Origin of the sequence: Salinarimonas chemoclinalis (assembly GCF_041514305.1) — a bacterium.
Classification (GTDB): Bacteria; Pseudomonadota; Alphaproteobacteria; order Rhizobiales; family Beijerinckiaceae; genus Salinarimonas; species Salinarimonas chemoclinalis.
In genome coordinates this window covers 1-41,866 of sequence record NZ_JBGMWH010000026.1, presented here as the reverse complement: position 1 = coordinate 41,866, position 41,866 = coordinate 1, and the positions used below count along the sequence as shown (strand labels likewise).

General features: G+C 73.6%; 46 protein-coding genes and 1 riboswitch. Of the genes, 28 read left to right on the top strand and 18 right to left on the bottom strand.

Translation table 11 applies throughout. The features are described 5' to 3' along the window. The first annotated feature begins 133 nt into the window (after positions 1-133). Positions 134-1,381 carry a phage major capsid protein gene (locus AB9M23_RS21560; RefSeq protein WP_372426726.1) on the top strand — a complete coding sequence of 416 codons (1,248 nt, stop codon included), beginning with the start codon at positions 134-136 and terminating at the stop codon, positions 1,379-1,381. Positions 1,382-1,383: 2 nt separating this feature from the next. Here AB9M23_RS21560 and AB9M23_RS21555 read toward each other — a convergent pair whose 3' ends face one another. Next, on the bottom strand, positions 1,384-2,262 hold the full coding sequence (locus AB9M23_RS21555) for a S1 family peptidase (protein ID WP_372426724.1): 879 nt from the start codon (positions 2,260-2,262) through the stop codon (positions 1,384-1,386). A 59-nt stretch (positions 2,263-2,321) separates the two neighbouring features. Further along, on the bottom strand, positions 2,322-3,080 hold the full coding sequence (locus AB9M23_RS21550; RefSeq protein WP_372426728.1) for a S1 family peptidase: 759 nt from the start codon (positions 3,078-3,080) through the stop codon (positions 2,322-2,324). 43 nt (positions 3,081-3,123) lie between these two features. Here AB9M23_RS21550 and AB9M23_RS21545 point away from each other — a divergent pair, with 43 nt between their 5' ends. Genes AB9M23_RS21545 through AB9M23_RS21515 form a run of 7 tightly spaced genes read left to right on the top strand, consistent with a single transcriptional unit; the run spans position 3,124 to position 6,124 of the window. After that, positions 3,124-3,690, top strand: a complete 567-nt coding sequence (locus tag AB9M23_RS21545; RefSeq protein ID WP_372426723.1) for a head-tail connector protein — start codon at positions 3,124-3,126, stop codon at positions 3,688-3,690. Positions 3,691-3,694: 4 nt separating this feature from the next. Next, positions 3,695-4,030 carry a phage head closure protein gene (locus AB9M23_RS21540; protein WP_372426722.1) on the top strand — a complete coding sequence of 112 codons (336 nt, stop codon included), beginning with the start codon at positions 3,695-3,697 and terminating at the stop codon, positions 4,028-4,030. Beyond that, a complete protein-coding gene (locus AB9M23_RS21535; RefSeq protein WP_372426721.1) occupies positions 4,027-4,446 on the top strand; it encodes a DUF3168 domain-containing protein in 420 nt (139 codons plus the stop codon). Before AB9M23_RS21540 ends, AB9M23_RS21535 begins: the two co-directional genes overlap by 4 nt. A gap of 25 nt (positions 4,447-4,471) precedes the next feature. Beyond that, a complete protein-coding gene (locus tag AB9M23_RS21530; protein WP_372426720.1) occupies positions 4,472-4,882 on the top strand; it encodes a phage major tail protein, TP901-1 family in 411 nt (136 codons plus the stop codon). 31 nt (positions 4,883-4,913) lie between these two features. Beyond that, on the top strand, positions 4,914-5,279 hold the full coding sequence (locus tag AB9M23_RS21525) for a gene transfer agent family protein (RefSeq protein ID WP_372426719.1): 366 nt from the start codon (positions 4,914-4,916) through the stop codon (positions 5,277-5,279). Further along, complete coding sequence (locus tag AB9M23_RS21520; protein WP_372426718.1) at positions 5,276-5,500, top strand: phage tail assembly chaperone; 225 nt, start codon at positions 5,276-5,278, stop codon at positions 5,498-5,500. The genes AB9M23_RS21525 and AB9M23_RS21520 overlap by 4 nt, the downstream gene beginning before the upstream one ends. Before the next feature lie 6 nt (positions 5,501-5,506). Continuing rightward, positions 5,507-6,124: a phage tail tape measure protein gene (locus AB9M23_RS21515; RefSeq protein ID WP_372426716.1), complete on the top strand. Its 618-nt coding sequence runs from the start codon at positions 5,507-5,509 to the stop codon at positions 6,122-6,124. Positions 6,125-6,128: 4 nt separating this feature from the next. Here AB9M23_RS21515 and AB9M23_RS21510 read toward each other — a convergent pair whose 3' ends face one another. After that, positions 6,129-6,371: an HP1242/YdcH family protein gene (locus AB9M23_RS21510; RefSeq protein WP_372426715.1), complete on the bottom strand. Its 243-nt coding sequence runs from the start codon at positions 6,369-6,371 to the stop codon at positions 6,129-6,131. A 131-nt stretch (positions 6,372-6,502) separates the two neighbouring features. Here AB9M23_RS21510 and AB9M23_RS21505 point away from each other — a divergent pair, with 131 nt between their 5' ends. Next, positions 6,503-7,153, top strand: a complete 651-nt coding sequence (locus AB9M23_RS21505; protein ID WP_372426714.1) for a phage distal tail protein, Rcc01695 family — start codon at positions 6,503-6,505, stop codon at positions 7,151-7,153. Here the strand turns inward: AB9M23_RS21505 and AB9M23_RS21500 are convergent. After that, complete coding sequence (locus tag AB9M23_RS21500) at positions 7,140-7,544, bottom strand: hypothetical protein (RefSeq protein ID WP_372426713.1); 405 nt, start codon at positions 7,542-7,544, stop codon at positions 7,140-7,142. The genes AB9M23_RS21505 and AB9M23_RS21500 overlap by 14 nt on opposite strands. Positions 7,545-7,747: 203 nt before the next feature. Between AB9M23_RS21500 and AB9M23_RS21495 the strand changes: the two genes are divergently transcribed. The 5 genes from AB9M23_RS21495 to AB9M23_RS21475 all read left to right on the top strand — a co-directional run bounded on the left by AB9M23_RS21495 (position 7,748) and on the right by AB9M23_RS21475 (position 15,185). Next, entirely contained in the window at positions 7,748-8,620 is an 873-nt protein-coding gene (locus tag AB9M23_RS21495) for a phage/gene transfer agent baseplate hub protein (RefSeq protein ID WP_372426712.1), read from the top strand. Next, positions 8,617-9,108 (top strand): C40 family peptidase, encoded by a 492-nt coding sequence (locus AB9M23_RS21490; protein ID WP_372426711.1) that lies wholly within the window; start codon positions 8,617-8,619, stop codon positions 9,106-9,108. The genes AB9M23_RS21495 and AB9M23_RS21490 overlap by 4 nt, the downstream gene beginning before the upstream one ends. Positions 9,109-9,351: 243 nt before the next feature. Further along, on the top strand, positions 9,352-13,287 hold the full coding sequence (locus AB9M23_RS21485) for a baseplate multidomain protein megatron (protein WP_372426710.1): 3,936 nt from the start codon (positions 9,352-9,354) through the stop codon (positions 13,285-13,287). A 183-nt stretch (positions 13,288-13,470) separates the two neighbouring features. Beyond that, entirely contained in the window at positions 13,471-14,952 is a 1,482-nt protein-coding gene (locus AB9M23_RS21480) for a DUF2793 domain-containing protein (RefSeq protein WP_372426709.1), read from the top strand. A gap of 23 nt (positions 14,953-14,975) precedes the next feature. Continuing rightward, the gene (locus AB9M23_RS21475; RefSeq protein WP_372426707.1) at positions 14,976-15,185 is read left to right on the top strand and encodes a hypothetical protein; all 210 of its coding nucleotides are present in this window, start codon (positions 14,976-14,978) and stop codon (positions 15,183-15,185) included. A gap of 53 nt (positions 15,186-15,238) precedes the next feature. On the opposite strand, the gene AB9M23_RS21470 is transcribed toward AB9M23_RS21475, so the two are convergent. Genes AB9M23_RS21470 through AB9M23_RS21455 form a run of 4 tightly spaced genes read right to left on the bottom strand, consistent with a single transcriptional unit; the run spans position 15,239 to position 18,894 of the window. Further along, a complete protein-coding gene (locus tag AB9M23_RS21470) occupies positions 15,239-16,024 on the bottom strand; it encodes an ABC transporter permease subunit (RefSeq protein WP_372426706.1) in 786 nt (261 codons plus the stop codon). Then, a complete protein-coding gene (locus tag AB9M23_RS21465) occupies positions 16,021-16,944 on the bottom strand; it encodes an ABC transporter permease (protein ID WP_372426705.1) in 924 nt (307 codons plus the stop codon). Before AB9M23_RS21465 ends, AB9M23_RS21470 begins: the two co-directional genes overlap by 4 nt. Before the next feature lie 4 nt (positions 16,945-16,948). After that, the gene (locus tag AB9M23_RS21460; protein ID WP_372426704.1) at positions 16,949-18,451 is read right to left on the bottom strand and encodes an ABC transporter substrate-binding protein; all 1,503 of its coding nucleotides are present in this window, start codon (positions 18,449-18,451) and stop codon (positions 16,949-16,951) included. Next, positions 18,448-18,894 carry a DUF1636 family protein gene (locus AB9M23_RS21455; protein ID WP_372426703.1) on the bottom strand — a complete coding sequence of 149 codons (447 nt, stop codon included), beginning with the start codon at positions 18,892-18,894 and terminating at the stop codon, positions 18,448-18,450. The genes AB9M23_RS21460 and AB9M23_RS21455 overlap by 4 nt, the downstream gene beginning before the upstream one ends. A gap of 131 nt (positions 18,895-19,025) precedes the next feature. Further along, a riboswitch (cobalamin riboswitch) is annotated at positions 19,026-19,249 on the bottom strand. Positions 19,250-19,389: 140 nt separating this feature from the next. On the opposite strand from AB9M23_RS21455, the gene AB9M23_RS21450 reads away from it, so the two are divergent. After that, positions 19,390-20,565: a vWA domain-containing protein gene (locus AB9M23_RS21450; protein ID WP_372426701.1), complete on the top strand. Its 1,176-nt coding sequence runs from the start codon at positions 19,390-19,392 to the stop codon at positions 20,563-20,565. Between the two features lie 31 nt (positions 20,566-20,596). Here the strand turns inward: AB9M23_RS21450 and AB9M23_RS21445 are convergent, their stop codons facing one another. From AB9M23_RS21445 to AB9M23_RS21430, 4 genes are read right to left on the bottom strand one after another with little or no spacing between them, the layout of a single operon-like run. Then, entirely contained in the window at positions 20,597-21,544 is a 948-nt protein-coding gene (locus tag AB9M23_RS21445) for a DMT family transporter (RefSeq protein WP_372426700.1), read from the bottom strand. Between the two features lie 16 nt (positions 21,545-21,560). Beyond that, complete coding sequence (locus tag AB9M23_RS21440; protein WP_372426699.1) at positions 21,561-22,322, bottom strand: SDR family NAD(P)-dependent oxidoreductase; 762 nt, start codon at positions 22,320-22,322, stop codon at positions 21,561-21,563. Continuing rightward, positions 22,309-23,052 carry a cupin domain-containing protein gene (locus tag AB9M23_RS21435; RefSeq protein WP_372426698.1) on the bottom strand — a complete coding sequence of 248 codons (744 nt, stop codon included), beginning with the start codon at positions 23,050-23,052 and terminating at the stop codon, positions 22,309-22,311. Before AB9M23_RS21435 ends, AB9M23_RS21440 begins: the two co-directional genes overlap by 14 nt. Next, positions 23,049-23,765: a hypothetical protein gene (locus AB9M23_RS21430; protein ID WP_372426697.1), complete on the bottom strand. Its 717-nt coding sequence runs from the start codon at positions 23,763-23,765 to the stop codon at positions 23,049-23,051. The genes AB9M23_RS21435 and AB9M23_RS21430 overlap by 4 nt, the downstream gene beginning before the upstream one ends. A gap of 468 nt (positions 23,766-24,233) precedes the next feature. On the opposite strand from AB9M23_RS21430, the gene AB9M23_RS21425 reads away from it, so the two are divergent. From AB9M23_RS21425 to AB9M23_RS21395, 7 genes are all read left to right on the top strand, one after another. Next, complete coding sequence (locus AB9M23_RS21425; RefSeq protein WP_372426727.1) at positions 24,234-24,962, top strand: phosphodiester glycosidase family protein; 729 nt, start codon at positions 24,234-24,236, stop codon at positions 24,960-24,962. 172 nt (positions 24,963-25,134) lie between these two features. Then, positions 25,135-26,442, top strand: coding sequence for a 3-oxo-tetronate kinase (gene otnK / locus AB9M23_RS21420; RefSeq protein ID WP_372426696.1), 1,308 nt, complete (start codon positions 25,135-25,137; stop codon positions 26,440-26,442). A 79-nt stretch (positions 26,443-26,521) separates the two neighbouring features. Further along, the gene (locus AB9M23_RS21415; protein ID WP_372426695.1) at positions 26,522-27,505 is read left to right on the top strand and encodes a TRAP transporter substrate-binding protein; all 984 of its coding nucleotides are present in this window, start codon (positions 26,522-26,524) and stop codon (positions 27,503-27,505) included. 161 nt (positions 27,506-27,666) lie between these two features. Then, positions 27,667-28,224 (top strand): TRAP transporter small permease, encoded by a 558-nt coding sequence (locus AB9M23_RS21410; protein WP_372426694.1) that lies wholly within the window; start codon positions 27,667-27,669, stop codon positions 28,222-28,224. Positions 28,225-28,230: 6 nt separating this feature from the next. Then, positions 28,231-29,505 carry a TRAP transporter large permease gene (locus AB9M23_RS21405; RefSeq protein WP_372426693.1) on the top strand — a complete coding sequence of 425 codons (1,275 nt, stop codon included), beginning with the start codon at positions 28,231-28,233 and terminating at the stop codon, positions 29,503-29,505. A gap of 8 nt (positions 29,506-29,513) precedes the next feature. After that, positions 29,514-30,959, top strand: a complete 1,446-nt coding sequence (locus tag AB9M23_RS21400) for an aldehyde dehydrogenase family protein (RefSeq protein WP_372426692.1) — start codon at positions 29,514-29,516, stop codon at positions 30,957-30,959. 439 nt (positions 30,960-31,398) lie between these two features. Beyond that, positions 31,399-32,148, top strand: coding sequence for an SDR family oxidoreductase (locus AB9M23_RS21395; RefSeq protein WP_372426691.1), 750 nt, complete (start codon positions 31,399-31,401; stop codon positions 32,146-32,148). Positions 32,149-32,161: 13 nt separating this feature from the next. Here the strand turns inward: AB9M23_RS21395 and AB9M23_RS21390 are convergent, their stop codons facing one another. Together AB9M23_RS21390 and AB9M23_RS21385 are read right to left on the bottom strand one after the other, a co-directional pair. Next, positions 32,162-33,016, bottom strand: coding sequence for a DUF2189 domain-containing protein (locus AB9M23_RS21390; protein ID WP_372426690.1), 855 nt, complete (start codon positions 33,014-33,016; stop codon positions 32,162-32,164). 117 nt (positions 33,017-33,133) lie between these two features. Next, the gene (locus tag AB9M23_RS21385) at positions 33,134-34,105 is read right to left on the bottom strand and encodes a glutathione S-transferase family protein (protein ID WP_372426689.1); all 972 of its coding nucleotides are present in this window, start codon (positions 34,103-34,105) and stop codon (positions 33,134-33,136) included. 172 nt (positions 34,106-34,277) lie between these two features. On the opposite strand from AB9M23_RS21385, the gene msrA reads away from it, so the two are divergent. Then, positions 34,278-34,904, top strand: coding sequence for a peptide-methionine (S)-S-oxide reductase MsrA (msrA, locus tag AB9M23_RS21380; protein ID WP_372426688.1), 627 nt, complete (start codon positions 34,278-34,280; stop codon positions 34,902-34,904). A 12-nt stretch (positions 34,905-34,916) separates the two neighbouring features. Here msrA and AB9M23_RS21375 read toward each other — a convergent pair whose 3' ends face one another. Beyond that, a complete protein-coding gene (locus AB9M23_RS21375) occupies positions 34,917-36,032 on the bottom strand; it encodes a LacI family DNA-binding transcriptional regulator (RefSeq protein WP_372426687.1) in 1,116 nt (371 codons plus the stop codon). 174 nt (positions 36,033-36,206) lie between these two features. On the opposite strand from AB9M23_RS21375, the gene AB9M23_RS21370 reads away from it, so the two are divergent. Beyond that, positions 36,207-36,377, top strand: coding sequence for a hypothetical protein (locus AB9M23_RS21370; protein WP_372426686.1), 171 nt, complete (start codon positions 36,207-36,209; stop codon positions 36,375-36,377). Positions 36,378-36,705: 328 nt separating this feature from the next. On the opposite strand, the gene AB9M23_RS21365 is transcribed toward AB9M23_RS21370, so the two are convergent. Further along, complete coding sequence (locus AB9M23_RS21365; RefSeq protein ID WP_372426685.1) at positions 36,706-37,029, bottom strand: hypothetical protein; 324 nt, start codon at positions 37,027-37,029, stop codon at positions 36,706-36,708. Positions 37,030-37,235: 206 nt separating this feature from the next. Here AB9M23_RS21365 and hisE point away from each other — a divergent pair, with 206 nt between their 5' ends. From hisE to AB9M23_RS21345, 4 genes are all read left to right on the top strand, one after another. Next, positions 37,236-37,613, top strand: coding sequence for a phosphoribosyl-ATP diphosphatase (gene hisE, locus AB9M23_RS21360; protein ID WP_372426684.1), 378 nt, complete (start codon positions 37,236-37,238; stop codon positions 37,611-37,613). A 27-nt stretch (positions 37,614-37,640) separates the two neighbouring features. Then, the gene (gene chrA / locus AB9M23_RS21355; protein WP_372426683.1) at positions 37,641-39,056 is read left to right on the top strand and encodes a chromate efflux transporter; all 1,416 of its coding nucleotides are present in this window, start codon (positions 37,641-37,643) and stop codon (positions 39,054-39,056) included. Between the two features lie 135 nt (positions 39,057-39,191). Next, a complete protein-coding gene (locus AB9M23_RS21350; RefSeq protein ID WP_372426682.1) occupies positions 39,192-39,353 on the top strand; it encodes a hypothetical protein in 162 nt (53 codons plus the stop codon). A 325-nt stretch (positions 39,354-39,678) separates the two neighbouring features. Then, positions 39,679-40,278, top strand: coding sequence for a GcrA family cell cycle regulator (locus tag AB9M23_RS21345; RefSeq protein WP_372426681.1), 600 nt, complete (start codon positions 39,679-39,681; stop codon positions 40,276-40,278). A 9-nt stretch (positions 40,279-40,287) separates the two neighbouring features. Here AB9M23_RS21345 and AB9M23_RS21340 read toward each other — a convergent pair whose 3' ends face one another. Together AB9M23_RS21340 and AB9M23_RS21335 are read right to left on the bottom strand one after the other, a co-directional pair. After that, on the bottom strand, positions 40,288-40,776 hold the full coding sequence (locus tag AB9M23_RS21340; protein ID WP_372426680.1) for a MarR family winged helix-turn-helix transcriptional regulator: 489 nt from the start codon (positions 40,774-40,776) through the stop codon (positions 40,288-40,290). Between the two features lie 74 nt (positions 40,777-40,850). After that, complete coding sequence (locus tag AB9M23_RS21335; RefSeq protein ID WP_372426679.1) at positions 40,851-41,753, bottom strand: MotE family protein; 903 nt, start codon at positions 41,751-41,753, stop codon at positions 40,851-40,853. Between the last annotated feature and the right edge of the window lie 113 nt (positions 41,754-41,866).

Here is a 41,866-nt window from a genome sequence, read left to right as displayed (position 1 = left end):
CCGAACAGAACTGTCAACCAATCAACCGGTCTATTCCGTCAGGGATCTATCCGGTCTGAACACACGCCGATCCACCTCCCCCGATGGGGGAGGAGCGTGCGCCGACATCTCCCTTCATAGAGGACATCCCACCATGCACGACACCCGAGATCACACCATCGAGACCAAGTCCGCGGACGCGCAGGCGGCGTTCGCCGAGTTCGCGCGGGCCTTCGAGGCCTACAAGGAGGAGAACGACGGGCGGCTCGCCGCGCTCGAGACGCGCGGTCACGCCGACGTCCTCGTCGACGAGAAGCTCGCGCGCATCGACGCCTTCCTCGACGAGCAGAAGGCGCGCTCGGACCGGCTGGCGCTCGCCCGCCAGCGCCCGCCGCTCGCGGGCGAGGAGAAGGGGCGCGAGGACCCGCTCGGCGCCGAGCACAAGGCGGCCTTCGAGCTCTACGTCCGCTCCGGCGAGAGCGCGGGGCTCAAGCGGCTCGAGGAGAAGGCGCTCTCGGCGGGCTCGGGGCCGGACGGCGGCTACCTCGCGCCGCCGCAGGTGGAGCGCGAGGTGATCCGGCGGCTCTCCTCGCTCTCGCCGATCCGGGCGATCGCGTCGAACCGGACCATCTCGGGCGGGCTCTACAAGATCGCCCACGCGACCACCGGCGCCGCCTCGGGCTGGGTGGCGGAGACCGCGGCGCGACCGCAGACCGACAGCCCCGGCCTGTCCGAGCTCTCCTTTCCGGCGATGGAGCTCTACGCCATGCCGGCGGCGACGCAGACGCTGCTCGACGACGCCATCGTCGACGTCGACCAGTGGATCGCCGACGAGGTGGAGACCGCCTTCGCCGAGCAGGAGGGCGCGGCCTTCGTCGCCGGCGACGGCCTCGCCAAGCCGCGCGGATTCCTCGCCTACGACACGGTGGCGAACGGCACGTGGTCGTGGGGCAACATCGGTTTCCTCGCCACCGGCGTCGCGGGCGGCTTCCCGGCCTCCGACCCCTCCGACGTGCTCGTCGACCTGATCTACGCCCTCAAGAGCGGCTACCGCCAGAACGCTTCCTTCGTGATGAACCGCAAGACCCAGGCGGCCGTGCGCAAGTTCAAGGATGCGCAGGGGCATTATCTCTGGCAGCCGCCGGCGGGCCCCGGCCAGGCCGCGAGCCTGATGGGCTTTCCCGTGGTGGAGGCCGAGGACATGCCCGACATCGCGGCGGGCACGGACGCCGTCGCCTTCGGCGACTTCAAGCGCGGCTACCTGGTGGTGGACCGCGCGGGCGTGCGCATCCTGCGCGACCCGTACTCCGCCAAGCCCTACGTGCTGTTCTACACGACCAAGCGCGTCGGCGGCGGGGTGCAGGACTTCGCGGCGCTCAAGCTGCTGCGCTTCTCGGCGTGAGGTCAGTCCGCGCCGAGGAAGGCGTCGCGCGTCGGCGGGGAGAGGTCGAGTGGCTCCGCCGGCGCGGAGGGCACGGCGCGATCGAGATCGCGCACGCGGGCCGCGATCCAGCGGACGTGGGGGGCGATAGGCGTGATGGCGGTCAGTCCCCCGCAGGCGGCGCCGCGCGCGCCGGCGAAGGCGCCCGACGACCAGGAGATGATCCCGTCGAGGCGGTATGTGCCGGGATCGCCCGAGAGCAGCGGTCCGCCGGAATCGCCCTGGCAGGCGCCGGCGCCCTCCTGCTCGCCGAGCCGCTCTGGATCGGCGGCCATCACCATGCGGTTGCCGAGCCGCGCCTCGCCCATCACGACGACGTAGGTGAAGCGCAGGGTCCGCGCCGTCGACTTGGCCCGGTAGCGCGTCGTGCCGAAGCCGGCGATGGTCGCGTCCTGGCCGGGGCGCGGCATCTGCGCGCCGGCGACGTCGAAGGGACGGAAGTCGGGGCCGAGCCGCCGGTCCAGCTTGAGCAGGGCGAGATCGACGCCGGGTTGCTCGCGTGGCGGTATGCCGGCCTGGAAGCTCGGGTGGAGCACGCTCGCGGAGACGCCGACGTCGACGCGGCGGAAGCCGTAGTCGAGCGCGAAGACGCGGTAGTTCACCGGCTCGAGCACGCAGTGCGCCGCGGTGAGCACCACGTCGTCGCGCACGAGGACGCCGGTGCACAACTCGCCTGCGGAGCTCTCGATGCGCACGACGCCCTCGCGCAGGCCGTCGCCGGCGTCGGCGGCGCGACCGCGGGTGATCGCGTCCGCCGGCGCCGCGCCGACGAGCGCGGCCGCGATCGCCGCCGCGAGGGCGAGGAGCACGGCGAGTGGGCGCGGAAGCGGGCGGAGCGGCATGGCGGCACTGTGCGGCTCGAACCAGGGGTCCGCAAGCGCGGGAGACGACGGAGCGGGGCTCATCGCCAGGCGGCTCCGCGGCCCCAGCCCGCGAGCGTCGCGTCGACGAAACCGCGCTGCGGGCCCAGCAGCACGCCCTGGCTGACGGCGCCGCATGCGGCGCCGCTCGTGCCGCGCGTCCAAGAGGTTATGGCGAGAACGACGTTCTCCCGCGCGATCGGCCCGCCGGAATCGCCGTGGCAGCCGCCGGCGCCCGCGCCCGCGAGCCAGACGAGGATCGAGGACGGGCCGTAGGGCTCGACGACGGAGAGGCGCGCGCGCCGAAGCAGGCCGCCGGTGAGGCGACCCGCCTCGCCCTCTTGCGAGATCCCGTAGCCGAGGAGGTCGAGCGTCTCGCCGGCGCCGGCCTTCGCGTCGAGGAGCGTCGCCGCGCGGAAGGGCGGCGGCAGCGGCTCGGCGAGGCGCACGAGCGCGAGGTCGATCGAGCGTCGGCGCGCTTCGATGGCGGTCGCGTCGTAGCCGGGATGAACCGCGATCGCGGCGATCTCGGCCAGCACCGGCGCACCCGACGCGTCGCGCCAATGCGCGCGGTGATCGTCCGCCGCGGTGACGCAATGGGCGGCGGTGAGGACCACGTCCGGCGCGAGGACCACCCCAGAACAGGCCCCGCCGCCCGATGACAGGATCATCAGCGTGGAGGCGGCGAGCGGCCCGGTCTCGGGCGCGCCGCCGACGACGGCTCGCGCCGGCGCGGGGGATACCGCGATCAGGAGGAGAAGGGCCGCGAGGGCGGCCCCGACACGACGACACACCGACATCGAACGCCGCACGGCCACCAGCTCCAGCCTTCGGAGAGCAGACATGACCCCCCTATACCTCGCCGGCCCCGCCGTCGAGCCCGTCGGCGTGCCCGAGATGCGCGCCTTCCTGCGGCTCGAGCACGCGGACGAGGACGCGCTCATCGGCGCGCTGCTGCGCGCGGCGCGCCTCGTGGTGGAGGCGACGACGCGGCTCGTCGTGCTCGAGCAGGCCTGGCGCATCGCGCTCGCGCGCGTCCCCCAGGACGGCGTCGTGCGCCTCCCGCTCGCGCCGATCCTCGGCGTGAGCGAGGTGCGCGCCTTCGACGCGGCCGGGGTCGCGAGCGTCGTCCCCGCCGCCGACTGGCGGCTCGAGCGGCGTGCGGACCCCGCCCGGATCGTGCTCTCGGGCGCGGCGCTCGAGGCGCAGGACGGGATCGAGATCGACCTCGCGGCGGGCTTCGGCACGAGCGCGGACGCCGCGCCGGCGCCGCTCGTGCAGGCGATCCGGCTGCTCGCCGCCCATTGGTTCGAGAACCGCGGCGACGGACCCCCGCAGACCGAGCGGGCGAGCCTGCCGCTCGACGTCGCCGCCCTGATCGCGCCGTTCCGGCGCCTGCGGATGGGGTGAGCCGATGCGGACCGCCCGAACCCGGATCGGCGCTCGCCGGCGCCTGTTCACCCTCGATCTGCCGCAGGAGACGCCCGACGGCTTCGGCGGCGTCGTGCGCAGCTTCCAGCCCGGGCCGCGCGTGTGGGGCGCGATCGAGGCGCTCGCGCTCGACGAGCGCGAGCGCGCCGGCCGGCCGGAGGAGGCCGTGACGCACCGCGTCCGGCTGCGCCACCGCGCCGACCTCGACGGGCGCATGCGGCTCACCCTCGGCGCGCGCCGCTTCGCCGTGCGGGCGGCGACGGACCCGGACGGAAGCGGCCGCGAGACCGTGTGCCTGTGCGAGGAGATCAAGTCGTGAGCGCGCCGGGACCGATCCTCGCCCTGCGCACCGCGATCCTCGCGGCACTCGCGGGAGACGCCGCCCTCGCGGATCTCTTCGGCGGGACGATCCGCCTCCACGACGAGCCGCCGCGGGGCGCGGCACCGGTCTACGCGCTGTTCGGCCGGGTGATCGCCCGCGACGCGTCGAGCGAGGGCGTGCGGGCGCACGCGCAGGAGGCCGACATCGTCGTGTGGTCGCGCCCCGGCTCCGCCGCCGCTGGCCTCGCGGTCGCCGACCGCATCGCAACGCTGCTCGACGACGCCGACCTCGCGCTCGCGGGCAACCGCCTGATCCGCCTGCGCGTCGCCGAGAGCGGCGCGACGCGCGACCCCGGCAGCGGCGCCGCGCGCGCCTGGCTGCGGCTCTCCGCGCTCACGGAATCCATCGGCTGAGGACGACGAGGAAGGACGACGAGACATGGCCGCGCAGAAGGGCAAGGACCTCCTCATCAAGATCGACGACGGCACGGGCGCCTTCGTGACGCTCGCGGGCCTGCGGGCGCGCCAGCTCGCGCTCGGGGCCGACCTCGTCGACGTGACCAACGCCGAGAGCGCCGGGCGCTGGCGCGAGCTTCTGGCGGGCGCCGGCGTGCGCCGCGCCGCGCTCTCGGGCTCGGGCGTGTTCCGGGACGACGCTTCGGACGCGCTGGTGCGCGCGGTGTTCTTCGCCGGCGAGATACGCGCCTACCAGGCGATCGTGCCGGACTTCGGCACGCTGACGGGGCCGTTCCAGATCGTCTCGCTCGAATATCGCGGCGAGCACGCCGGCGAGGTGACCTTCGACGCGGCGTTCGAATCGGCGGGCGAGATCGCCTTCTCGGCGCACTGACGGCGCGGATGCGAAAGGGGAGACGGGACGGATGGCCAATTCACGACGGGGGGACGTCGCCGTCGCGATCGACGGGGCGACCTACACGCTCAGGGTCACGCTCGGCGCGCTCGCGGAGCTCGAGGACGCGCTCGGCGCGGAGGATCTCGGGGCGCTCGCGGAGCGGCTCGCGGAGGGGCGGCTGAAGGCGCGCGACCTCGTGGCGATCCTCGGTGCGGCCCTGCGCGGGGGCGGGCACGCGCTCGCCGACGCGGACGTGGCGGCGCTCGCGCTCGACGAAGGCGTCGAGCCCGTCGCCCGGGCGGCGATGGAGGCGCTGGCGCGGGCGTTCGGAACCGGGCAGGGGACCCGGGAGGGGGAGGGCGGCGAGACCCGCCCTCCGGCGGCGCGGAGGTGAGCGCGCCCTCCCGCGCCTTTCTCGCGCAGGCCTTTCCCTGGGACGAGGCGCTCGCCGCCGCCCTCGGCCCCGTGGGCTGGACCCCCGACACGTTCTGGCGCGCGACGCCGCGGGAACTGGCGGCGGCGCTGTCCGGGCGCGGCTTCGGCATCCCCGACGCGCCCTCGCGCGCCACGCTCGCCGCCCTGATGGCGGCGCATCCCGACGATCGCACGGAGTGAACGACGATGCTCGGCGACGACGACGTCCCCTTCGCACGCCCCCTCATCCCGCCCGAGCGGGCACGGGAGATCGAGCGGCTGACGCGGCTCACGGACCGGCTCGGCGCCAGCTTCACCACCACCTTCGCGCGCGGCGTCTCGGAGGGGCGGCGCTTCGACGAGATCCTGCGGCAGATGGGGCGCTCGCTGATCGACATCGGGCTCAAGGCCGCGCTGACGCCGCTGCAGCAGACGCTGTCGCGGGGCGTGGCGGGGCTGCTCGGGGGAGTGTTGCACGGCGGGATTGGAGGTGGGCTACCGCCCGGGATCGGGGGTGGCGTCCGGGCGTTTCCGCCTCTGCCGCCGGTGCGGCCCTTCGCCAAGGGCGGGGTGGTGGCCGCGCCGACGTACTTCCCTCTCTCCGGTGGGCTCGGCCTGATGGGCGAGCGCGGGTCGGAGGCGATCCTGCCGCTCGCCCGCGGCCCGGACGGCCGCCTCGGCGTGCGCGGTGGCGCGGGCGAGGGCGCCGCGCCGACGATCGTCGTCAACGTCCGGACGCCGGACGCCGAGAGCTTCCGCCGCTCGGAGGCGCAGGTCTCCGCGGCGCTCGCCCGCGCGGTGGCGCGCGGGCGGCGCGCGTCGTGACCGCTCAGGCCGCGGCAGACAGCATCGCGGCGATCTCGTCCTTCAGCACGAGGCGCTTGCGGCGCAGGTCCTGCTCGACTTCCTCCGAGGTCGGTTCGACGCGGGTCTCGATGCGGTGAATCGTGCGGTTGAGCTCATGATACTCGTCGGCGAGCCGGGCGAAGTGCGCGTTCTCCTGCTTGAGCATGTGGATGCGCTCCGCGGCCTCGGGGAATTCCTCGGCGAGCTCGTGGGGGACATGGCTCATCGTGCTGGTTTCCTTTTGGTTCGAGCGACCGCCCGTGCGGCCCTCCTGCCCCGATCTGGCCCGAGATCGGCGTGCCGCGCTTTGCGAAAGGTCAATCCGGCCGGTTCCGGCGGGCTTTCGGAGACTGCTCCATGGACGATTTCCACGAGGTCCGCTTCCCGCTCGACGTGGCACTCGGCAGCCGCGGCGGGCCGACGCGCCGCACCGAGATCGTGACGCTGGCGTCGGGCCGCGAGCACCGCAACGCCCGCTGGGCGCATTCGCGCCGGCGCTTCGAGGCGGGGCTGGGCGTGCGCACGCTCGACGCGCTCGACGCCGTGATCGCCTTCTTCGAGGAGCGCCGCGGCCGTCTGATCGGCTTTCGCCTGCACGACCGCACCGACTGGAAGAGCGGCAAGCCCTCCGTCGAGCCGGCGGCGGGCGACCAGGCGCTCGGCGTCGGCGACGGCGCGCGGGTGGCGTTCCAGCTGGTGAAGACCTACGGCGGCGCGCACGACCCCTACGTGCGCACCATCGCCAAGCCCGTGGCCGGCAGCGTGCGGGTGGCCGTGGCCGGCACGGCGCTCGTCGAGGGCGTGGGCTTCGCGGTCGACACGACGACGGGCGTCGTCACGCTGGCGACGCCGCCCGCGCCCGGCGCTACGGTGACCGCGGGCTTCGCCTTCGACGTGCCGGTGCGCTTCGACACCGACACGCTCGAGATCGACCTGCGGGCCTTCGCGGCGGGCGCGGTGCCCGAGATCCCGCTCCTGGAGATCGTGCCCTGGCTCAATTCGGGGTGAAGACGGCCGGGTCGGAGTGCCCGTCGTGCGCGCCGCCGGGCATCGCGAGCGCCCAGGCGACCGTGACGTTGAGCTGCCGGCCTTCTGTGTAGCCCGTCACGGAGATCGTCCCGGTGCCGTTGGTGCTCGTCCCGGAGAGCGCGAAGTAGAGCGCGTTCGTGTCGTTGGGATCGGCCAGCCAGACGCCGTCGAGCCGGCCGGCCTTGACGCCGCCGACGCTCGCCCACGAGAGGGTGCCGGTGAGCGTCGTCCCGCCCGGGCTCTGCCCCGCCAGCGTCAACGTGCCGTTGGCACCCGTCGCGATGGCGGTGCCCGTCCAGCTGCCGTTGAGATCGATCTGCGTGGTCATGTCGTCCCCCAGTGTCTGCATCGTGCGTCCGCGATGACGCACGGCGCGCATCCTAGAGTATTTCCATTCGGTTGTATTCAATTATTGTCCCATAACGAGGCATTACAACCAACTTGCAACTCGCGTCGTGGGGTGCCGCATCGTCGCGAGTCGGAAGGGCGATCGGGCAGGCAGCCCTCGGCTTCGTTCGCCGGCTGCGTGCGTACTGCGAGCGATTGGCCGCGCTTCTCGAGGAGCCTCCCACCATGCGCACCATCCCCCCCGCCCTCGCCGCCCGTCTGGGCGGCGGGGCGACGACGCTCGCGCGCTGCTGGCGCGTGACGCGCACCGACGGCGTCGTCGCCGGATTCACCGATCACGACCGCGACCTCGCCTTCGAGGGCACCACCTTCCGCGCCGCGACCGGGCTCGAGGCGGCGGAGGCGGCCTCCGAACTCGGCTTCGCGGTGGGCGGCGGCGAGGTCGCCGGCGCCCTGGTCTCGGCGGGGCTGACGGAGGAGGACCTCCTCGCCGGCGTCTGGGACGATGCGCGCGTCGAGGTCTTCCTCGTCGACTGGCGCGCGCCCGAGCACCGCATGCGGCTCGGCGCCGGCGCGATCGGCGAGGTGCGCCGGGCGGACGGCGCCTTCGTGGCGGAGCTGCGCTCGCTGATGCACCGGCTCGACGAGGAGCGCGGGCGCCTCTTCCGCGCGAGCTGCTCGGCCGATCTCGGGGACGATCGCTGCCGCGCCGCGGCGGCGCCGGTGGCCGCCGTGGTGAGCGCGAGCGACGGCGCTCTGTCCATGACCGCGGGCGCGCTCGCCGGCTACGCGCCGGAGCATTTCGCCCATGGGCGGCTCGTGTTCGTCGGTGGCGCGAACCAGGGCTTCGCCGTCGAGGTGCGCGCGCACCGGCCCGGCGGCGTGCTCGACTTGTGGCGGCGCGCGCCGCGCCCGATCGCGGCGGGCGACGCCTTCACGGTGACGCCGGGCTGCGACAAGTCCTTCGAGACCTGCGCGGCGAAGTTCGCCAACACGGCCAATTTCCGGGGCTTTCCGCACATGCCGGGCAACGACTTCGTCCTGCGCATGCCTCGCCAGGGCGAGCCCGGCCTGGACGGGGGGAGCCTGTTCCGATGAGTTCGGATCTCGCCATGCGCGTCGTCGCCGAGGCGCGCGCCTGGATCGGCACGCCCTACGCGCACCAGGCCTCGCTGAAGGGTGTGGGTTGCGATTGCCTCGGCCTCCTGCGCGGCGTCTGGCGCGGTGTGATCGGCCCCGAGCCCGAGGCGCCGGGGCCGTACGCGCCGGACTGGGCGGAGGCCGGCGGCGCGGACGCGCTCCTGCAAGCGGCGACGCGCTGGCTCGCGCCGACGGAGGGGATCGCCGCCGGTCGCGTGCTCGTCTTCCGCTGGCGCGAGGGCCTGCCCGCCAAGCACTGCGCCATCGCCACCGCCCCCGAGACGATGATCCACGCCCACGACGGCGCGAGCGTGTGCGAGGTGGCCATCCCGCCCTTCTGGAGGCGGAAGCTGACGGGGATTTTCGGATTTCCACCGCCACGTGGCGGTCTCGCGCGCGATGAAGGGCGCGCGGGTGTTCCCCTCTCCCTCGTGGAGAGGGGCTAGGGGTGTGGGGCGATCCGGTGAGGCGCCGCCGGTCGGGGCAACGCATCGCCGGCATGAGCCGCGTCGGCGTCGCGCGCGTTCTGCACGCCCCACACCCCCGGCCCCTCTCCACGAGGGAGAGGGGAGACCGTCGCGGTCGTCCTCGCGGGCGCGCGTCGCCGCCGCCGGTGCCCCCACCCTCGCCGTCGTCCGCCCCTGCGGGGAGGTGGGGTCGGCAGGCTGCATCGATTCTGGAGGTCTCCCATGGCCACCCTCGTCTTGCAAACCGCCGGCGCCGCCATCGGCGGGATGGTCGGCGGGCCGTTCGGCGCGATGGTCGGGCGGGCGCTCGGCGGGCTCGCGGGGGCGGCGATCGACGGCGCGATCCTGTCCTCGCTGGAAGGCGACAGCACGCGCACCGTCGTCGGCCCGCGGCTCACCGAGATGCCCGGCCTCGCCTCCACCGAGGGCGCGCCGATTCCGCGGGTCTACGGGCGGGCGCGCATCGGCGGGCAGGTGATCTGGGCGACGCGGCTCGAGGAGGAGACGCGCGTCACCGTCCACCGCGAGCCGCGGCGCGGCGGCAAGTCTTCCGGCGGCGGCGGGGCGAGCACGACGCGGGAGGTGAGCTACGCGTACTACGCCAACCTCGCCATCGGCCTGTGCGAGGGGCCGATCGCCTTCGTGCGGCGGGTCTTCGCCGACGGGCGGGAGATCGACCTCGCCGGCGTCACCATGCGCGTCTACCGGGGCGACGAGATCCAGACGCCCGATCCGCTGATCGTGGCCAAGGAGGGTTCGGCGCCGGCCTATCGCGGGCTCGCCTACGTGGTCTTCGAGCGCCTGCCGCTCGAGCCCTTCGGCAACCGCATTCCCCAATTCGCCTTCGAGGTGGTGCGCGGTGGCAACGTGCTCGGGGAGGCGATCCGCGCGGTGTGCCTCATCCCCGGGGCGACCGAGTTCGGCTACGAGCCGGCGCCGGTGCGCCAGGCGCTGGGCCTCGGCGAGACGAAGCCCGACAACCGCCACCAGCTCCAGGACACGAGCGACGTCCTCGCCTCCCTCGACCAGCTCCAGGCGCTGTGCCCGAACCTCGCGCACGTCTTCCTCGTGGTCAGCTGGTTCGGCGACGACCTGCGGGCGGAGCATTGCACCATCGCGCCGCGGGTGGAGATCGCCGCCAAGGACACGGGCGAGACGCCGTGGGCCGTCGCGGGGCTCGAGCGGGCGAGCGCGCGGGTGGTCTCCACCTCCGGAGGGCTGCCGGCCTACGGCGGCACGCCGTCGGACGCGAGCGTCGTGCGGCTCGTGCGGCTCCTCAAGCAGCGTGGGCTGGCGGTGACGCTCTACCCGTTCCAGATGATGGACGTCCCCGCCGGCAACGCGCTGCCCGATCCGCGCACGGGGACGATCGGCCAGCCGCCCTATCCGTGGCGCGGGCGCATCACCTGCGATCCCGCGCCCGGACTGCCCGGCTCGCCGGACGGGTCGAGCCTCGCGGCGGCGCAGGTCGCGCTCTTCTTCGGGACGGCGCAGGCGGGGCATGTCGCGCCCGCGGAGGAGGGCGTGATCTACACCGGCCCGGACGAATGGACCCTGCGCCGGCAGATCCTGCACTACGCCGCGCTCGCGCAGGCCGCGGGCGGGGTCGACGCCATCGTGATCGGCACCGAGCTGCCGGCGCTCACCCGCGTGCGCGGACCAGGCGGGAGCTACCCGGCGGTCGATGCGCTCTGCGCGCTGGCCGCAGAGGTGCGCACGCTCGTGGGTCCGGGCACCAAGATCACCTACGCCGCCGACTGGACCGAGTACGGCGCCCACGTGCGCGACGGCGGCGCCGAAGTGCGCTTCCCGCTCGACCCGCTCTGGGCGCATCCGGCGATCGACGCGATCGGCATCGACTATTACCCGCCGATCACCGACTGGCGCGACGAGCCGAGCCATCTCGACCAGGCGGAGGCGCGCGGCGGGCTCGACCCGGACCATCTCCACGCGAGGCTCGGCGCCGGCGAGGCGTTCGACTGGTCCTACGCCGACGCCGCCGCCCGCGCGGCGCAGGCCCGAACGCCGATCGCGGATCCGCTCGGCGAGGAGTTCGCCTTCCGCGCGAAGGACCTCGTCGGCTGGTGGTCGAGCCCCCACCGCGAGCGCGTGGGCGGCGTGGTCGCCGGTCAGACCCCCTTCGTGCCCGGCTCGAAGCCGATCTGGCTGACCGAGATCGGCGTGCCCGCGGTCGACAAGGGGCCGAACGGGCCCAACGTCTTCCCCGACCCGAAATCCGCCGAGAGCGCCTATCCGCCCTTCTCGTCGGGCGCGCGCGACGATCTCGCGCAGGCGCGCGGCGTCGGGGCGATCCTGCGGCGGTTCGACCCGCGGGTGCCGGGGCACGAGGCGGCGCACAACCCCCTATCGGCCTCGACCGGCGTGCGGATGATCGACCCGGACCGCATGGCGGTCTGGGCCTTCGACGCGCGCCCCTTCCCCGCCTTTCCCGAGCTGACCGGCGTGTGGTCCGACGGGGCGAACCACGAGACGGGGCACTGGCTCAACGGGCGCCTCGAGGGCCTGCCCCTCGACGAGCTGATCCGGAGGGTGCTGGCCGATCTCGGCGTCGATCTCCCCGTCGAGACCGATTGCGACGGCTTCGTCGACGGTTTCGTGATCGACCGGCCGATGTCCGCGCGCGAGGCGCTGGAGCCGCTCCTGCGGCTGTTCTCGGTCGACGCCGTCGAGCGTGACGGCGCCCTCGCCTTCGTCGGGCGCGGCGTGCGCGTGGTGGCGACGATCGCGGCGGATGATCGTGTTGCGGAGCGGGTGGAGGAGGGCGAGGGCGCGCTCGAGCGGCGCACGCGGGCGCAGGAGACGGACCTTCCCGCCGAGATCGAGCTCGCCTTCACCGACGCCGCCGGCACCTATCGCCGGGCCGCGGTCGCTTCGCGCCGGCTCGCGGGCGGCAGCCGGCGGCTGGCGCGGGTCGAGACGGCGGCGGTGCTGCGCCGCGCGCAGGCGCGCGGGCTCGCCGACGTGATCCTGCAGGACGCCTGGTCGGGCCGCGAGAGCCTGACGCTCGCGGTCTCCCCGCGGCGGGTCGACCTCGAGCCCGGCGACGTGATCGCCGCGCCGGGCGGCGGGCTCTATCGCATCGGCCGCATCGTCGACGCCGCCGCCCGCCGCATCGAGGCGCGCGCCGTCGAGCCGACGCTGTTCGCGGCGCCCGCGCCGAAGGGGGCGGTCGTCGCCCGCCCGGCGCCGGCGACCTTCGGGCGGCCCTTCGTGCTCGTGCTCGATCTGCCCACGGCGCTCGGGGACCCGACGGTGCTCTCCTTCGCCGCGATCCACGCCCGGCCCTGGCCGGGCGCGATGGCGATCCGGCGCTCCGGGGACGGCGCGTCCTTCGAGCCGTTCGACGTCGCCACCGCGCCCGCGCAGGTGGGCGAGACTCTGTCGCCGCTCGCGCCCGGGCCGCTGTGGCGCATCGACGAGGCGGGCGTTCTCGACGTGCGCCTCGCCAACGGCGCGCTCGCGAGCGTCTCCGACCAGGCACTCTTCGAAGGGGCGAACCGTTTCGCCCTGCGCGCGCCGGACGGGACGCTGGAGATCGTCGGGGCCGGCGCGGCGGAGCTCGTCGGGGAGCGGGTCTGGCGGCTGTCGCGCCTTCTGCGCGGCCTCGCCGGCTCCGAGCCGGTCGCGGCGCTCGGCCTGCCGGAGGGGAGCGCGCTCGTTCGGCTCGACGAGGCGCTTGTGCCGCTCGCACGCGCCCCGAGCGACCTCGGTCGCACCTTTCGCTGGCGTATCGGCCCCGCCGACCGCGACCACGCGGACGACGCCGCCGTCGAGATCGTCGCCACGGCGGGACCCGCGGCGCTGCTGCCGCTCGCCCCGGTCCACGCGTCGGCGCGGCGCACGGGGGAGGGGATCCTCCTCTCCTGGGTGCGCCGTGCCCGCCTCGACGCCGACGCCTGGGACCCGGTCGATCCGCCGCTCGGGGAGGCGTCGGAAGTCCATCGCGTCGAGATCCTGTCGGCGGGCGGTGCGGTGGTCCGCACGCTCGCCGCGACCTCCCCGCAGGCGCTCTATCCCGCCGCCGACGAACTCGCCGACCACGGCGCGCCGCAGGCGACGCTCACCGTACGCATCGCCCAGGAGAGCGCCCTCGTCGGCCCGGGAACCCCGCTCGTCGCGGCGCTCGCCGTGCGCTGACGCTCCCGCCCCTTCGCGGCGGGGACGATCCGCGCAAGCGGATCAGGGGCGGGGTCCCGTGGCTCGACGCGTGAAGGTTCGGCTGTCGCCGAAGCGCCTTTCGGCGCACCCCCTGCGTCTCGTCGGCTCCGCCGCCGATCCACCTCCCCCGATGGGGGAAGAGCTCCTGTCGAGGACCCTCCCATGACCATCACGCCCCACCTCGCGCTGCCGCTGATCGCGGCGGCGCAGGCGATGAAGCACGTCACGCACAACGAGGCGCTGGCGCGGCTCGACGCGCTCGTCCACTGCGCCGTCGCGGCGGAGGCGGACGATGCGCCCGCGGAGCCCGAGCCGGGCGCGCGGCTCCTCGTCTCGGCGACGCCGGCGGGCGCCTTCGCCGGGCAGGCGGGGGCGATCGCGCTCTTCGATGCGGGCGTGTGGCGCTTCCTCGCGCCCCGGGCGGGCTGGCGCGTCTACGTCGTGGCGACGGCCGCGCTCCTCGTCCACGACGGCACGGCCTTGCGGCCGCTCGCGGATTTCGTCCCCGCGCCGGAGGAACTGCCTCGGCTCGGCATCGGCACGGCGCCGGATGCGCTCAACCGGCTCGCGGCGAAGCTCAACGCCGCGCTCTTCGCCGCGCTCACCACGGCCGAGGGCGGCACCGGGGACCTGCGCTTCGTGCTCAACAAGGAGGGCGCGGGCGCGACCGTCTCGCAGCTCTACCAGTCCGGCTTCGGCGGGCGGGCAGAGACGGGGCTGATGTCGGACGACGACTTCCGCATCCGCGTCTCCGCCGATGGCGCCACCTGGCGCGACGCCGTGCATCTCGAGGCGGCGACGGGGTCGGCGCGTTTCCCCGGCGGGCTGCCCGGTCTCGCCGGGGGCTGGCGCAACCTCCTGATCAACCCGCACCTCGCAGTGAACCAGCGCGGATTCGCCGGCGGCGCGCTGGCGGCGGGCGCCTACGGCTTCGATCGCTGGAAGGCGGGGGTGGGCGGCGCGACGCTGTCGCGGGCCTGGGAGGGGACGACGACCCTCGAGGGGACGATCGAGCAGGTGGTCGAGGCGCCCGACCTGCGCGGCGAGACCGTGACGCTCTCGGTGGAGGACCCGTCGGCCGCGCTCGACGTCGCGATCGGCGCGGATCCGCATTGGGCGAGCGGCACGATCGCGGCGGGTGCCGGACGCCGCGGCGTCGCGCTGCCGGTGCCCTGGGAGGCCTTCGCGGACGTGACCGTGCGCATCTCGGCCGCCGCGGAGGCGACGTTCCGGCGCGTGCAGCTCGAGGTGGGCGGCGTGCCCGGCGCCTTCGAGCGCCGGCCGATCGCCGTCGAGGAGGCGCTGTGCCGGCGCTACTTCTGGATGGCTGGCCTCGACGCCGCGAACCGCACCCTCGGCACGACGGCGGGCCTCGACGACACCCATCATCAGGCGCTGGTGGCCTTCCCTGTCGCCATGCGCGCGCAGCCGACCTGCGTGCCGAGCGGTGCGGGCGACTTCGCGCTCGCCGTCGACGACGCCACCGGCTGGGCCGAGCGAACGCTCACGCTCCTCGAGTTCCTGGAGGCGAGCCGCGAGGCGGCGCGCTTCCGCCTGTCCACGGGGATCGTCACGCCCCGCGGCCGCGCCGGCCAATGGCGCGCCTACGGCTCCGGGCGCCTGCCCTTCGATGCCGAATTGTGACGTCGCAGCCACGGGAGACCACCATGACCGAGACCAAGACCCCGCTCGCCAGCCGCACGGTGTGGGCCAACATCGTCGGCCTCGCCGCCCTCGTCCTGCCGCTGGCGGGCTTCGACGCCGCCGCGCTCGACACCGACCGCCTCGCCGAGGCCGGCGCGACCTTCGTCGCGGCGGCGAGCTTCATCGCGTCGAGCGTGTTCCGCGTCGTCGCGACCCGCCGCCTGCGCGGGTGAGGCGATCGGGGCCGGGGACGGGCGTTCGGCCTGCCCCCGGCCGCGAATCCGCCTCATGCCCGTCGCCGCCCGTCGTGTCCCGGGTCGAGCACCGCGTGGGCGGCCAGCGCCAGCGCCGCGATGGCGCACAGCGGCGCGAGCAGCAGGCGCGGCGCCTCGATCAGGAAGGGGCGGTACTCGTGGATCATCGCCCCCCATTCCGGCCGGCCCGTGTCCGCGGCGAGCCCTAGGAAGCCCAGCGCCGCGACGAGCGTCACCGCGCGCGCCGCATCCGCTCCGGCGAGCGCCCCGACGGGGCCCGCCAGTGCCGGGACGAGGTGGCGGGCGAGCGCGCGGGGGCGATCGAGCCCCAGCGCTTCCGCCGCGCGCCAGTAGGGCTCGGCGACGAGGCGCTCGAGCAGCGCCGCGACGGTGATCGCGTAGGGCGCCCAGGCGCTCGCCGCGAGCGCGAGGCCGGCGGTCGCAGGTCCCGCGCCCATCAGGGCGGCGAGCACCAGGGCGACGACGAGGGTCGGCGCCGCGAGCGCGACCTCCGCGAGGCGCCGCGCGGCGAGGGCCAGCGGCGCGGGGCCGAGCGCGATGGCGCTTCCGGCGGCGACGCCGAGCCCGAGCGTCGCGAGGAGCCCGATCGCCAGCGCCACGAGCGAGGGTGCCGCACCGGCGGCGAGGCGGGCGAGGAGATCGCGCCCCAGATGATCCGTCCCCAGCGGATGCGCGGGGGAGGGGCCGGCGAGCGTCCGCGCCAGGTCGATGGCGTGCGGGTCGCCCGGGGGGGCGAGCGCGCCGAGCGTCGCCGCCGCGACGATGCCCGCGGCGAGCGCGAGGCGGGCGCCTCTCACGCGCCGACCCGCGGGTCGAGGCGCCGGCGCGCCAGGGCGGCGAGCGCGTGCACTCCCAGCAGCCAGAACGCGACGAGGGCGACATAGGCCTGCAGCAGCGCGTAGTCGCGCGTCGCCACCGCCGCCACCACCCGGTCCGACAGGCCCGGCACCGAGAACACGATCTCCGCCACCGCCGTGCCGCCGACGATCCAGGCGGCTTCCGGCGTGATCGCCGCGAGCACGGTGAGCGCCGCGTGCCGGCGCCCGTGCCGCCACAGCGCGCGGGTGCGCGAGAGGCCCTTCATCCGCGCCGTGACCATGTACGGCGCCCCCGCGGCTTCCGCGAAGGCGACCCGCGCGACCCGGGCGACGGCGCCCACGGAGAACAGCGCGACGAGCGCGATCGGCAGCACGAGCCGCTCCGCGACCGAGCCGGTGAGCGGGGCGAGGAGCCGCCATTCGACGGCCACCAGCCAGAGCAGCACGAGCCCCACCGCGAAGGCCGGCAGCGCCTGGGCCGAGACCGCGAGCACCCGGCTCGCCCGGTCGGCGAGCCCGCCCGGGCGCGCCGCGGCTGCGAAGCCGAGCGCGAAGCCGCCCGCGACCGCCGCCGCGAGCCCGCCCGCGCCGATCGCCGCCGACCACGGCGCGCGCACCGCGACGTCGGCGAGGATCGGCCGGCCCGTCACCGGCGACACCCCCCAGTCCAGCGTCAGGAAGCCGCCGAGCCACGCCGCGAACTGCACCGGCAGCGGCCGGTCGAGCCCGAAGGCGGCGCGCAGCGCCGCGACCGCGTCCGGCGTCGGCGCGACGTTGCCCGCCGCGAGCAGCATCTCGACCGGATCGCCCGGCATCGCGCGCACCAGCGCGAAGGCCGCCGCGGTGACGAGCAGCCATGCGCCGAGGAACCCCGCGCCGCCCCGCAGCGCCGTCGCCATGCGCTCAGTCCGCGGGCAGGAGGTCGGGGCGGATCACGTAGTAGTCCGAGCCCCAGGGCTCGTAGCCGGCGAGCCGGTCGGAGAGGCCCACGTGCCATTCCGGCGTCACGAGGTAGGCCACCGGCACGCCCTCGGCCGCCACAGCCTGAGCCTCGCGCGCGAGGCGGATGCGCTCGGCGGGGTCTTCCGCGCTCGCCAGTTCCGCGACGAGCGCGTCGAGTGCGCCCGACGACCAGCCGGCGTAGTTGCGCGCGCCCTCGCTCCCGAGGAAGAGCGAGAGGAAGAAGGCCGGATCGCCCGCGGGTGCGGTGTGCTGCGCCCAGAGCAGGAGGTCGAAGTCGCCGCCGGAGGCGACGTCGTTGGGCTGTTCCGTCACGCGAGTCGTCACCCCGACGCCGATCTCGGCGAGCGCCGCGCGCAGGACCGGCTGGAGCGTGACGAGATCCGGCCGCTGCGGGTAGGCGACGAGGTCGAGAACGAGCCGCTCGCCGTCCTTCGCGCGCACGCCGTCCGCGCCGAGGCTCCAGCCGGCCGCCTCGAGCAGGCGCCGCGCCTCGACGGGATCGTGGGCCGGCACGACGTCGGCGGCGAAGGGATAGGTCTGCGCGAAAGCCCCCGCCGCCGGGCGCCCGGCGCGGATGGCCGCGACGAGCGTCGCGCGGTCGACGGCGCGGTCGATCGCGCGCCGCACGGCCGGATCGGCGAGGGGGCCTTCGCGCGTGTTCATGAACATCATGTACTGGTAGGCGACCGGGAACGAGCGCGCGGTGACGCCCGCGCGGTCGCGCAGCATCGAGAGCGCCTCCACCGGCAGGTTGAAGGCGAGGTCGACCTCGCCCGCCGCCAGGGCGATCGCCATCGCCTGCCCGTCGCCGACCCGCCTCAGGTCGATCGGCGCGCGGGCCTCGGCGTTCGGGTAGTGCGGGTTCGGCGAGAGCGCGATGCGCGCGCCCGGTTCGAACGAGGCGACCGAATAGGGGCCGGTGAAGATCGGGCCGGCATCCGTCCGCCGGTAGACCGGGAAGGCCCATTCCGCGAGGATCGACGGCAGGATCGGTGTCGGCCGCTCGGTCTCGACGAGGAGCGTGCGCGCATCGAGCGGCGTGAAGGTCAGGCGCCCGGCGCTGGCGCGCGCGGCCGGGTTCTCCGCGCCCGTGCGGTTCAGCGCGGCGGCCACCGCCTCCGCCTCGACCGGCGTCCCGTCGGAGAACATCCGGCCCGGGGCGAGCGACACGATCCAGGCGCCGTCGTCCCGACGCTCGGCCGCCTCGGCGAGGAGCGGCACGATCGTCCCCTCCCGCGAGACCGTGAACAGGCCCTCCGCGACGCCGTGCGAGACGAGCGCCCAGCCGGCCGAGCCGTCGACGGGGTCGAGGCTCTGGGTCACGAAGGTCTTGGCGACGACGAGGGGCGCGGGATCGGCGGCGAGAGCGGTGCCGGCGAGGGCGGTGCCGGCGAGGAGGGCCGCGGCCAGGATGGCGCGGCGGGTCGGCGCGAGGCGGATCATGCGAGGGCTTCCAGGTCTTCGGGGTCGAGGGGGCCGACGAGCGGGCTCGCCGTCGGGACGGGTGGGATGCGGCCCAGGATGCCGGCGCGCAGGACTTCCGGCCGCGCGCCGCGGGCGAGGAAGCCCTCCGACGAGGCCGCATAGGGGGCGAGCACGTCGAGGACGGCCCGCGCATCCTGCTCGGGGTCGAGATCCCCGAACACGTAGGTGAAGCGCCCGGAGCCCGAGAGCGCGACCACGCAGGGGCGCTTGCACTGGCTCATGCAGGCGACGCCGCGCAAGGCGAGGCCGTCGGGCAGGTCGTCGCGGCCGGCGGCGGCTCGGGCGATCGCCGCCGCGAAGCGCGCGCCGCCACGGACGTCGCCGTACGCGTCCTCGCGATCGTCGCGGCAGCGGGTGCACACGGAGAGGACGACCCGACCTTCGAGGGACGGGTCGCTCATCGCGACGGCGTCGGCACGATCACTGCGGCGGTCGAGAGCGCGAATGCGTGTGGCGGGCCGGCGGCCCGCCTCGGGTCACGAATCATGGTCACTCCTCCGGGCCTCCCCGCCCGTCTGGTGGTCTCGGTGCCGGCGGATCGCCGACGTCGGCAGGTCTCCTGGCTCGCGGGTCGTCGCCGCCCCCCGCCTTCCCGGCCCTCGGGCGGACGCCCGACGGCCAGTGGCATGATGGGAGGAGGCTCGCCGCTCACAGTTGCGGGGGCAGCCCCGGAGTCGCGCCTGCCGCGGTTGCGGAAGGCCCTCACCGGATTCCCTCTTCGTCCCCTCGCGGGGAACCGACGAGGGCAGGCTATCCTCTTCCAGCGGCGCGTCAAGCCGCCGCAGGCGCCCGCCTCTCACAGAAATGTAACGCTATAACATCACGTAACGAGATGCGGTCGTCCGGTCAAGCGGTCGTGCTTGCACGGGCGTCCGCGCACCCCCACACTGCCCGCCATGCTGACCACCTTCTTCGCCGAGCTGCGCGCCGCGCGCATTCCCGTCTCGCTGCGCGAGTACTTGACGCTGCTCGGCGCGCTGGAGCGCGACCTCGCGGGCAAGCGGGTGGAGGATTTCTACTATCTCGCTCGCGCCGCGCTGGTGAAGGACGAGCGCAACCTCGACAAGTTCGACCGGGTCTTCTCGCGCGTCTTCGAGGGGCTCGGCACGATGGGTGAGGCGCTCGAGGCCGCGGAGATCCCGGAGGAATGGCTGCGCAAGATCGCCGAGCGCTACCTGACGCCCGAGGAGAAGGCCGAAATCGAGGCCAAGGGCTGGGATCGGCTGATGGACGAGCTGAAGCAGCGCCTCGCCGAGCAGAAGGGCCGCCACCAGGGCGGCAACAAGTGGATCGGCACGGCGGGCACCTCGCCCTACGGCGCCTATGGCTACAACCCCGAAGGCATCCGCATAGGCCAGGACGGCAACCGCAACTTTCGCGCGGTGAAGGTCTGGGACAAGCGGGAGTTCAGGGATCTCGACGACCGCGTCGAGCTCGGCACCCGCAACATGCGCGTCGCGCTGCGCCGCCTGCGCCGCTTCGCGCGCACGGGCGCCGCCGACGAGCTCGACCTCGACGGCACGATCCGCGAGACCGCCCGGCAGGGCTGGCTCGACGTCAAGATGCGCCCCGAGCGGCGCAACGCGGTGAAGGTGCTGCTCTTCCTCGACGTGGGCGGCTCGATGGACTGGCACGTCGAGCGCGCGGAGGAGCTGTTCTCCGCCGCGCGGGCGGAGTTCAAGCATTTCGAGCACTTCTACTTCCACAATTGCCCCTACGAGGGCCTGTGGCGCGACAACCGCCGCCGCCATGCCGAGACGATCCCCACCCTCGACGTGATCCGCACCTTCGGGCCGGACTACCGGGCGGTGTTCGTCGGCGACGCCTCGATGAGCCCCTACGAGATCCTGATCCCCGGCGGCTCGGTGGAGCACTGGAACGAGGAGCCCGGCCAGGCCTGGCTCGAGCGCTTGACCGCGCACTTCGGCCGCGCCGCCTGGCTCAACCCCGTCCCGGAGGCGCACTGGGGCCACACCCAGTCGATCGGGCTCGTCTCGCGGCTGATGAGCGGGCGCATGTTCCCGCTGACGCCGGACGGGCTCGACCGGGCGATGCGGGAGCTGGTGAGGTAGACGCGGGTGAGCACGGGCACCCGCGACGGGCTCACACGGCCTTGCCTCGTCCGGGCCACCCGAACGTCGCGAGCGCGACGCCGGCGAGCGCGAGGGCCCCGCCGAGGATCTGCTGCGGGCCCGGCGTGTGGCCGAGCACCAGCGCGGCGAGCGCGACCGCCATCGGCGGCATGAGGAAGGTGAAGATGCCGGTGCGCGCCGAGCCGATCCGCTTGACCGCGTCGTTCCACCAGAGATACGGCAGCACCGTCGCGAAGACGACGAGATAGGCGATGGAGAGCCAGAACGGCGGCGTCGCGCCGGCGAGGGCCAGGCTCTCTCCCATGAGAACCGGCATCGGCAGCAGGAACAGCGTGCCGAAGACGAAGGAGAGCGTCGTGCTCTCCGTGGAGGACAGCGTCGCGGGCGCGAACTTCGCCGAGACGGCGTAGCAGGAGAAGGACAGGGCGGCCGCCACGATGACGAGGTTGCCGCCGAGCAGCGCGGTGTCCGACACGGACAGGCCTCCGAGGATCACGAGGCCCGCGCCCACCAGCCCGAGCGCGAGCCCGACGACGAGCGCCGAGCCGACGGCGTCGCGGAAGGCGAGGCGCCCGAGGATCGCCGTGAAGATGGGCTGCGTCGTCGGGATCAGCAGCGCCGCGTAGGCCGCGGTGGAGGCGCCCAGCCCCAGATGCAGGAGCAGCGTGTAGAGCGAGACGCCGAAGAAGCCCATCGCGGCCAGCGCGAGCCATCCGCCGGCGGAGATCTCCCGCACCCGCTCGCGCAGCCGCGGCGCGGCCGCGTCGGCGAGCATCACGCACATCGCGACGTAGATCGCCGTCGTCAGCACGAAGCGCACGACGGCGGTGAGCGCCGGCGGCTGGTCGTGGAGCGCGATCTCGCTCGCGACGAAGGTGCCCGCCCAGAACACCTGCACCAGGACCATCCTCGCGTAGACCGCTCCGTTCGTCGCGCGCGAGCCGATCGTCGTGTCCATGGGTCCTCCGTGCGGGTCAGGCGAGCAGGCCGCCGTCGATGGTCAGGCAGGCGCCCGTCGTGAAGGCGCTCTCCTCGCCGGCGAGGAAGAGGATCGCGTCGGCGATCTCCTGCGGGCGGGCGAGGCGGTCGAGCGGGTGCAGCGCTTCGCGCCGACGCCGCCCGGCCGCGCGGTCCGCCTCGGCGTCGAGGGAGCGCTCGGTCATCGGCGTGTCGACGATCGCCGGCGCGACCGCGTTGACGCGGATGGCGTAGGGCGCGAGGTCCGCCGCGAAGGCCTTCGTCAGCGCCAGGACGGCGGCCTTGCTCGCGCTGTAGGCGCCATCGCCCGGCCAGGTCTTGAAGGAGGCGACGGACGCGAGGTTGACGATCGCGCCGCGCCGGCGCGGGATCATCCGCCGCGCCGCCTCGCGGCTGCACAGGAAGACGCTGCGCGCGTTCACCGCGAAGAGGCGGTCGTAGTCGGCGACCGCGAAGTCCTGCAGCGCGCCGACGATCTCGATGCCGGCGTTGTTGACGAGATGCGTCACCGGTCCGAAGGCGGCGTCCACCCGCGCGAAGAGGGTGGCGACGTCCGCCTCGTCGGAGACGTCCGCGCGCACCGCGAGCGCGCCCGCGCCGCCGTCGCCGAGGCGCAGCGCCAGGGCGCGCGCGCCCGCCTCGTCGCGATCGGCGATCACGACGCGGGCGCCCGCCATGGCGAAGGCCGTCGCGGTCGCCGCCCCGATGCCGGAGGCGGCGCCGGTGACGACGACGACCGGTTCGTCACCGAGCCGCATCGGCGAGCTCCATCTCCCCCGCCGCGTCGGCGCTCTCGCGCAGGCGCCTGGGGAGGAGGTTCCAGCGCGGCGGGATGAAGACGTTGAGCGAGGTCGCCGGCGCGTCCGTGTCGTTGAGCCCCATGTGCGGGACGTGGTCGGGGGCGAAGTAGACGCGATGGCGGGTGAAGCGGCGCGTCTCCTCGCCCACCTCCATGGCGTAGTCGCCGTCGAGCCCGATGCCGATCTGCGCGCCGCGATGGGCGTGGCGCGGCATCAGCGCACCGGGCTCCAGCACCGACAGCATGATCTCGAACCACGGGCCGACGAAGAAGCGCAGCTCCAGCCCGCCCTTCACCGTCCGCGGGGCCGAGAGGTCGAGGAAGCGTGCCTCGGCGGGGCAGGGCGTGGCGCGGCCCTCCAGCGCCGGCTGCGGCCTGCGCTTGATGTCGAGCGTCACGGCGGGAACGTCGCTCTCGTTGACCGCGCCGTGGATCTCGCCGCCCCGCGCCCAGTAGGCGCCGCGCAGCGCGTCGAGCCGGCGCTCCTCGTCGCCCACGCGCATGCGGTAGCTGCCCGAGAGGCACATGCCGATCTGGTGCTCGGCGTGCTCGTGCGGGGGCGCCGCGGCGCCCGGCGGCATCGTCGTGATCATCACGACGGTGTCGGCCGCGTCCCCCAGCCGGAAGACGTCCGCCTCGATCTCGCCGAACAGGCGCGTGCGGGTTGGCTCGGGAAAGTAGGCGCTCATGCGGCGTCCTCCGGGCGGAAGAGGAAGAGGTTCCAGCTCATGGCGATGGGGACCCCGCGCGGGTCGTGCGCCATCCGACGCGCGCGGATGGTCTCCAGGTTGCACAAGGCGACGTCGGCCTCGCCGGCGAGGGCGGCGCCGGCGGCCGCGACGGTGGAGACGTAGGGGGCGACCTCCCAGCGAACGCCCCGGCGCATCAGCCGGTCGAGGAGACCCACCGGCGCCGGGTGGGTGGCGACCCGCACGGCCGCGCCCTCGCGCAGCGGGTCGGGCCGCGACGCTGGCCAGGCGAGGTGATAGGGCGGCGTGTCGTGGCAGAAGCAGCCGACGAGGCGCGTGCGCGCACTCATGAAGAAGGCGCTCGCGCCCGCGAAGGCGCTCGGCACGATCGCGAGCCGCGCCTCCGTCGCGGGGTGGAGGCGGCGCTCGGCGGTGTCGAGGATGTCCTCGAACCGGTCGTGCAGGACGATCTCGACGTCGAGCCCGGCGGTCTCCAGCAGGTCGACCGTCGCGAGGTGGCTGCTCGTGCGATCGGGTCCCAGGGTGTGGACGGCCGCGAGCGGCGCGTGGAGCGGCCCGTCGAGGCGGGCGTGGACGAAGCTCGGCGCGAGCGAGAGGCGTCGGGCGGCTCCCGCGAGGAGCGCCTCGAGCGTCGGGTGGGTCGGCGCGTCGGCGCGGGCGACAGGCGCTGTCTCGATGTGCATCGTGGTCATCACGGATAGCCTCGGAGTTGCAGCTGCGCGAAGGCTGACCCCTTCGATACGCCCATTCAAGCTTGAATTGTGTGCATTATAAGCTTGGATATGCATAAGTGTCGTTCCTGCGTCATCCTGCATCTTACGATCGTCGGATGTCGCACACCTGAGGGAATGCAAGACGATCCCGGATCGTCCTTCTGATTTCATCGCAGACGACGACGTGAGCGCCGCCGGATCAAGCCCAAAAGTTGAGCAGCCGGTTTCGCTCGCCGCGGCGCGCGCGCCCGTGCGCGGGCGTGCCGCCCGAATTGAAGCCGACCGTCGCTTCCTCTACGCTCGTCGCACGCCCGTCCGGCACGGGATGAACCAGGCGCCGCGGCGCGACCGACGAGAGACCCCTTGCACCTTCGACACCCGCGCCTTCGCTCCATCGCGCGCGCCGCCCGTCCCGGCGCGGCGATCCGCGCTCTCCTCGCCGCGGCGATGCTCCTCGGCGTGCCCGCCTCGGCTCCCTCCGCCGTCGCCTCGCCGGCGGAGCCGTGCGCGCCGCGCACGTTCGAGGGCGCGCGCTTCACCGTGTGCCTCATCGATCCGCGCGACCACGTCCTGCGGCTGTTCGCGGCCGGGGAGGACGGGCGGCCGCTCGGGCGTTTCTCGGCCCTGCCGCGGGAGATCGAGGGCGCGCCGCTCGTCTTCGCCATGAATGCGGGGATGTACGACGCCACGCTCGCGCCGATCGGCCTGCACGTCGAGGAGGGCGAGACCATCGTGCCCGTCAACACCAACGACGGGCCGGGCAACTTCCACATGAAGCCCAACGGGGTCTTCTTCGTCGCGAACGGCACCGCGGGGGTGATGAGCACCGAGGCCTACGTCGCCGCTCGGCCGAACGCGACGCTCGCGACGCAGTCGGGGCCGATGCTCGTCGTTCGGGGAAAGCTGCACCCGCGCTTCATTCCCGGTTCGGATTCGCTCAAGCGCCGCAACGGCGTGGGCGTCGGCGAGGACGGGGAGGTCTGGTTCGCGATCTCCGAGGAGCCGGTCTCCTTCCACACCTTCGCCCGCCTGTTCCGCGACGGGCTCGGCACGCAGGACGCGCTCTTCCTCGACGGCGGCCTCGTGCCGAGCCTCCACGCCCCCCATCTCGGCCGCACCGGCGACGGCTGGGCGCCGCTCGGCCCGATCATCGCCGCCTACGCGCGCGGCGAGTGAGGACTGCGAACGCGCTCGAATTGCGAAAGGCGGTGAAAACCCCGCATTTCGGGCGCGTTTTCCAATGCGTCTGCGCCGAAACGCCGGGAAACTGCGCCGTTGCCGCGGCCGTCGCGACTGTCTAACGTACCGCGAACGAGAGGGCGCCGGGTGCGCCCCGCGGGGGAGGACGATGGACGGTCACGCACAGGCGGGCGCCGCGACGCGCGGGCTCGCCCTCGGCTGCATCGCTGACGACCACACCGGCGCGACCGATCTCGCGAACACGCTCGCACGCGCGGGCCTCTCCGTCGTCCAGACGATCGGCGTGCCGGGGCCGGACGTCGCCCTGCCGGAGACGGACGCACGCGTCGTCGCCCTCAAGATCCGCTCCGCGCCGGCCGAGGAGGCGGTGGCGAAAGCCCGCGCCGCCCGCGACGCGCTCGTCGCGGCGGGTGCCGGGCACGTCCTCTACAAGATCTGCTCGACCTTCGATTCGACGGACGCCGGCAACATCGGCCCCGTGACGGACGCGTTGCGCGGGGATGCCGGCGCGGCGATCGTCCCCGTCTGCCCGGCGTTCCCGGGCACGGGTCGCACGGTCTTCCAGGGCCACCTCTTCGTCGGCGACAGGCTCCTCTCCGAGAGCCCGCTGAAGGACCACCCGCTCAACCCGATGCGCGACGCCGATCTCTTGCGCGTGCTCGCCCGGCAGAGCGCCGACCCCGTCGGGCTCGTCGCGCATGCGGACGTGCGCGCCGGCACGGACGCCATCGCGCGGCGCCTCGAGGCGCTCGCGGGCGCGGGGAGGAGGGCTGCGATCGTCGACGCGGTCTGCGACGCCGACCTGATCCCGCTCGGCGAGGCGGCGCTCGCCCACCCGGTCTCGACCGGCGCCTCCGGTCTCGGGCACGGGCTCGCCCGCGCGCTGATCGCGTCGGGACGGGTGCGCGCGAGCGCGTCCGCGGCGCTGCCGGAGGTCGGCGGGCCGGCCGTCGTCCTCGCCGGCTCGACCTCGGCGGCGACCCGCGCGCAGCTCGACGCCGCGCGGGCGATCATGCCGGTGCTGCGCATCGACGCCGCGTCCGCGGTGGCCGATCCCGAGCGCGCGCTCGCCGAGGCGCTCGCCTTCGCCCGCGAGCGGCTTCCCGCCGGGCCCGTCGCGATCGCGACGAGTGCCGATCCGGACGCCGTCTCGGCGGTCCAGGCGCGCTTCGGCGCCCGGGTCGCGGGCGCGGCGCTCGAGAGCCTGATGGCGCGCGTCGCCGAGCACCTCGTCGCGTGGGGCCTGCGTCGCCTCGTCGTCGCCGGCGGGGAGACGTCGGGTGCCGTGGTCGAGGCGCTTCAGGTGAAGGCCCTGCGCATCGGCGCGGAGATCGCGCCGGGCGTCCCGGCGACCCTCGCGCTCGGCGCGCCGGCGGGGGCGCTGGCGCTCGCGCTCAAGAGCGGCAATTTCGGAGGAGAGGATTTCTTCGCCCGCGCGCTGGAGGCGCTGCGCTGACGCGCGCGGGTGCGGGAAGCCGCGGGCGCCCTCGCGCTCGCATCACGAGCAGAAGAACGAACGGGAGGAAGGAGACCCCATGTTCCACACGACCCTGAAGGCCGCGATCGGCGGCGCGGCGCTCATCGCGCTCGGCATCGGCGGCGCCCAGGCGCAGCAGGCGCTCAAGCTCGGCTACTCGCTCGCCCCCACCTCGCACTACGGCGTCGGCGCCACCGCCATGGCGGAGACGCTCGCGGAGCTGTCGGACGGCCGGTTCACGATCGAGCAGTTCCCCGCCAACGCGCTCGGCGGCGAGCGCGAGATGGTCGAGGGCGCCCAGATCGGCACCGTCGACGTCGTCATCACCTCGACGGGCCCGGTCGGCAACTTCGTGCCCGACACGCTCATCACCGACATCCCGTTCCTGTTCCGCGACTACGACCACGCGCACGCGGTGCTCGACGGGCCGATCGGCCAGGAGATCCTCGAGCAGTTCCCCAATCACGGGCTGATCGGCCTCGCCTGGGGCGAGAACGGCTTCCGCAACCTGACCAACAACGTGCGCGCGGTGCGGACGCCCGAGGACACCCGCGGCCTCAAGGTGCGTACCATGGAGAACCAGGTGCACATGCGCGCCTTCCAGGAACTCGGCGTGCTGCCGACGCCGATGGCCTTCCCCGAGCTGTTCACGGCGCTCCAGCAGGGCACGGTCGACGGCCAGGAGAACCCGATCGGCGTGATCCTCTCGGCGAACTTCTCCCAGGTCCAGGGTCACCTGACGCTCACCCAGCACGTCTACTCGCCGGCGCTGATCATCCTCTCGCCGATCGTGTGGGACGGGCTGACCGACGAGGAGAAGGGCTGGTTCCGCGAAGCCGCGGCGGCGGGTGCCGTCGCCATGCGCGCGAAGGTGCGCGAGGACGCCGACAACGGGGTCGCGACGCTCAAGGAGCAGGGCATGCAGGTCGTCGAGGACCCGGATCGGGCGGCCTTCGAGGCGGCGCTCCAGCCGGTCTTCGCCGAGTTCGCCCAGCGCTTCGGCCAGGACAAGATCGACGCCATCCGCAACGTCGGCATGTGACGTCTGATGTGATGTCGCTCCCCTCTCCCGAGCGGGAGAGGGGCAGGGGCCGAGGGCGTATGGCTCGCCGCACGATGCGGGCCGCTCGTCGAGCACCCTCTAGTTGTCTTTCACCCCTGCCCCCTCTCCCTTCCGGGAGAGGGGTTCGCGATGAGTTCACGATGCTCGCCGCCCTCAAGCTCGTCGACCGCGCCGTCTTCCACATCGCGCTCACGCTCGCGATGGTGCTGCTCGTCACCATGGCGTGCGTGTCCTTCTACCAGGTGATCACGCGCTTCGTGTTCGAGCGGCCCTCGACCTGGTCGGAGGTGACCTCGCGGAGCTTGCAGATCTGGATGGTCTATCTCGGCCTCGTCGCCGCCTTCCGAACGGGATCCCTGATGGCGGTGGACATGCTCCAGCGCCTCGCGCCCAGGCGGCTCCAGCTCGTCGTGATCTGCGCCGTGGCCGGCCTCAACCTCGGCGTGCTCGCGGTGATGTTCTGGTACGGCTGGAGCATGGCCGAGCGCGTGCGCTTCCAGACGCTGGCGGGCGTCGACAACCCGTTCACGGGCGGCGGCATCTCGATCGCGCTCGTCTACACGGCCATTCCCGTGGGCGCCGCGCTCTCCATCGTCGCCGTCGTCGCCCGGCTCGCCGAGGAGATCGATCGCCTTCGCAAGGGTGCGTCGGTCGCCGACGCGCAGGCGCGCGCGCGCCTCGAGACCGAGGGAGCCTGACCCGCCATGTCGACCTTCATGCTCGCCGGCATGGTCTTCTTCATCGCGCTCGGCGCCCCGATCGCGATCGCCATCCTCGCCGCCTCCATCGGCGGCATCGCCTTCTTCACGCCGCTGCCGCTCGTGCTGGTGGCGCAGCGGCTGATGACGACGATCGATTCGTTTCCCCTGATGGCGATCCCGTTCTTCATCCTCGCCGGCAGCCTGATGGAGGCGGGGGGCATCTCCCGGCGTCTCGTCGAGTTCGCCAAGGCGCTCGTGGGCGGCGTGCAGGGCGGGCTCGCGGCGTCGTGCGTGCTCACCTGCATGATCTTCGCCTCGGTGTCGGGCTCGTCGGTCGCCACCACCTTCGCCATCGGCGCGATCATCATCCCCGCCATGGTCAAGCACGGGTACCCGAAGAGCTTCGGGGCGAGCCTGCAGGCGACCTCGGCGGAACTCGGGGTGATCATCCCGCCCTCGATCCCGCTCATCCTCTACGGCGTCGCCGCCGAGGTCTCGATCGGCGAATTGTTCGTCGGCGGCATCGGGCCGGGCCTGCTCATCGGCGCGGCGTTGATCCTCTACGTCCTCGTCGCCTGCCGCATCAACGGCTGGGGCAAGGAGGACCACGTCGGGCGCCTGCCGATCCTCGCGGCGACGCGCCAGGCGGCCTGGGCGCTCGCGATGCCGGTGATCATCATCGGCGGAATCTACCAGGGCGTGTTCACGCCGACGGAGGCGTCGGTGGTGGCCGTCGTCTACGCGCTCCTCGTCGGTACGCTGGTCTACCGGGCGATCTCCTGGCGCGACCTCGTCGGCGTGCTGCGCCGCTCGGTGATCTCGTCGACGATCATCATGTTCATCATCGCGGCGGCGGGGCTGTTCTCGTTCCTGATCACCCGCGCCGGCGTGCCGGCCGCGATCTCCGCCTGGATCACGAGCGTGGTGTCGGATCCGGCGATGTTCCTGCTCGCGGTGAACGTCTTCCTGTTCCTGGTGGGCATGTTCATCGAGACCTCGGCGGCGATCATCGTGCTCGCGCCGATCCTCGCGCCGGTCGCGATCGCCTTCGGCGTCGACCCGGTCCATTTCGGGCTGATCATGGTCGTCAACCTCGCGCTCGGGATGATCACCCCGCCCTTCGGGGTCAATCTCTTCGCCGCATGCCAGGTGGCGCAAGTTCCCCTGGAGCGGATCATCCGCCATCTCGTACCCTTCGTCCTCGTGGTGGTGACGTGCCTGATGATCATCACCTACGTCCCCGAGCTGACGCTGTTCTTCCGTAACCTCGCCTATTGAGAGCGCCCATGACCGTTCCCGCGCCCAAGCTGCTCATCGGCGGCGTCTTCCAGGACGCCGCCGCGGGCGAGCGCATCCCCGTCATCGATCCTTCGACCGGCGAGCCGCTCGGCGAGCTCGCCCGCGGCCGCGCGGCCGACGTCGATGCCGCCGTGAAGGCGGCCGAGGCCGCGCTCGACGGGCCCTGGGGCCGCATGACGGCGACCGAGCGCGGGCGTGTGCTGACGAAGATCGCACAGGGCATCCTGGAGCGCGCCACCGACCTCGCGATCCTGGAGGCGCGCGACGTCGGCAAGCCGCACGCCCAGGCCAAGGCCGACGCGCTCGCCTGTGCACGCTATTTCGAGTTCTACGGCGGCGCGGCGGACAAGGTCCACGGCGACACGATCCCCTACCAGGCGGGCTACCAGGTGATGACCTGGTACGAGCCGCACGGCGTCACCGGGCACATCGTGCCTTGGAACTACCCGATGCAGATCATCGGGCGCTCGGTGGGCGCGGCGCTCGCCATGGGCAACGCCTGCGTCGTCAAGCCCGGCGAGGACGCCTCCCTCACCGCGCTGATGATCGGCAAGATCGCGCTCGAGGCCGGGCTGCCCGAGGGCGCGCTCAACATCGTCACCGGCTATGGCGAGGAGGCGGGCGCGCCGCTCGCCTCGCATCCCGACGTGGCGCACGTCTCCTTCACGGGCTCCGTGCTGGTCGGCCAGAAGATCCAGGAGATGGCGGCGCGCAACGTCGTCCCGGTCACGCTGGAGCTCGGCGGCAAGTCGCCCCAGCTTGTCTTCGCCGACGCCGACCTCGAGGCGGCTCTGCCCTTCCTGGTGCGCGCCTCGGTGCAGAACGCCGGCCAGACCTGCTCGGCCGGCTCGCGCATCCTCATCGAGCGTCCGATCTGGGACGAACTGGTCTCCGCGCTCGTGGAGCGCTTCTCGGCGCTCACCGTCGGCCCCGCGCTCGACGATCCCGACGTCGGCCCCATCGTCAACGCCCGCCAGCGCGACCGGGTGAAGGGTTTCATCGAGCGCGCCGAGGCGGGCGGCGCGACCGTGCTGGCGCGGGGACGCGTGCTCGACGACGCGCCGGACGGCGGCTTCTACGTCGCGCCCGCGCTGTTCGGGCCCGTCGACCCGGACGCCGAGCTGGCGCGGGACGAGATCTTCGGCCCGGTTCTCTCGCTCATCCCCTTCGACGGGGAGGAGGAGGCGATCGCCATCGCCAACGGCACCGACTACGGCCTCGTCGCCGGCGTCTGGACCCGCGACGGCGGGCGCCAGCTGCGCATGGCCAAGCGGCTGCGCGCCGGCCAGGTCTTCGTCAACAATTACGGCGCGGGCGGCGGTGTCGAGCTGCCCTTCGGCGGCAGGGCCAAGTCCGGCCACGGCCGCGAGAAGGGCTTCGAGGCGCTCTACGGCTTCGCCCAGCTGAAGACGGTGGCGGTGAAGTACGAGTGAGAAATGCTCCCCTCGTGGAGAGGGGCGGACGGGTGTGGGGCGATCAGGACGGGGCGCGACGTGGACGTCGTCCGGGCATGCCTGTGGCGAGCCGTCCGAGCGCCTTCGACGCCCCACACCCCGACCCCTCCCCACGAGGGGGAGGGGAGAGCGTCGGCGGGTTTCGTTCGTGTCGTCGCGTGTCCCGATGCCGCGGCTTGGAAGGACGAGCGCGACGCGTGCGACGAGCGATCGGGAACTCCCCTCTCCCTCGTGGAGAGGGGTGGGGGGTGTGGGGCGTTCAGGATGGGGCGCGACGTCGATGCAGGCGCCGGCATCGACGTCTCCGCAGTTCTGCACGCCCCCCACCCCCGGCCCCTCCCCACGAAGGGGAGGGGAGAGCGTCGGCGGCTGCCATCGACGGCGCGGAACTACATTCGGCAGCGGGAAGGACAACACGATGCGTCTGGCAGGCAAGGTCGCCGTCATCACAGGGGCGGGCTCCGGATTCGGCGAGGGGATGGCGAAGCTGTTCGCGCGCGAGGGCGCGAAGGTGGTCGTCGGCGACATCGCCGAGGAGGGCGGGCGCCGGGTCGCCGCCGAGATCGGCGAGGCGGCGCGCTTCGTGAAGGCCGACGTGACCCGGGCCGCCGACGTGCAGGCCATGGTCGACGAGGCGAAGAGCGCCTTCGGGCGCCTCGACATCCTCGTCAACAACGCGGGATTCGCCCATCGCAACAGGCCGATGCTCGAGGTCGACGAGGAGACCTTCGACCGGATCTACGACGTCAACGTCAAGGCGATCTTCCACGGCGCGCACGCGGCGATCCCGGTCTTCCGGGAGCAGGGCGGGGGCGGGGTGATCCTCACCATCGCCTCGACGGCGGGCGTGCGCCCGCGCCCGGGCCTCGTCTGGTACAACGGCTCGAAGGGGGCCGCGATCACGCTCACCCGCGCCATGGCGGTCGAGCTCGCCCCCGAGAAGATCCGGGTGGTCGCCATCAACCCCGTGGCCGGCGAGACCGGCATGCTCGCGACCTTCCTCGGCGAGGACACCGAGGAGCGCCGCGCCCAGTTCCGCGCGACGATCCCCATGGGCCGCCTCTCGCAGCCCGCCGACATCGCCAACGCGGCGCTGTTCCTGTGCTCGGACGAGGCGGCGTTCCTCACCGGCGTGTGCATGGAGGTCGACGGCGGCCGCTGCATCTGAGGCCGCCGCGAACTCACCCCCGCGTCGGCGTGCGCGCGACGCTCTCTCGGTCCACCGCCCGGCGGTAGATCCGCCAGGTCGCGTGGCCCAGCACCGGCATCACGACGACGAGGCCGACGAGGAGCGGGATCGAGCCGAGGGCGAGCAGGGCGGCGACGATCGCCGCCCACAGCGCCATGGCCTTCGGGTTGCGGCGCACGGCGGCGACGGAGGTCGCGAGCGCGACGCCGGCACCGACGTCGCGGTCGACCAGCATCGGCAGCGAGACGACGCCGATGGCGAAGGCGAGCACCGCGAAGACGAAGCCGACCGCGTGGCCGACGAGGATCAGCGCCCAGCCGCGCGGCGTCGTCAGCGCCTCGCCCAGGAAGGCGAGCGGGGCGATCGGCGCCGGCCCACCCCAGGTCGCGGCCCAGATCGCCTGCGCGGCGGCGAGCCAGAGCACGAACAGCACGCTGAGCAGGATCGCGATCAGCACGATCGAGGTCACGCCCGGACGGCGTAGCGCGTCGAGGCAGGCGATCCAGGTGCAGTCGTCGCCCATCTCGCGGCGCCGGCTCGCCTCGTAGAGGGGGATCGCCGCCACCGGGCCGACGAGCGCGAAGCCCGCCACCAGCGGGAAGACCAGCGACAGGCCCGTGTCGGAGAACACGGCGAGCCCGAGCACGATCCCGAAGAGCGGATAGAACAGCGCGAGGAAGAACAGGTGCGAGGGCTTGGCCTGGAAATCGGCGAAGCCCTCCTTCAGTGCGGCGATCACCTCGCGGGGCGCGACGTCGTCGATCACCGGGCGCGGTGGCGTATGGATGCCCGCGGACACGGGGGCGGAATGGATCGCGGTCGTGTGCGTCGTCTCGGCGTGCGGCATGCGCGCCTCCTCGGGTTCCCGAACGCCCCCACATCCCTCTTCTTGCGATTTGGATAGGACGTAGGGCGGCCGGGGGTTCGCGACGACCCCCGATGCCGCGATCGTGAGGCGGCCCCGTCAGCCGCGCCCGTGCGGCGCCTCGAGGTCGAGTTCGGGACCCAGCGGGACGATGCGCGAGGGGTTCACGCTCGGGTGGCTCTGGTAGTAGTGCCGCTTGATGTGGCCGAAATCGCAGGTCTCGGCGACGCCCGGTACCTGGTAGAGCTCGCGCAGGTAGCCCGACAGGTTCGGGTAGTCGAAGATCCGCCGGATGTTGCACTTGAAGTGGCCGACATAGACCGGATCGAAGCGAACCAGCGTCGTGAACAGCCGCCAGTCCGCCTCGGTGATCGTGTCGCCGACGAGGTAGCGCGAGCGCGACAGCCGCTCCTCCAGCCAGTCGAGCGTCGCGAAGAGCGGGCGCACCGCCTCCTCGTAGGCGTCCTGCGTCGTGGCGAAGCCCGACTTGTAGACGCAGTTGTTGACGTCGTCGTAGACGCGCGCGTTGACCGCGTCGATCTCCTCGCGCAGCGCCTGCGGGTAGTAGTCGCCCGGCGTGGCGCCGACCCCGTCGAAGGCGGAGCCGAGCATGCGGATGATCTCCGCGCTCTCGTTGGAGACGATGGTCCCGCGTTGCCTGTCCCACACGACCGGCACCGTGACGCGGCCCGTATAGGACGGGTTCGCCTTCGTGTAGACCTCGTGCAGCACCCGCGCGCCGTCGATCGTGTCGGGGACGACGCCCTCGCCGGGCTCGAAGCTCCAGCCCTCCTCGCCCATGAACCAGTGGACGACGGACAGCGAGATCATCTCCTCGAGCCCCTTGAGCTTGCGGAAGATCAGCGTGCGGTGCGCCCACGGGCAGGCGAGGCTCACGTAGAGGTGATAGCGCCCCGGCTCGGCGGCGAACCCGCCCTCGCCGGAGGGACCCGGTGCGCCGTCGGGCGTGATCCAACTGCGGAAGCTCGAGGTCTGCCGCTCGAAGCGACCGCCCGTGGAAGAGGTGTCGTACCACCGGTCCTGCCAGCGGCCGTCGACGAGGAGGCCCATGGTCCCGTCCTTTCGTGTCTCGCGTCCGTTCCTATCGTGTACGCAAGGAACTGCGGGTCGGCGAGGAAGTTCGCTTGCGTTCGCGCGAACGCAGGCTTGCGGGGCGCATTGCGCCCGCGCCGGGGTGCCCCAGATAACGGCTGCAGGCGAGATTCGCCTCGGAGGCCCGATCATGACCCGCACGCTCATCGCCGCGCTCGCCGCGGTCACGCTCGTCGCCGCGCCCGCCGTCGCGCAGGAGGACGGCGCCACCGCCCGCGCCGTGTTCGCCGGCGGCTGCTTCTGGTGCGTCGAGTCCGATTTCGACAAGGTGCCCGGCGTGCTCGAGACGATCTCCGGCTACGTGGGCGGCACCGTGGAGAACCCCACCTACCGGCAGGTCGTCGCGGGCGGCACCGGACACGCCGAGGCGGTGGAGATCGTCTACGACCCCGAACGCGTGAGCTACGAGGAACTGCTCCACGTGTTCTGGCGCACCATCGACCCGCTGACCGCCGGCGCGCAGTTCTGCGACGTGGGTGACGGCTACCGCTCGGCGATCTTCCCCCTGGACGACGAGCAGGCGGCGCTGGCGGCGGCCTCCCGAGAGGCCGTCGCCACACGTTTCGACGAGCCGATCGCGACGACCATCGAGGCGCCGACGACCTTCTGGCCGGCCGAGGAGTACCACCAGGACTACTACCTGAAGAACCCCGTCGCCTACCGCTTCTACCGCTGGAACTGCGGGCGCGACGCCCGGGTCGAGGCGCTGTGGGGCGAGGAGGCCGGCGGGCTCGGGATCTTCGAGGGCCGCAGCTGAGGCGCTCGCCGCTCAGGCGTCCCGCGCCGGCTCCGGGACGCGCGACCCGGCCTCCGCCGAGGCATCCGGCGCGCGTACGGCGGGCGGCGGCGCGGCCGTCGAGGCGCGAACGACGAGGCTCGTCGGCAGGATGACGTGGTCGCGCGCGCCCGTGAGCAGCATGCGCGCGGCCTCACGGCCCTTGTCCTCCACCGGCTGGCGGATCGTGGTCAGCGGCGGCACGGCGCGCTCGGCCTCCGCGACGTCGTCGAAGCCGACGATCGAGACGTCGCCGGGCACCGACAGCCCCCGGTGCGCCAGCGCGGCGTAGGCGGCCAGCGCCATCGTGTCCGACATGGCGAGGATCGCGGTCGGATGCGGCGCGCCCGGCGCGAACAGCGCGTCGATCGCCTCCGCGACGGAGGGCGCGTCGTTCAGGCACTCGTAGGCGACGACGTTCGCGGGCGGGATGCCCGCCTCCTCGAACACGTCGCGGTAGCCGAGCAGCCGCGCACGGGGCGTGGTGAATCGGATCTGCGCGAATCGCGCGTCGTCGACGAAGCCGGTGCGCTCGCCGTCGTCGACCTCGAGCGAGAGGATGCCGACGCGGCGATGGCCGAGCCCGACGACGTGGCGCGCGGCCTCCGCCGCCGCCTTGCGGTCGTCGACGTCGACGGCGCCGGCGCCCGGCACGTCCCCCGAGTCGACCGCGACGAAGGGCAGCCCGCGCCGGCGGGCGAGCTCGACGAGGCGGTTCTCCTCGCTGATGCAGAACAGGATGAAGCCGTCGACGATGGCGGTCTCGATCGACCAGCCGTCGCGCCGCTCGGCGTCCGCCGAGACGATGGTGAGGCCGATGTGCGCCTCGTCGCAGATCTCGGCGATGCCGGAGATCAGCTTCTGGGCGAAGGGGTCGTTGACGATGTAGTGCAGGCTCGCGTCCGCCACGACGGCGATGAGGTCCGAGCGGCCCGAGCGCAGCACGCGCCCCGCCGGCGCCGGGCCGCGGAAGCCGATCTTCTTGGCGGCCGCGAGGACGCGCTCGCGCAGCTCCTCGCGCACCAGCTCCGGGCGGTTGAAGACGTTGGACACCGTTCCCTGCGACACGCCCGCGAGCAGCGCCACGTCCTTGAGCCGTGCTTTCCTCATCACACCTCGTCTACCATGTCGGTGAACCGATTCAAGGAACCCTTGACGGCGGGAGGCATTGGAGCCATATCCCGCTCGTGCTTGAATCGATTCATCCTCTCATGGGGCACCGCCCCTCGGAGGATGCCGGCTCCGGCACGGTACCAAGGGCTCGCACATCCAGGAGACAGAGCCATGATCCCCGCAACCTTCCTCTACCCTTGGCTGGTCGACGCGGAACAGCCGCTGCGCCAGACCGACATCGACATCTCCCGCCGCGCGCTGCGCACGCCGTGGATCGCGCACGTCCGCTCGATCCAGTACGCCTGCGCGCTGGTGGCCGCCGTCGTCTTCCTGGGCGGCTGAGCCGCTCCTGCGCCCGGCCGCGCGCGCCCGCGCGTTCGAGACGATGAAGAGGTATCGTCTCGCGACCGCCGCCACAATGCCGCCGATGGACGGAGGACGCCGCCGAGAAGGCCGCCGAGAACGACGCCGCCGAGAACGACGCCGAGAACGACGCCGACGAGAACGAAGTGGACGCGAACGACGCGGTCGTCGCACGAACCGAGGGCCACGGCCCGGGCGGCGCAGCCGGCCCGGATCGGGCGAAACCAGATCCCCTAGGGTGGAGCGCACGCCGGCGCCCGGTACGAGAGACCCTCGCCGGGCGCTTTGCGCGTGCGGACGCGCGCTGTCAGGCGACGACCTCGACGGGGATCGAGGCGAGGGTCGCGTCTCCCTCGCGGATGATCACCGTGTGGAGGAGCGGCGCGTCCCGCGCGCGCTCGAAACGCTGCGTCACGTCGATCCAGGTGAGGACCTGGGTGTCCGGATGCTGCGGCGGGGCGAGCACGAGCGCGAGTTCCAGCACCTCCGACGGCCCGTCGGGCGTCTCGATGGGCACGAGCCGCGCCGTGTAGCCGGGAGAGGGGGCGTAGACCTGCCCCTCCACCCGCAGCCGCGGCGCCTCGGGCGGCATCGTGTCGAGGACGGCGGACCACTTGCGGGTATCGGTCATGACGATCTCCTCCTGCGGCGGCCGTCCGCCTCTCGAGCCCCTGCCCGTGCCCGCTGCGGCGGTGCAGCGGAATGCCCGGCCACGGAAGGTAGCTTAGCATGGATGAGCGCGCCTTTGCAGCGGCCGTCTACGGACCGCCCGCTCCCCTCCTGGCCGCCCCCGCGCCCCGTCATCGCGGCGTCACGGAAATGTCTCATGCGGGACCGATGAGCGATGCCATCGACCGCCTCCATCGCGCGATCCTCGCCGCCCGCGACGAGGACGTCGCCACCTCCAAGACCGCGCGCCTCCTCGCCGCCGGCCTGCCCAAGATGGGCAAGAAGCTGGCGGAGGAGGCCGTCGAGACCGCGCTCGACGCGCAGGCGGGCGACCGCGGACGCATCGTCGCGGAGAGCGCGGACCTGATCTATCATCTCGCCGTGCTCTGGGCCGGCGCCGGCATCGAGCCGCGCCAGGTCTGGGAGGAGATGGAGCGGCGCGAGCGGCTCTACGGCATCGCCGCCAAGGTGCCCAAGGCGTCCAAGGTGCCGAAGCCGTCGAGGGCCTCCCGCCGTCGCGACCCCGTCGCCGCCCGCCCGCGCTGACCCGCTGCCTCCCGACGAGGATCCTCCATGGACGATGCCACTGCCCGGACCGGGTCCGACGAGACCGGGTCGCCTTCTCCACGGGAGCGTGCGCATCCGACGCTCGGTGAGGCGCTGCGCGTCTGGGCGCGCGTCGCCGCGCTCTCCTTCGGCGGCCCGGCGGGGCAGATCGCGGTGATGCACCGCATCGTCGTCGAGGAGAAGCGCTGGGTCTCGGAGCGCCGCTTCCTGCACGCGCTCAATTACTGCATGCTGCTCCCCGGCCCCGAGGCGCAGCAGCTCGCGACCTATCTCGGCTGGCTCACCCACCGCACGGCGGGCGGGGTGCTCGCCGGCCTCCTGTTCGTCCTGCCCGGCGCCGTGTCGATCATGGCGCTGTCGATCGTCTACGCCCTCTACGGGAACGTCGGCTTCGTCGCGGCGCTGTTCTTCGGGCTCAAGGCCGCGGTGCTCGCCATCGTGCTCCAGGCGCTCGTCCGGCTGTCGGGGAGGGCGTTGCGCAACGGCGCCATGCGCGCCCTCGCCGCCGCCGCATTCGTCGGCATCTTCTTCTTCGGCGTGCCCTTTCCCGTCATCGTGATCGGCGCGGGGCTGGCGGGGTTCCTCGGCGCACGGGCCGGGTTCGCCGCCTTCCTGCCGGCGGAGCGGAAGGAGGCGGGGGCGGACGACGCGTCGGGCGCCTATCTCGTCGGAGACGACCTGCCGCCCCACGCCCGCCCGAGCCGCGCGGCGACGCTGCGCACTGCGGGCGTCTGCCTCGCGCTGTGGCTCGTGCCGGTCGCCGCGCTCCTCGTCGTGCTCGGGCCCGATCACACGTTCGGGCAGATCGCGCTGTTCTTCTCGCAGATGGCGATGGTGACCTTCGGCGGCGCCTACGCCGTCCTGGCCTACGTCGCCCAGCAGGCGGTGGAGACCTACGGCTGGCTCGCGCCCGGCGAGATGCTCGACGGGCTCGGCATGGCGGAGACGACGCCCGGGCCGCTGATCATGGTCCTCCAGTTCGTCGGCTTCCTCGCGGCCTTCCGCGATCCCGGCGTGCTCGATCCGGTCCTCGCGGGCGTGCTCGGCGGGCTCCTCGCCACCTGGGTGACCTTCGCGCCCTGCTTCCTGTGGATCTTCCTCGGCGCGCCGTTCATCGAGCGGCTGCGCGAGAACCGGCCGCTCGCGGGCGCGCTCTCGGCGATCACCGCCGCCGTGGTGGGCGTGATCCTGAACCTCGCGCTGTGGTTCTCGATCCACGTGCTGTTCCGCGAGACGGTCCCCGTCACGGGCTTCGGGCTCGACCTCGACGCCCCGGTCCCGGCGAGCCTAGACCCCTGGGCCGCGCTCCTGTCGGCGGGCGCGCTCCTCGCGGTCTTCGCGCTGAAGGCGGGGATGTTCGCCGTCCTCGCCGGCGCGGCGGCGGCGGGCGTCGTCCTCCACCTCGCCGGCCTCGTCGGCTGACGCGGCGGCCCCGGCCCGCGCGCCTCGCGCGCCCCCCTTGCCCGCCCTCCGCAGATGAAGCGGAGCTGAACGGGCCGTTCGGGCACGGTTCCGGTGGGATCTCCTAGACAGGACCTCGTCGCAGGAGGTCCCGTCATGTTCAAGCGCCCGCTCGCCCTCGCCGCCGCCACCCTCTACGTCTCGACCATGGTCGGGCTCGTGGGCGGGATCGGCGTCATGGCCGCGAGCGCGCCGAGCCCGCACCAGACGCCCGGCCACGAGGTCGGCTTCGCGCTCATCATGATGCTCAACAAGTGATCTCGACGCGTGATCACGACGCGCGATCCCTGCCGCCGGCCTCCTCGTCGGCGGTCCCGGACCGGCGCAGCGCCTGAGTCGGATCGCCGCACGTCGCGCCATAGCGCACGCATTGCCTGGGGAAAACGAGGAGCCGTCCACAGCGGGCGGCTGCCCCGACTCTTGCGCCCGAGTCAACGCATCTAGTACGTTCGCTCCTGTCGAACACGACATCTGGTGCGGCACTCTTCATAACCATCTGCGCGCGACGGGCACGCGGTCGAGCAATCGATCGTCCGCGAGCGGAGAGGGATTCTGCGAGACCAGCGCCCGCGAGGAGGCGGCGATGACGGATGCAACCCCGACCTGGACAGACGAACGCGTCGAGCGTCTCAAGACGCTCTGGCAGGAGGGGCGCAGCGCGAGCACCATCGCCGCCGAGCTCGGAGGCGTGTCGCGCAACGCCGTGATCGGCAAGGTCCACCGCCTCGGCCTCTCGGGCCGCGGCAAGGCGCCGGAGAAGGCCGTGCCCCCCGCGCGCCAGCGGCCGAAGCCCGCGGGCGCGGAGCCCGAGGCGCCGATCCCCGTACCCGCCCGCCCGATCAGCGTCGGCGCCAACGCGCTCGCCGCCGACGACGCGCCGGAGCACGCCCCCGCCGCGCCGCCCCCCCGGGCCCGGCCCCAGCCGCAGCCGCTCGCCGAGACGTTCGCGCGCCCCGCCCCGAAGCCGGCGGGCGAGATCGCCGTGGCGCCGAGCGAGCGCGTGACGATCATGGACCTGCGCGAGAGCATGTGCCGCTGGCCGATGGGAGACCCGAACTCGCCCGACTTCCGCTTCTGTGGCGCACGCTCGCCGACCGGCATGCCCTATTGCGACCACCACGCCCAGATCGCCTACCAGCCCTCCGCCGACCGCCGCCGCGAGCGCAAGGCGCTGGCGGGCTGAAGGCTCGGTTCAGCCGAGTCGCGCGAGGAGCGCGACGAAGGTGCGCGCCTCCTCCTCCGAGAGGGGCTCGAGCGTGCGTGTCGAGACCTCCTGGGCGACGGCGCGCATGGCGCGTGCCGCGCGCTCGCCCTCCGGCGTCAGGCTCACGGCCACCAGCCGGGCGTCCTGCGAGACGGGGCTCTGGCGCACGAAGCCGCGCTTCATCAGCCGCCCGACCACGCCGAAGATCGTCGCCGGATCCATCGCGGTGAGCCGACCGAGCTGGTTCTGAGGCGTGGCGCCGCGGTCGAGCAGTGTGACCAGCGCGGCGAACTGCGTCGGCGTCACAGAGAACCGGCCCATCACCGCGTTGAAGATCTCGGTGTTGCGCTGGTGCGCGCGGCGGATCAGGTGGCCGGCCTGGGTGTCGAGCCGGAAGCTCGGGTCGTCGGGGGCGGGATCGCCCCGGCCCTCCGGAGTCGCCGCGTCGTCCTCGGCCGCGTCCGCGCGTCTCGTCATGCTCTCGTGCGCTCCGGTCGTCTCGGTCGAGGCGAGCTTAGGCGCGGCGGGCGCGGCACGCCAGCCGAGCGGGATCACGGGCGCGGCGGCAGCGCGATCGCCGGCAGCTCGGTCGGCGGCAGCGCGTTGGTGGTCGCCGGCTGCCGCCCGCCGGCGAGCGTCGCGCCGCGCGCGCGCATGGCCAGCGCGATCGTCAGGCGCTCGGCCGCCTCGGGCGACATCTGCGCCATCACCTCCGCCATCCGGCGCGGGCTCATGTCCACGGCCAGCGGCACGAGCACCTCGAGCGCGAGCCGGTCGAAGACCCGCGCGGCGTCCTTGGGGCGCATCGCCTCGTACATCGACACGAGCCGTCGCATAGCCTCGGCGTTCGCCGGGTCCTCCGCCTCGGGCGCCGCGGCCGCGGCCCCCGGCGTGCCCCCCGGCGCGGGCGCGCCCGCGGGGCCGCCGGCGACGCGCTCCTCGAGGCGCGCCTCGGCGGCGGCGACGAGCTCCTCGCGCATGTCGAGCTCGCGCAGACGGCGCTCGAGCTCCGCACGCTGCTCGGCCATGCGCTGGCGCAGCATGTCCTCGGACGACGTCGCGGGGCTGCGCAGGTCGGGCAGGAGGTCGGGCGAGAGGCCGCCGTTGCCGGCATCCGTGGGCGCGCCGTCGGCCGGCGCCGTGGCGTCCACGCCACCCGCGGCGTCGCCCTCGCCGTTCTCCGGGTTCGAGCCCGTCGTCACGACCTCGCGGGGCGGGGTCTCGGAGCGGGCGAAGGCGAGGACGCGGGCGAAGGCCGGCAGCTCGGGCCGTGGCGTCACCACGCTCGGGCCGGCACCCGGAGGCGGCGCGGCGGGCTCCGGCTCGCGCGCGACGAAGGCGGTGGCCTTCATCAGCAGCAGCGCCGCCGCCGCGATCACCACCGCGTCGGTCAGCCGCAGCTTCGCCTGCGCGATCCGGGCGAGAGCCTCGCGCGTCCTCTGGCGCATCGTCATCGGCTCGGCCCTCGCCTCATCGCATCACCTCACCCACGCCCGATCCGGCGCGCGGCCCGCTCGGCCAGGAGCTCCGCCGCAGCGCTGATCCGGGCGCTGACGGGCGTGGCCGC

Bases quoted from the DNA above. Each gene is read 5' to 3' on its own strand.
- AB9M23_RS21550 (WP_372426728.1), bottom strand. From the start codon at position 3,080: ATGTCGGTGTGTCGTCGTGTCGGGGCCGCCCTCGCGGCCCTTCTCCTC.
- AB9M23_RS21425 (WP_372426727.1), top strand. From the start codon at position 24,234: ATGCTCCTCGGCGTGCCCGCCTCGGCTCCCTCCGCCGTCGCCTCGCCG.
- AB9M23_RS21365 (WP_372426685.1), bottom strand. From the start codon at position 37,029: ATGACCGATACCCGCAAGTGGTCCGCCGTCCTCGACACGATGCCGCCC.
- AB9M23_RS21405 (WP_372426693.1), top strand. From the start codon at position 28,231: ATGTCGACCTTCATGCTCGCCGGCATGGTCTTCTTCATCGCGCTCGGC.
- AB9M23_RS21385 (WP_372426689.1), bottom strand. From the start codon at position 34,105: ATGGGCCTCCTCGTCGACGGCCGCTGGCAGGACCGGTGGTACGACACC.
- AB9M23_RS21515 (WP_372426716.1), top strand. From the start codon at position 5,507: ATGCTCGGCGACGACGACGTCCCCTTCGCACGCCCCCTCATCCCGCCC.
- msrA (WP_372426688.1), top strand. From the start codon at position 34,278: ATGACCCGCACGCTCATCGCCGCGCTCGCCGCGGTCACGCTCGTCGCC.
- AB9M23_RS21450 (WP_372426701.1), top strand. From the start codon at position 19,390: ATGCTGACCACCTTCTTCGCCGAGCTGCGCGCCGCGCGCATTCCCGTC.
- AB9M23_RS21465 (WP_372426705.1), bottom strand. From the start codon at position 16,944: ATGGCGACGGCGCTGCGGGGCGGCGCGGGGTTCCTCGGCGCATGGCTG.
- AB9M23_RS21345 (WP_372426681.1), top strand. From the start codon at position 39,679: ATGACGGATGCAACCCCGACCTGGACAGACGAACGCGTCGAGCGTCTC.
- AB9M23_RS21415 (WP_372426695.1), top strand. From the start codon at position 26,522: ATGTTCCACACGACCCTGAAGGCCGCGATCGGCGGCGCGGCGCTCATC.
- hisE (WP_372426684.1), top strand. From the start codon at position 37,236: ATGAGCGATGCCATCGACCGCCTCCATCGCGCGATCCTCGCCGCCCGC.
- AB9M23_RS21440 (WP_372426699.1), bottom strand. From the start codon at position 22,322: ATGCGGCTCGGTGACGAACCGGTCGTCGTCGTCACCGGCGCCGCCTCC.
- AB9M23_RS21370 (WP_372426686.1), top strand. From the start codon at position 36,207: ATGATCCCCGCAACCTTCCTCTACCCTTGGCTGGTCGACGCGGAACAG.
- AB9M23_RS21525 (WP_372426719.1), top strand. From the start codon at position 4,914: ATGGCCAATTCACGACGGGGGGACGTCGCCGTCGCGATCGACGGGGCG.
- AB9M23_RS21555 (WP_372426724.1), bottom strand. From the start codon at position 2,262: ATGCCGCTCCGCCCGCTTCCGCGCCCACTCGCCGTGCTCCTCGCCCTC.
- AB9M23_RS21510 (WP_372426715.1), bottom strand. From the start codon at position 6,371: ATGAGCCATGTCCCCCACGAGCTCGCCGAGGAATTCCCCGAGGCCGCG.
- AB9M23_RS21400 (WP_372426692.1), top strand. From the start codon at position 29,514: ATGACCGTTCCCGCGCCCAAGCTGCTCATCGGCGGCGTCTTCCAGGAC.
- AB9M23_RS21505 (WP_372426714.1), top strand. From the start codon at position 6,503: ATGGACGATTTCCACGAGGTCCGCTTCCCGCTCGACGTGGCACTCGGC.
- AB9M23_RS21545 (WP_372426723.1), top strand. From the start codon at position 3,124: ATGACCCCCCTATACCTCGCCGGCCCCGCCGTCGAGCCCGTCGGCGTG.
- chrA (WP_372426683.1), top strand. From the start codon at position 37,641: ATGGACGATGCCACTGCCCGGACCGGGTCCGACGAGACCGGGTCGCCT.
- AB9M23_RS21475 (WP_372426707.1), top strand. From the start codon at position 14,976: ATGACCGAGACCAAGACCCCGCTCGCCAGCCGCACGGTGTGGGCCAAC.
- otnK (WP_372426696.1), top strand. From the start codon at position 25,135: ATGGACGGTCACGCACAGGCGGGCGCCGCGACGCGCGGGCTCGCCCTC.
- AB9M23_RS21460 (WP_372426704.1), bottom strand. From the start codon at position 18,451: ATGATCCGCCTCGCGCCGACCCGCCGCGCCATCCTGGCCGCGGCCCTC.
- AB9M23_RS21455 (WP_372426703.1), bottom strand. From the start codon at position 18,894: ATGAGCGACCCGTCCCTCGAAGGTCGGGTCGTCCTCTCCGTGTGCACC.
- AB9M23_RS21390 (WP_372426690.1), bottom strand. From the start codon at position 33,016: ATGCCGCACGCCGAGACGACGCACACGACCGCGATCCATTCCGCCCCC.
- AB9M23_RS21340 (WP_372426680.1), bottom strand. From the start codon at position 40,776: ATGACGAGACGCGCGGACGCGGCCGAGGACGACGCGGCGACTCCGGAG.
- AB9M23_RS21530 (WP_372426720.1), top strand. From the start codon at position 4,472: ATGGCCGCGCAGAAGGGCAAGGACCTCCTCATCAAGATCGACGACGGC.
- AB9M23_RS21445 (WP_372426700.1), bottom strand. From the start codon at position 21,544: ATGGACACGACGATCGGCTCGCGCGCGACGAACGGAGCGGTCTACGCG.
- AB9M23_RS21495 (WP_372426712.1), top strand. From the start codon at position 7,748: ATGCGCACCATCCCCCCCGCCCTCGCCGCCCGTCTGGGCGGCGGGGCG.
- AB9M23_RS21410 (WP_372426694.1), top strand. From the start codon at position 27,667: ATGCTCGCCGCCCTCAAGCTCGTCGACCGCGCCGTCTTCCACATCGCG.
- AB9M23_RS21480 (WP_372426709.1), top strand. From the start codon at position 13,471: ATGACCATCACGCCCCACCTCGCGCTGCCGCTGATCGCGGCGGCGCAG.
- AB9M23_RS21395 (WP_372426691.1), top strand. From the start codon at position 31,399: ATGCGTCTGGCAGGCAAGGTCGCCGTCATCACAGGGGCGGGCTCCGGA.
- AB9M23_RS21350 (WP_372426682.1), top strand. From the start codon at position 39,192: ATGTTCAAGCGCCCGCTCGCCCTCGCCGCCGCCACCCTCTACGTCTCG.
- AB9M23_RS21335 (WP_372426679.1), bottom strand. From the start codon at position 41,753: ATGACGATGCGCCAGAGGACGCGCGAGGCTCTCGCCCGGATCGCGCAG.
- AB9M23_RS21430 (WP_372426697.1), bottom strand. From the start codon at position 23,765: ATGACCACGATGCACATCGAGACAGCGCCTGTCGCCCGCGCCGACGCG.
- AB9M23_RS21435 (WP_372426698.1), bottom strand. From the start codon at position 23,052: ATGAGCGCCTACTTTCCCGAGCCAACCCGCACGCGCCTGTTCGGCGAG.
- AB9M23_RS21560 (WP_372426726.1), top strand. From the start codon at position 134: ATGCACGACACCCGAGATCACACCATCGAGACCAAGTCCGCGGACGCG.
- AB9M23_RS21540 (WP_372426722.1), top strand. From the start codon at position 3,695: ATGCGGACCGCCCGAACCCGGATCGGCGCTCGCCGGCGCCTGTTCACC.
- AB9M23_RS21485 (WP_372426710.1), top strand. From the start codon at position 9,352: ATGGCCACCCTCGTCTTGCAAACCGCCGGCGCCGCCATCGGCGGGATG.
- AB9M23_RS21375 (WP_372426687.1), bottom strand. From the start codon at position 36,032: ATGAGGAAAGCACGGCTCAAGGACGTGGCGCTGCTCGCGGGCGTGTCG.
- AB9M23_RS21490 (WP_372426711.1), top strand. From the start codon at position 8,617: ATGAGTTCGGATCTCGCCATGCGCGTCGTCGCCGAGGCGCGCGCCTGG.